Source organism: Thalassospira sp. MCCC 1A01428 (genome assembly GCF_002115825.1).
Classification (GTDB): Bacteria; Pseudomonadota; Alphaproteobacteria; order Rhodospirillales; family Thalassospiraceae; genus Thalassospira.
The window spans coordinates 115,344-171,947 of the sequence record NZ_JFJZ01000006.1; the positions used below are offsets into that span (position 1 = coordinate 115,344).

Consider the following 56,604-nt stretch of genomic DNA (forward strand, 5'->3'; position numbering starts at 1 on the left):
AATGTGGTTTCGTGTAGGAATTTTTTCCTACCGCGAGCGCCATAAAAAGAGGCAATGGATAAAATGTAAATTAATGATAGCCACTAAGCAATCTTTTTTTCTCAATTAACCTTATTAGGTTGATTTCTTTCCAGTTAACAAACCAAGGGTTTTCTTCCATGTAAGTAAGTGTTTCGTCGATTTCAATGTTGGTTTTGGCAACCGGGATCGTTGCTCCTTTGGAGTTTACTTTATTCATCTTATCGTTGAAGTCTTCTATTATTTTTTTGTAAAATATCCGCCGGTCGTCTTTTTCTATGTGCGGGCAAGAGAGAATATCTAAAAAAAGATGAGTTGCCTCTGATGAGATGCTCAAATCTACGTCTTTCAGGATTTTTTCTTGGGCAATCTTCAGTGTTTTTTTTATCGTTGTGAAGGGTTTTTCTTCATCTTTAATGATGAATAATGTAACTATTATTTCAAAATAAGATGTTTTTTTGCGATCTTGTAAATTTCCTATTAAGAATTTTTTTAGATTATGTTCCCCGTCAAAGAAAGCGTCAAGTGCGCAGAAAATGTTCAATATTTCAATTTGGGTTGCGTGTTCATTTGATGTTATGGTTTTTATTGATGGGCTTTCTATTAACCTTGAGAGCCACATTTGAACTTTTTCTCTCGCGTGTTTAAAGTGATCTGGATTATGTTTTTTTAGAATTTGGGATGTTATTATTAAAATAATGGCTGCGTCCATTGATGACGCTACTGACGGAGACAGAGTATAAATGTGCATACACATTTCAATGGCGGCCACAAGATAGTTTGATAAATTTTCGATGTAGCTTTCTTTTTCTAGTTCTAGGTTTTTGTATTCTTCTGTGTGTATCTTTTTTATTATTTCGTCTTGGCTTGAACTTAATTTTTGTATTCTGATTTTTAAAGCTGCAATAAGAAAGGAGGATATGCTTTCGTAATCACTATCAGCTAGGTGGCACGCTCTTCTTAGAGCAAGGGAAAAGTTTTTAAAATTTAAATTGTAACCTGGCGATATGTAATAAATGGTACTGTTTTTTTGGGTAATCTTTTTTAGGTGTGATTCAAAATAATTTTCACATATGCTAGTGGCCTCGCTAATGGCCATGGATTTTTTTGTGAAAAACGGTCGTGCGATAGATTCTTTTTTCGAATCATTCAGGTGCATCTTGAAGAAATCAAGTCCTTCCTTTATTTCATCTTCGATTATCCCGATTTTTTCAATTTCGTTGTAGAATACATAAAAGTTGTCTACGTATCTGCAGATATTATAGTCTTCTCCTGGTTTTATTTCTTTTTCAATTAATTCATTTTCGATATTTTTGTCTATTTTGCTCAGTATTATTTCACTGAATATTCTTGATATCTCTGGGCCAATTATTATTCCATTTGTTTCATTGTAGTTCATTTTTTGCATCAACTCGTCAAAATGCCCCCCAAAAGTATTTGCCTTAGTGTTGTTTTTTGCTTCGCGCTTTGACTTTACAGCCCATGATATTGAATGAGTGTATATGCTGTCGAAACATTTGCTGACATCAAGAGATGCCATGTATTTATATTTTCTTTCAAGGTTTGTATATGTTGAAGATGAGAAGAAATGATGGAGGCGTCTATACTTCGAGTAGGTGAAGATGCTTACCGCATGCTTTGCTATATTGTCTACGTCACTAGTTGTGACTTCCTGTGATTTGTACGCAAAAATATCTTGGTTTCTTCCCGGAAGAAAATAGTGACTGGCTAGTTTCTCGGGATAGCGTATTGAGAAGCTTCCTTGATTGCAGTAATGTAATATTAAGAAATGATATTTTTTATAAAACTCGACAGCCTCAATTTGAGATTTGGGGTGAGGGAGGCTTAGTTTTCGAAGAGAATGTTGATTTTTTATAATTTTGTACGTGAGGGGGACGGTGTATTGTTTTTTTAATGGCGGAACTATTATTCTATCTATTATTTCTTTTAAAAGCTTGGGTGGATTCTTCGACTTCATATTGAGATAGAATCCGTCATTTGAAATTATTATCGGAATATCGGCAGGCGAAGTTTCACTCAATAATACGCGATACCAGTCATCTTTTTTAACTGAAATGATTTTTTTCATCTTATATGTCTCTCCAGCATTTTGATAAGCGATACAGCTCGAGGCCTGAGAAATTAAAGAAATATCGTTTTTTGATATGTTTTTGTAAATCAAAGGATATTATCATTTTTTTTGTTTCTTTGCTTAGGTGGCACATTTTTATTCTGTGATATAGTTGAAATTTTGGATTAAAGAAGCAGCTTCGGTAAAAATTTTGAAGTTCTTTTAATGAGCGGGATGGCAGGTTTATCTCTGAGTATGTGTTGCAGATCCCCGCGTTCATTTTTCGGTCTCGAGAAGAGTCCCAGTATTTATAGCCACTATTTAGTAATAAGAATCTTTTTTGTAAATCCTCTTCGTTTCCGTCTTTGAAAAATTGTAAAAATGCTTTAACGAATTTTGTTTTCCTTTTTTTTATTTTTGTTTGTGCTATGTCAAGTGCGACAGTTCTTTTTTCTTTTCCTGTTATGTCAAAATGATAGCCAAGATAGTTGAAGTTACCATTATCTTTTCCCGTTAATAATTCAATTTTGGAAATTTTATTTTCTGTTGTGTTTAGCTTGAGTTCATCTGGAAGTTGTTGTTTGAAGTCCGATATATATTCTTCAAATTCACGTTCGGAGGAGCATATAATGATTATATCGTCTACATATCGTTTGTAAAAGTAAACGCCTGAAATGCTAGATGCGCCTTGATCTAAAGTTTGTTGTAGATAATACTCTGCAAGGGATGCGGATATTGATATTCCAGTTGGGAGGCCGTTTACATTCTTTTGTGACCATTGCAAATATTTTTTGATGTTTACTCTTAGTTGGTGAACGGTTTTTAAATTTTTTTCTACTATTTTTTCTATTTTTCTTGTGCAGATGCTATCGTAAAATTTTTCAATATCTAATTTTATTATTTTTAATGGCATGGACTCTGAGCATATTTCTCTTAATGCTGAAATTGTTTCAGATCTTCCTGTGATTTTCAATCTCGTTATTTTTCGAAGGTCATGGTTCATTTTTCTAATAAGAATGGTGGTTTCGTAGTCGATTGGTGTGCACATGATGCGGTTTCTTTTTTTAAACTTCATAATTCTGAATAGTTCTTCTTGGGATTCTATTCTTTGGCATAATAATTTTAATTTTTCTGTTTTTTCTTCTTCTGTTGGTATATTAAATTTTTTTAAATCTTCCTCTTTTGAGAAAGATTCTAGAGACTTTCTTGTGTAGGCGTAAGTTTTCATGTCAGCCTCTGATTGTAATTGATTTTTTCAGGTTGCTAGTGCTATTGTATCAGTTGTAATTCAATGTCTCTATAATATTTTTGGCTGCGTTTGGGCGGATGATGATTTCATATTAAGAGAACAACTTGAGTTAGTTTAGGTTTTTGGATGTGTTTAGTTAGTTTAGGCGACGACGTTTCATGTCCAAAGTCGTTGTATTCACTATTAGCTTGGGTCGGAAGTTCGCGAGGCATTTATGGCAGAAGTTAAAGCTGCAAACGGGCCTGTGTCTCACTATCTATGCGAGTTGACGCGGGATTATGTGCAGCGTCAGCAAGAAGCGCGGGAATATGAGGTGTATCTGGGCGGCAAGGTTCAAGCTGGTCGTGCATCGATGCGGGCGGGTGTTGGTCGTTCTAATGATGAGATTGAAGCCGCGTTTGCGGCGCGGCGCGCGCGCGTGGCGCATAGCGCGTGAGGGCTATTTGGACGCCGGAAGCATTTTAGGATTGCTTCGATATTTGAGATGATATCGTCAATAATAATCCACAAGCGGCGGTTCGCATGGATGCGCTTTTTAGTGATACCGTGGCGCGGCTTGCCGATTATCCTGAATTGGGGCAAGCAGGAATTATTCCGGGCACTCGTGAAATGATACCGCATGAAAGCTATCGTCTGATTTATGAAATCAGCGGTGATGCCGTGTGGATATTGGCGCTGGTTCATGTGTCGCGCCAATGGCCGTTGCTTCAAGGTCTATCAGAGCCGTAAGAAAGACAGCGCATATTGACTATGCGCTGTTATCGAGGTCAGGAAAGATCAGTCTTTGCTGTCTTTAACTTGGCTTAGCGGTTGCCAAAACGCGCAATCGCCGCTTCCGAAACAGGCCTAAACAGCGCAACAATCGTTCCCTCCGGGTCGCGGATCATGGCGGCGCGGTTGCCCCAAGGCATCATTTTGGGTTCGTGAACGATGGTGACGCTGTCTTTGATTTTATCAAACAGGGCATCCACATCATCCACCATCAGTTCGATGATGGCCGTGCGGTTGGCGGCGGGCTCGCAACTGCCGGGCTGGAAGATGGCGACGGTTTCGGCGCTGCCAATGGCAAGAGTTGCCGCCGGGGTGACGATTTCGGCGAATTGCGGGGCGAGCCAGTCGGCCGTCTGCCCCATCACCCTTTCGTAAAAGGCCACCATGGCTTTGATATCCTGTGCGATCAGGCGGGTTGATGCGAATTTCATGTTTGTTTCTCGTACTGGGCCAGACGGGGCAGGGTCTGTAAGGTTTGTAAGGTCTGTAAGGTCTGGCCGGGGAATGCGGTGTTGCATCCCCTTTGTCGCAGATCGCTGCTGACAGCATTATGACAACAGCGTTTTTTGAAATTCAGCACGGCCTGATTTTAGGGTGATCTGTTTTGTCGGGGTGGGGCATTCAGGCGGCTATTTGGCCGCCTTTGCCCCTGTTGGTGTGATTGCGTCAACGGGGCTGGTTTGGTGTTAACGCTGATATTTGATAAACGGCGTTAACGTGCCGATGCGATCATAAAGCAGGCGGGCATTATGGTTAAATTCCTGCGTCATCCAGTAAACGGACGGGGTGCCGTTTTTGTCGGCCAGCGCATAGGTGGCTTCGATCAGGGCGCGGCCGATGCCAAGCCCGCGTGCGGCGGGGGAAACATAAAGATCCTGAAGGTAGCACACATCTTCAATGCGCCAGTTATGGTGATGAAAGATGATATGAACAAGGCCGATCAGGGTGCCGTCGGTTTGTTCGGCCACCAGTGCGCGCTGGTGCGGGCGGGCGGGGTCACGCAGGCGGTTAAATGTGGTGGTGTAAACCTCCGCCGGGACCGTTGATTGATAAAATTCCAGATATGCCTGCCACAGCATTTGCCACTGGGCTTCGTCTTGCGGGCGAATGTCGCGGATTGTGGTGTTTGTCATGGTGTGTCCCTTTGCGGCAAAGCGGTGCGTTATGTTGTTGCTGATAAAGGACGGAAGCCTTTTGCATAAGGACCACTTTTCAAGATAAGGGCAGACCAATTTGCGGGGTTTGCATGTGGGCCCTAAATGCAAAAGCCCCGGTTTTACGCGGGGCTTTTGCGAGGGGTGCTAACATGTGTTTGGGATGTGCCGTGGTTCGGGGCGGGTTATTGCGGGTTTTCTACCTGACCCAGATAATCGCCATACCCTTCGGCTTCCATATCATCGCGATGGACAAACCGAAGCGACGCGGAATTGATGCAATAGCGTAATCCGCCGCGATCTTGCGGGCCATCGGGGAAAACGTGGCCCAGATGGCTGTCGCCATTTGCCGAGCGGATTTCGGTGCGCACCATGCCGTGCGATACATCGCGCAGCTCGCTGACATGCACGGGGTCTATCGGTTTGGTAAAGCTGGGCCAGCCGCAATGGCTATCGAACTTGTCGCTGGATGCAAAAAGCGGTTCGCCCGAAACGATATCCACATAAATGCCTGGCTCGCGGTGATCGAGATATTCGCCGGTGCCGGGGCGTTCGGTGCCGTTTTGCTGGGTGACGTGATATTGTTCCGGCGTCAGTTTGGCAATGGCATCGGGGTCTTTGCTATAGCGGGGCATTGAGGCTCCTGTCGTATTTAAAACGGGTTTTGCCCAATATAGGTCGGGATCGCTGTTTTTGCATCCGGCAGATGATATTTCATCGCTGCGAACGCCGCCATCGTCGTCATCGCCACCAACACCCCGCTGCCGGGATTTGAAATTAATTTACAAAATGCAGCAATTGCGATGCCACGCACAGGGTGGCGATGACCCCTGCGAAATAGGCAATCGAGCGGATACCGGCGGTCGAAATGCCTGCGCAATAGGTGATGGCATGAACCAGACGGGCAACCAGAAACAGAACCGCGCCAAATACTGTGACGAAGTTTGAGATGCCGGTGAATTTGGCAACCAGAACCACGATGGCAAAGGGCAACAGGTTTTCAAGCAGGTTATGATGGGCGCGCAGCCCGCGTAACGCCGCGCCGCGCCGTTCGGGCAGGGTTTCGCGGTTGCCCATCAGGCCTTTGGCCCCAACTTGCTGGCCATAATGCCAGTTATAGAAAAACGGAAATATCAGGCTTAGAATGGCGCAGATCACCAAAATCCATAATTCTATAGTCATACGATATCCTTTCGGGTGACGTGCCGGTTCGCGCGGCCATGTTATGGCGGCGACAACAACCTGTGAACTTGTAGGGTCTATACGGGCAAAAATTGTCGCCCGATGACATAACGTTTCATCGGGGCCGAAGTTTGCCGCAAAGATGAAAAAACATCCGGCACCCCAAAGGGAATACCGGATGTTTCGCCACGTGGCGGGGCGGGCGGTTGAAAGGGTGTTTTATGGGTGTGCCGGGGGCTAGCCGGTTTTTTGTTCGGTCATGGCGTCCCATGCCTTTTGCAGCCGGTTATTGGCTTCGCGAAAACGCTGGCGTTTTTCCTCGCTTACCGGTCCCTGGCTGTCCTTGATGTCGTTCCAGGCGGCATTCATATCGTCCCATGCCTGCACAACGGCGCTGGGCAGGGCTTCGATACCGGTTTTGTTATCGGTGCAATAACCGGTCAGGCCAAATTCCCAATCCTGAAACTCGCGTTGAAGTTTGGCATGGTCCGGGATGTGACGGGTCATTTCTGGCTCCTTGCTGTGGCGGGTGCCGGGTGTGGTTTTTCATCCTTACGCTAGCCTGCAAAGGTGGCATCACTGTGCGGTGTTTGGGCGATTGCAGGGCATAAAGGGTGCGGTATCCGCAAAAGAAAAGGCACCCCGGGGGAAGGGTGCCAAAGACTGCGTGGGGGAACGCAGGGAGGAAACAGGTGCGGACAACCGGGACCGGTTATTTGTTCATCATTTTGTCCCAGGCTTTCTGCAGTCGCTCGGAAGCGCTGCTATGTTTTTGGGCTGCGTCCGTGGCAACACTATCGTCCTTGTGCTGGGTGCCTTCATAAGATGATGACATATCATTCCAGGCATCGGTCACTTCAGATGGCAAATTGCCGATTTCCATCTGATTTTCCCGGCAATAACCGTGAATGTTTTTTTCCCAGTCCGCATGAGTCTTTTGCAGTTTCATGCGGTCAAGTGCGGTTTGTTCCATCATGGCGCGGCTCCTTTTTATCTTTATCGAGCTCGTGTTCTGATAGGGAAACGCGAGTGGTGATAATCGGTTCCCGTAAAAACGTAATTATTTAAAAAAAATCCGGTTGGCCGGTTGATGATATAGGATCATGGACTATTTTCGTTGGGTTCACAGGGGGTGAACCCACCATTTCTTTATGTGAAATATGCTTTCAAAACGGTAATGCTGCGGGGCAAAATATGCACAGCATTGCCTTTGGGTGTGTTTTGCCCAGGGGCTGACCCTGCCTATCGGAGCCTGCCATATGTCGAAAATGCCCGCAAAGGGGGGTGTACGTGATGCATCGCCCCAAACTGCGTCTTTATCCAAAACGACCCCTGTTTCAGGTTGGTTAATTCTGTTTCTGGCAACGGCCTGCGGGTTAATTGCTGCTAATCTTTATTATGCGCAGCCGTTGGTCGGGCCGATCAGCGCCGAATTGGGGCTGTCGCCCCGCGCCGCCGGGTTGATTGTGACGATGACCCAGGTTGGCTATGGCATTGGACTGTTGTTAATTGTGCCGCTGGGCGATTTGTTTGAAAACCGCAAGCTGGTGATGACGGTGATTGCGCTGGGGGCTGCCGCGTTGCTGGCGTCGGGGCTTGCGATAACGCCGGGCATATTTTTAACGGCAGCGCTGTTTATTGGCATCGGGTCGGTCGCGGTGCAAATTCTGGTGCCATATGCCGCCCATCTTGCAACCGACGAAACCCGGGGCCGGGTTGTTGGCAATGTCATGAGCGGGCTGATGTTTGGTATTATGCTGTCGCGCCCGGTTTCAAGTTTCCTGACCGAACTGACCAACTGGCGCGTGATCTTTTTTGTCTCAACCGCAATGATGATTGTGATGATGGTTGCGGTGCGGCTGATGCTTCCGGTTAGCCGCCCCACCGTGCGCCCGCATTATTTTGAACTGCTGGGCAGCATGGCACGGTTAATGATCACCAGCCGGGTTTTGCGCCGCCGCGCCCTGTATCAGGCATCGTTGTTTGCAACTTTCAGCCTGTTCTGGACGACGGTGCCTTTATTGCTGGCCGGGCCGGATTTTAATATGTCGCAGGCGGGCATTGCCCTGTTTGCGCTTGCCGGGGCGGCCGGGGCAGTTGCCGCCCCGATTGGCGGGCGCATGGCGGACCGGGGCTGGGTGCGCCCGGCAACCGCCATTGCCATGGCGTCGGTGCCTGTCGCCTTGATGCTAACCCATCTGGGGACCATGGGCAGTGTGTTTTCACTGGTTATTCTGGTGTTGGGCGCCATCATGCTTGATTTTGGCCTGACCTGTAACATGGTGCTGGGCCAGCGGGCGATTTTCTCGTTGGGGGCGGCCTATCGCAACCGCATAAACGGGGTTTATATGGCAACGTTTTTTGCTGCCGGTGCCATTGGCTCGGCCGTTGGCGGCTGGGCCTTTGCCCATGGTGGCTGGATGTGGGCAACCGCGGTTGGCATGCTGTTTCCTGCCATGGGGTTGCTATATTATCTGACCGAATATCTGCGCCCGCTCGAGATACCCAAGGCGTCTTGAAAACGGATTTTCGCGAAAAACGCCAGTGCAGGGTATCTGTGCTGGCGTTTCGTATTTATGGGTGGTTTCGACGCCTTTTAGTCAGCCTGCGGAATCCCGTTGCTGCCACAATGGCGCGAGGCCTCGCAGGCATTCGACAGGCTTTGGCGAATGCTGGCCTGCCAGTCTATGCCGCTGCAACCTGCCAATATCGGTGCAGCCACGACCAGAACAATAAGGATGCGCGATAATCGGGCAATGGGGCAGGGCAACGGAAATATCCTTGTCGCAATTTGGGGGCTTTTTTGGCGCAGTTCATAATGTGGTACGGCAAAACGGCGATTGCAGGGTATCAGGGCTGATCACATTATTGCGATGTAACCGGCAACGAATTTTATAACATGCCTTGTTTTGCGGCGTCATACGTGGAAAATAATGCCTATGGCAAACAGCAAAAATGCACACAGGCACATGACCGCGCAGTCACACGATGATATCGCCGTGCAGGACACGGACGGAACAAAGGATGCCCAAACCGCAAAAGGGCACGGTCATAAACATGGCGATAATTCTGCGGCCCCCGATGTTGCTGCCCGGCTGGGCCTTAGCCCGTCGCAAGGCGAGGCTGTTTTGCGCGATGCTTCCAGTGTGATTGGCCAGGATCTTTCATTGCCTGATATCGAGGCGGCAGCGCGCATTTTTGCCTTGCTGGGCGATGGCGGGCGGTTGCAACTGGTGCTGCGGTGCATGGAACGCCCGCAAACCGTGAGCGAACTTGCCGAGGCCGCTGGCATGTCGCAATCATTGACCAGCCATCATTTGCGCCATTTGCGCGACCAGCGCATTCTGGCATCCGAGCGTCGCGGACGGCACATTTATTATACCATCGACGATGCCCATATTTCGTGTGTGGTGCAGGATGTTTTCGCCCACGTAACGCACGATTAACGTAATCTGCGTTTGGCGGTCTGCCGATCTTTCAGCCTTAATTTTTGGGAATGTGCAAGGACGCTGCTGTCATTTTGACGCGGTGCCGTAAAACGTGCGCGCCAATATTCAAATGCTGGTTTGAATATCCCTTGACAAAAACACATGAATTGTTATTTGTATATTATACATGAATGATAATTTGAATGTTTGTGAGGCGATATGTCCATAACCCTTAACTGGCGCGATTATGCAGAGCTGGAAAATTGCTCGCAATGCCGCGACTATGTGCTGGAAAGCCTGCGCCGCAAACTGGGCGAAAATCAGATTGATGCCAGTGCGGAGGGTGTCACAGTTGCCGGGCAAACCAGCGAACCGGTGCGCAAAACTGTTGAAGAAACCCTGCAACAGCGCAATGGGGCCGTGCATCACCACCATTGGGCCGTAAGCGGCATGGATTGCGGGTCTTGTGTTGCCAAAATTGAAACCGCCCTGCGCCGTCGCAAGGAAGTGGACTGTGTTGACGTTTCCATGATGCGCGAAACAGTGACGCTGGGCCTGCATGAAGATGGCCGCGAAACCCGCGATAACATTTCAAAAACGCTGGGTAAGCTGGGTTACCCGGCACAGGAACGCGCAGCCAAAGGCGAAAAGGTTGAAAAGGCCACCTGTTGTGGCGGCCAAGCCCCTGCAGATGAAGGCACGCATAACCACGCATATGATCAAGATGACGAACACGATGACAAACACGGTCATGGTCACAGTCATGCGCACGGCCATGGCTTGCCGCATGCCCATGGCGGTGGCCTGCTGCTGATGCGGCGGTTTGCCCCGTGGCCCAAGGCGGGCGATGAAATTGCCTGGGCGGCGATTTGCCTGCTGGTGGGCTGGGGTATTGGCGCGCTTGTGCCTGTGGCCGAGCCCTATGCGCTTTCGGTTGGGGCGATACTGGCGGCCTTGCCGGTGATGAAACGGGCGGGGCAGTTGGCCCTGAACGGGGCCGTGTTTTCAATTGAATGCCTTATGTCGGTTGCTGTTATTGGGGCTGTCGCCATTGGCGACCCGCTAGAGGCCGGCATGGTTGTGCTGTTATTTGCCATTGGCGAAAGCCTGGAAGGCGTTGCTGCCGGGCAGGCACGCAGCGGGGTGAAATCGCTGCTGAAACTCTCGCCTGAAAATGCCCGTCTTGTGGGCGCGGATGGCAACCGGAATGTGCATCCGTCGCAATTGTCAGCCGATGATATTGTCGAAGTTCGCCCGGGTGAACGCATTCCGGCAGATGGCGTGCTGGTCAAAGGGCAGGCCGAAATTGATAACAGCCATCTGACGGGCGAATCAATTCCGGTTGCCAGTGTTGAAGGCAGCGAGGTGTTTGCCGGTGCCATTGTAACCGACCGTCCCATTCAGGCGAAGGTCACCCGGGCCGCCGGGCAAACCATGCTGGACCGGGTTATTCAACTGGTGGAAGACAGCGAAAAGCACAAGGCACCGGTTGAACGTTTTGTGGCCAGATTTGCCCGCATCTATACGCCGATCATTATGGGGCTGGCCCTGTTAACCGTGCTGGTGCCGCCGCTTGTTTTTGGTCAGGCATGGCAGGAATGGATTTATCGGGGCCTGGCATTGTTGCTGATCGGGTGCCCTTGTGCGCTGGTTATTTCAACCCCGGCGGCGGTGACATCGGCGCTGGCCCGTGCCGCCCGGATTGGTCTGTTGATCAAGGGGGGGGCGGCACTGGAAACAATCGGGGCGGTGCGCAAAATCGCCTTTGATAAAACCGGCACCCTGACCGAAGGTAAACCCGGGCTGGTCGCGGTGATGACCATTGGTGATGTTACTGAAAATGATCTTGTCGCCCATGCCGCCGCCCTGGAAAATGTCACATCGCATCCGCTGGCACGCGCCATTGTCGAGGCGGCTGAACAACGTGGGCTTTCCCTGCCGGAATTAAGCGATGGTCGCACCATTGCCGGTGCCGGTGTCGAAGGGCGCATTGATAACGTTCTGTATCGTGTCGGGGCACCCAAACGGCTTGATATTGACTGTTCAGGCACCGTTGCCGACTGGATGGCACAGCAGGAAGACAATGGTTGCACGGCAATTGTTGTATTGCGTGACGGCAAAATTATTGGTGCATTGGCCCTGCGCGATGTCCTGCGTAACGATGCCCGCGAAGCCCTGAAAATGTTGAATGCGCTGGGGATTGAGCCGGTGATGCTAACCGGTGATGCCAACCGGGTGGCACAGGGGCTGGCAAATGAACTTGGCATGTCCTATCGGGCAGAACTGTTGCCCGAGGATAAATTAAACGCCCTTGCCAGGTTGCAGGGCAGGACGGACAAGGGCGATAGCCCCAAACAACGCGATATTGTGGCGATGGTTGGCGATGGCATTAACGATGCCCCGGCCCTTAAGGCTGCTGATGTTGGTATTGCCATTGGGGGGGGTACTGACATTGCGCTAGAGGCGGCCGATGCCGTGGTGGTCAAATCCCGGCTGACCGATGTGGCGGTACTGGTGAAACTGTCGCGCCAGGCACGCCGGGTTATTCGCGAAAATATTGGCCTGGCGCTGGGGTTAAAGGGGATTTTCCTGGTCACCAGTATTTTCGGTATTACCGGCCTGTGGGTGGCGGTGCTTGCCGATACTGGGGCAACCGTACTGGTAACGTTAAATTCCTTGCGTTTGTTATGGGGCCGCAAGGACAGCTAACATTGTGACCATCAATATATCAAAGGGCCGCCTGTTTTTATGCTGGCGGCCCTTTGTGTTACAGGGTGTTTCAGATTTTACGGGATGCAGCCTTAATGTTTGACCTTGTGAGGGTCCAGGGCATCGCGGAAGGCATCGCCCATGTAATTGACACTTAACACCGTAAGCGAAATGGCAAGACCGGGCCACAAAACCCGCGATGGCGTGATTTGCAGGAAATTCGCCCCGTCATACAGCAAACGGCCCCAGGTTGGAAAATCCGACGGAAACCCAAGCCCCAGAAAGCTAAGTGCGGATTCCGTGATAATGGCGGTGGCAATGCCAAGGGTGGCCGAAACCATGATCGAACTCATGACATTGGGCAAAAGGTGACGCAGGATAATGTTATATTCCCGTGTGCCGCCACTTTTGGCCGCCAGCACAAATTCCTGATTTTTGATCGATAACACATCGCCGCGCACGATACGCGCGGTGTGCATCCAGCTGGTGATGCCAATCACGAACACAATCAGGATAAATATTCCGGTTTCGGGGCCAAATACTGCCCGCAGGGTTTCGCGAAACAGCATGATAATCACCAGCAGAAGCGGCAAAAGCGGCAGAGCCAGAAACAGGTCCGTTAACCGCATCAGCGGGCCATCAAGCCATTTGATATAGCCCGACAACAACCCGACCACGGTGCCCAAAAACAGCGACAAGGCCATGGCGACCATCCCCACTGACAGGGATAACCGCCCGCCTGCCAGCACCTGTGCCAGCATATCACGACCAAGGTTATCGGTTCCAAAGGGGTGAATCAGGCTGGGGCCCTGGTTTTTGGACCGAATATCGAGAAATTGCGGATCAATGGTGTGAATGTAAGGGCCAATAGTAACCGCGATAATAATGATCAGAAAAACAACAGCACCAATGATACCGCCTTTATGATCGCGAAAACGGCCCCACAACTGCATGGCGCGCGACCGTTCCTGCGGTAGGGCTTCCAACTGGATATCGGGTTGCGGGGCATCAGTCATAGCGAATCCTCGGGTCAAGAATGCCGTAAAGCACGTCGGCGATCAGGTTGAACAGCACAATCAGGACCGCGAAAATAAAGGTCAAGGTTTGTACAACCGGAATATCGCCGCCCTGAATGGACGTAATCAGCAATTGGCCCAGCCCGTTTACCCGAAAAATCTGCTCGGTAATGATGGCACCGGAAAAGACCGTGGGCACGCCAAGGGCAATAACCGTGACCACCGGGATCAGGCTGTTGCGCAGGACATGCACCAGCAGGATGGTTTTTTCCTTTACCCCTTTGGCGCGTGCGGTGCGGACATAATCCTGGTTCAGGTTTTCCAGCATCGATGCCCGTACGAACCGGCTGATTTGCGAGGTGTTATACAGGGCCAATACCATGACAGGCAGGAACATCTGTCTGATTTGGAAAACGAAACTCGACCAGTCGGTAACTTCGTGGTTGGTGTCGTAGATGGAGGGGAACCAGTGCAGTTTGACACTGAAAATCACAATCAGCAACACGCCGGTAAAGAAGGTCGGAACTGAAAACCCAACCATTGAGATGAAAGTGCCAAGCTGGTCAAAGATCGAATATTGCTTGTGCGCCGAGATAATTCCGATCGGAATGGCGATAAGAATACCGACCACATAGGACATGCCAACAACCCACAGGGTTTGGGGCATGCGTTGCACAATCAGGTCCACCACCGGGCTGCGTGTGGCCCAGGACCGGATGCGCAACCGGTCGGCCGATTCAAAAATATCGGCACCGGTGATTTGCGACAGGATGTTGAGCGGTTCGTTGACGAAAAACTGGTGCAGCCATTTGGCGTAGCGGATCAAAAACGGGTCGCCCAGGCCAAGAGACTGGCGGATCTGTTCGCGGACTTCCGGTGGAATGGTCAGGGGCAGGTTGCCCGTCGGGTCGTTCGGGGCAAGGTCAAGCAGGGCAAAAATGATGAAGCTGATCACCAACAGGGTGGGGATAGCAAACATCAGCCTGCGCAAGGTGTAATTCAACATCGGGGCGCTCCAGACTGGAGGGGACGAAAAGCAGCGCGGGCCTGTCTTGCGACAGGCCCGGCCAGTCTGGGTGTTATTTCTTGCGCGACCACGAAGCCACGTTCCACAACTGCGAATCCCAGGAGTTCATGCGAACGCCGTCAAGGGTTGCAGCACGGGCGGAAACATCGCCCCGGTGGATCAGCGGAATCATGGTGCCAGCTTCAATGAGCATGTCGTTCATTTCTTTGGCAATTTTGGCACGGTCGGCAAGTTTGCCGGTGCCGGCCAGTTTTGCGGCCAGCTTGTCATATGCCGGGTCGCAATAACGCGAAATGTTTTCGCCCAGCCAGCCATTTTCCGGGCTGGGGATTTTGTCGCACATGCGACCGGCCAGGTATTTCTCCGGGTCGGTGCCGTCAAAGTTGTTGGTGTACATTTCAATGTCGGAATAAAATTTCTGGAAGGTATCCGGGCTTGCCGGGTCCCCGCCGAAAAAGACCGACGGATCGGTATTGCGCAGTTCGGTTTCAACACCAATTTGCTGCCACATCTGTTTGATCAGGGCCTGGCTGCCTTGTCGGACAGAGTTGGTCGATGTTTGGAAAATGAGTGACAGGCGCGCATCGCCCTTGGTTCGGACCCCGTCCGATCCCATCACCCAGCCTGCATCGTCGAGCAACTTATTGGCACTGGCAATGTCCTGCTTCAGGCACCAGTCATTGGCTGTGGATGCATAAATATCCGGGGCAGGGACGAAGTTACAGGTTGCCTTGCCAGCTTCACCGTATCCGGCTTCGACAAGCAGATCGCGGTCAATGGCGATGGACAGGGCCTTGCGTACCGCCGGGTCGGACAGGGCCGGGTTTGGGCCAGCCTGTTTGGTTGACCGGGCATCGCCAGCTGCGGCACTGGCGTCATAAGGGTTAACTTCAAGGCGTTCCACCTGGGTGCCAAAGGATGAAACGATCACACCTTTGCCAGCCTGGGCCATTTGCGCCAGAATTTCCGGTTCAACCTGCAGGTTCCAGGCGTAGTCATATTCGCCGGTTTCCAGAACGGCCCGTGCCGCCGATGCGGCATCGCCGCCACCTTTAAGAACGGCGGTGGCAAAATGGGGTTCGTCGGCAACGCGGTAATACGGGTTGGCTTCAAACGAAATAACGTCGTTTGGTTTGAATTCGGTTACCCGGAACGGGCCGGTGCCATGCGGGTGAAAGTTGGCGTCGGTGCATTCCGGTGCCTTGGCCCCCATGCAATCCTTGAATTGTGCCTTTTGCAAAATGGGCGACTGGCTGCCAACAAAGGGGCCATAGGGGAATGGTTTGGGCACGCCAAAGGTAATTTTAACTGTCAGCGGGTCAATGGCTTCAACTTTGGTGACATCGGAAAAATAGGCGCGTTGCTGGCAGCCACCATCAGGCGCCAGGCAATAGTCGGCCGTAAAAACAACGTCGTCGGCAGTAAAGTCGGTGCCGTCAGACCATTTGATGCCTTTGCTGAGTTTCCATGTAATGGATTTAAGGTCTTTGGAAACGCCGCCATTTTCGATGGTCGGGATTTCGTCCACCAGTTTGGGGACCATGTTGCCTTTTTCGTCGTAACGGGCCAAAGGCTCGATCACCATCGACGATCCATGAAGGTCTTTGGTTCCCCCGGAAAGATACGGGTTAAGAATGGAAACGGCTTGCCAGTAAAGGATCTTGAGTTCCCCGTCAGATCCTCGGGCGGCCTGGGCACTGGTGGCTGCACCAAGTGCCAAAGCGACTGCTGACGCGGTCAGCAGGAGGCGAAGTTTGGTCATTGTTTTAATCCCTGATTGAAATGGCCGGTTAATCCGGCTCGGCCTTGTCTCGTTCCAATCGCTGCAAAACCCGGTTCCGTTGCTGGAACTTCTTGTTTGCACTGCACAAAAAAGAAAAGCCACCCGTGGTGATACAGGGTATAACCGTGGGTGGTGACCTTCTGATTGAAATGCTACGTTGGTAAGCTGATGAAATCACATGCACATTTTTTATTCAAGAAGGAAACATTTCTTCTTGCTGATCCAAGTTCGTGCTGCGTAACATCAAGCGTCATAAAAAAAATCCCATAACATTTAAAATCAGCGAGGCCACCACCAATGCCTGTTTTAAATCAATCCAACGAGATGTATGCCGAAGTTGCCGCCTGGCGACGGTATTTGCACGAACATCCCGAATTGCTTTACGACGTTTTTGAAACGTCAAAGTTTGTTGAAGCGAAGCTGAAAGAATTTGGCTGCGACAGTGTGGATTACGGACTGGGAAAAACAGGTGTTGTCGGCGTAATCAAGGGCAAGGCTGGTGATGGCCCCGTCATCGGCCTGCGTGCAGACATGGACGCCTTGCCGATTATGGAAGCTGGCCCGGTTGAATGGGCATCGAAAACACCTGGTAAAATGCATGCCTGTGGCCATGATGGCCATACGGCAATGTTGTTAGGTGCGGCCAAATACCTGTCGCAAACGCGCAATTTCAAAGGATCTGTCGCGCTGATTTTTCAGCCTGCCGAAGAAGGCGGCGGCGGCGGACTTGCCATGATTGAAGACGGATTGATGGATAAATTTGCCATCGAGGAAGTCTATGGCATGCATAATTCGCCAGGCTTGCCGGTGGGGCATTTTGCCATTCGCAAAGGGCCGGTTATGGCAGCGGCCGATCATTTTGAAGTCACAATTACCGGCAAGGGCGGCCATGCATCCACCCCGCATCTTGGCGTTGATCCGGTGGTTATTGCCGCGCAAATTATTACATCGGTACAAAATATTGTGGCGCGTGAAACCGACCCGCTGGAATCTCTGGTGGTATCAATTACCGCCATTCATGGCGGCGAAGCCCATAACGTGATCCCGGCTGATGTCACCATGAAGGGCACCGTGCGTACTTTGCTGCCTGAAATTCGCGATATGGCCGAAAAACGTTTTATTGAAATTGTTGAAGGCACCGCCAAACTTTTGGGTGGTTCGGCCAAGGTTGATTATCATCGTGGTTATCCGATTACCCGGAATCATGATGAGCAAACCGATTTTGTTACCACGGTTGCGCAGTCGGTTTCGGGCGATGCGGCGGTTGATACCAGCCCGCCGCCGGTGATGGGGGCCGAGGATTTTTCCTATATGCTTGAAGCGCGCCCGGGGGCATTTGTGTTTGTGGGGAACGGCGACACCGCCAACCTGCACCACCCGGAATATGATTTTAACGACGATTTGCTGCCCTTTGGCATTAGCTACTGGGTGTCGCTGGTTGAAAACAAACTGGCGTCTTAAGATTGCGATGGGCCCTGCGGGGCCCATTTTGCATTTTATCTAAAATGACCTGCAAAAATGCGGGCAATGACATTTAATATACCACATCAGGGGGTATGCCATGCCGACAGTTACTGCCGCGCCAGATGTTGCCAGCGGTTTGTTGGGGCCAGTTCTTAGTGTTGAAAATCTTTCAACGTCTTTTCGTGTCGGGCACGAATGGAAAAATGTTATTCGCAATATCAGTTTTGATATCGCACCCGGGGAAACCGTTGCCATTGTTGGCGAGTCCGGATCGGGTAAAAGTGTAACGTCGCTTTCGATTATGGGGTTGTTACACAAACACAATGCCAAAACCGAAGGGCGGATTATGTTTGGCGGGCAGGATTTGCTGACGCTGCCATCCGAACCCATGCGCAATATTCGCGGCAATGAAATATCGATGATTTTTCAGGAGCCGATGACCAGCCTGAACCCGATTTTTACCATCGGCCAGCAAATTGCCGAGGCCATGCTGTGTCATCGCGATATTTCCAAAAAAGATGCCCGTGCTGAAACCATACGCCTGCTTGAAAAAGTACGTATCCCGAATGCGGCAGCAAGGTTTGACGAATATCCGCACCAGTTTTCAGGCGGGATGCGCCAGCGTGTGATGATAGCGATGGCATTGGCGGGCAAGCCGCGCCTTTTGATTGCCGATGAACCGACAACCGCCCTTGATGTGACCATTCAGGGCCAAATTCTTGATTTGATCAAATCCCTTCAGGAAGAAGAAGGGATGGCGGTTTTGTTTATTACCCATGATATGGGGGTGGTTGCTGAAATTGCCGACCGAACAATTGTCATGTTTCGAGGCGATGTTGTTGAAACCGGCAAAACGGCCGATATTTTCCATCATGGCAAACATCCCTATACCCGCGCCCTTTTGGCTGCTGTTCCGGCACTTGGATCGATGAAGGACAGCCGGCTTCCGCGTCGTTTTGCCATTGTCGATGTTAAAACCGGCATGGGATCGGGTGATACGGAAGTTGCCGATACCGTCGACCATCATATGACGCCGGTTTTGTCGGTTAAAAACCTGACGACCCGGTTCGATATTACATCGGGCATTTTGGGCCGTAAAACCGGGGCGGTGCATGCCGTTGAAAATGTGTCGTTTGACCTGTTTCAGGGCGAAACATTATCGCTGGTTGGCGAGTCCGGTTGTGGAAAATCCACCACCGGTCGTTCGATATCGCGTCTGGTGGAACCCACCAGCGGGGAGGTGATCCTTGATGGTTATGATGTGATGAATTTGCGGTCACCCGGGCTGCGCCAAATGCGCCGCAGCATCCAGATGGTGTTTCAGGATCCGTTCGCCAGCCTTAACCCCCGTATGACCATTGGTTCGGCCGTGGCGGAACCGTTTATTGAAAATGGTTTGGGGTCGCGCAAACAGGCGCGGGAAAAGGCCGCCGACCTGCTGGATCGTGTTGGCCTGGGGGCAGATATGATGAAGCGTCTGCCGCACGAATTTTCCGGCGGGCAACGCCAGCGCATTTGTATTGCCCGGGCCTTGATGCTTGACCCCAAGGTGATTGTTGCGGACGAATCCGTTTCGGCCCTGGATGTGTCGATCAAGGCGCAGGTGTGCAATTTGCTGATGGATTTGCAGCAAAGCCTGAATTTGGCGTATTTGTTTATATCGCACGACATGGCGGTGGTGGAACGGGTAAGCCATCGGGTGGCGGTGATGTATCTGGGCGAAATTGTTGAAATTGGCCCGCGCGAAGCCGTTTTTGATAATCCCCAGCATGAATACACCAAAAAACTGATGGCTGCGGTTCCGGTGCCAGACCCGGCCCGGCGCGATATCAAACGCAATATATCGGTTGATGAAATCAAAAGCCCGGTGCGTGGGCTGGATTTTGTGCCACCGGTTCGGGAATATCGCGAAGTTAGCAAAGGCCACTTTGTGCAGCTTTAACCGTCATATGCCTGCGTTACGGCACGGGAGCATATAATAAAAACAATTCAGGCAGCGGGTTAAACCGGTGCCTGTTTTTATGTGAAAGCTGGTAGTGTCGGAAAAAGTAAAGACGGAAGTGACGGTAACCGTTTCCCGCATCGGTTACCGCCACTTTTCCACCTTGAGAGGCCTGCAGGGAGAGAGGACCCGCAGGACAGGACAAGCCTTTTTGGGGACAATGCGAATGGGTTTCATTCGCGGGCTGTGTCTGGAGCTTTTATAAGCGAGCCCCGGATATGACGCAAGTGAAAATCGTTATTAATTGCAAAAAAGTTGAGTCCGGCTTTAACGCGGGGGACTACACGTGGTGCCACTAAAGCGGTCTGCGGACTAAGTATTTGATTTATATGAATCTAATGGCATGAAAAAAGGCCGCAACAAGATGTGCGGCCTTTGGCTGTTTTGGTGATGCTGACGGCTCTAGGCTGAAATACGCTGTAAATGGTTGTCCCATTTTAGCGATTTAAGCGAATCGTCGGGAAGTTCTATCCGCTTTCGGTTGATGGCATCCATTCGCCAGCCTGATCCAAGGCCGCTGGTGCCAACAAATTCGCCTTTGCGGTCGGTTGCGGCAAGACCACACCCATCCGGGGCCGCGATGTTGGTCAGGAATTTGCCGTTATGGGCATCCCAGAAGGTCACAACGCCGCCGCGCGGGCAGGATATGGCAAAGACGGAACCCGAAACATCAAACCGCACACTGCCGCAATACTGGCGCATCCGGTATTGCACATTGTCGGGGGCTTCAAGTGCCTGAAGCTCCGGCCCGCCGGGTTTCCACAGTCCTACCAGGGGTACTTCGTCATTTAACCCGCCATGATATTGAAAACCCGTCGCAATGGTGCCATCAAGGGTTACATCGATATGGCGGATCGAAAGCTTGTGCCAATCATCCTTTAACCGGGTTTGATACAGCTTTTCGCCGGTTTTGCGGCTGATCACGGTCAGGTTCGGTTCCATGGTTTCGATGTTCAGGGGTGTTCTGCCATCAAAATCCGGGTGGGTTTTAAGGCCGCCATTGGCAATTGCCATGCCTTCGCCATCGGGCAGCAAATGCAGTTCGTGCGGGCCCATGCCATAGCTGTCAAATTCGGCGACGCGCTTATAACCGTTTTGCGCATCCCAAACCGAAATAACCCCGCGTGCATTATCAAAGTCGTTTTCGGTGATATAAAGATAACGCCCGTCGCTGGAATAAACCGAATGACCATAAAAACGCCGGTCTTCCGGGCTTTTTAACGTCGCGCGGACTTCGCCGGTGTGGCGGTTCATAATCAGGGCATACAGGCCGGGGCGGCGCTCAACCGCGGCAACATCGACATGGTTGGGGCGTAACCCCACATCATGACCACGACCGGGCAGGGGCTGCTCATACAGGATTTTGCCTTGCGCGTTAAAGGCACTGACATAAAAGTCGTCGTTATTTCCCGCACTGGCACTGATATAAACCGCCCGGTCTTCGGGTGCGGTTACTGTGGTGGCAGCTTTGGCAAAACCGGCAGGCAAAAAAGTGATCGCTCCACCCAGACCAAACAGGCGCAAAACGTTCCGGCGGTTCGGGTTGAAATCAGTCTCCATCAAGGGCATTGAAACCACCTCCAAGTTCGGTGTGACCACCGACGTCATTCTCCACCAGCATCACACCATAGGCGACCTGGTTTTCCAGTTCCTGAACTTTATCGAACCCGCCGGGCTGTGCCAGAACGGCAACCATGGAATCGGGCAGGGCATCGCTGGCATCGCGAATCTTTTGCCAGTTCAGGCGGAAAGACCGGTCCAGCAGGCTGTCAGCACCAATCAGGGCGACCATGCCCTTGCCACTTTCACCGGCACCGTTAAGTTCGCCGTCGTAAATGGCAAACAGCGATTTCAGGTTATGTGAAATATTGCGAAGCGAGCGTTCTGCCTGCCAGCTTTCCGCGCGTTTGGCATTGGCATCATCCGGGCCTTCGCCCAGCGGACGGGCCAGTTTCTGGCTGATAATGATCAACATGCCTTCATGAAGGGCACGGTAAAGGTCGGTCGCGGCGAATTTTGATGTCGGGTAATCCAGGCTATCAGGGCCAGCATTGATCATGGCATCGGCAAAGGCGGGCCATTGGGCGACCAGCTCCCCGGTCAGTTTTTCAAGATTGCCGGCAATCGTTGTCCCATATTGGCACAGATAAACGCCGTCCTTGTCTTTGGCGACAATTTGCCCGGCCAGTTTCGGATCAAACAGAACTTCTTCCAGTGCCGGGAACCCCTGCAGGGCGGCACTGGCATCGGCAATTTTGGCAGGGTTGGTATAAAGCGGGGGCTTGTTGCGCAACAGCAAACGGAATTGCCGGGCGGCAGTGCCGTGTTTGTCGGGCCAATATTCAATCAGCTGGTCGCGGCCATTGGCCATCATCGGGCCCATGCGCCACGGCTGCACTTCCTGCCAGCGATCCATGGCGTCATTAAAGCCGTCGCGCATTTTTGCCAGTCCGGCTTTGTCCGGGCTTTTGCAAAAATCACTCATGCCGGTGGCAAGGGTCGCCGTGCTGGAATGCAGGGCATCAAGTTGCGGCGGCATTACCTTTGACAGCAAATGAACGATCACATCGTGATATTGCCCGTCGGGAAGGTCGGCATGGGCCGCTGGCGGTGCCGAAAGCCCCGCTGCGATGGTAACAATTAACCCGGCCATGGCCCGGCGGCAGCCGGTATCAAACAACGGCATGTCTCCCCCTAAAGCGATTTCAAAAACGCGATCAGTTTGCTGCGATCCGATCGTGGCAAGTTTATGACGGCATCGCGTGCGTTCTGCGCCTCGCCACCATGCCACAATACGGCTTCAAGAATGGTATTTGCCCGCCCGTCATGCAGGAAACCGGCGCGAGAATCAATTTCCTTTGTGCGCCCCAGTCCCCAAAGGGGTGGTGTGCGCCATTCACTGCCACTTGCCAGGGCTTCGGGGCGGTGGTCGGCAAGGCCGTTGCCCATGTCGTGCAACAGAAGGTCGCTATAGGGCCAAATCAGTTGGCCGGATTGTTCCAGGTGCTGATCATTGACCGGTAACTGATAGTTCGGGCGATGGCAGGCCGAACAGCCAATGTCATTGAAAATTTGTTTGCCCGCCAGCACGTCAGGGTCGGTGGCGTTTGCCCGGGCGGGGGGCGCAAGATTGCGGGTGTAATACAGGATCAAATCCGTAATTACGCTATGCGCCTCAAGGTTTTCAAATTCCGGCGTGTTGCCATTGGGGGCTTTGCGGCACAATGTTTGTGCATCGGTGCAATCACCTGCCCCATCGGGATAAAGGGTGTTTGACAGGCCAACATCGAACTGCATGGCATTTTTGTTTTGCTGGTCCAGTGTCGGCATCCCTGCTTTCCAGCCAAACCGGCCCAGCGTTACCTTTTGTTCGGCGATGCTCCATACGCGGTTGGCCCGGCCCGAAATGCCGTCGCCATTTGCATCATCCGGGTCGGCCTGATCGGTAATCATGTGTTCAGGAATGGCCTCAAGCAAGCCCAGGCCAATCATTTGCGGGGCAATGCGCGGTGAAATCATCAGGCCGTCATGCAAGGGGCCATAGGCCAGTTCGGTCAGTTTGTAGTACGGTTTATGCAGGGTAACTTTGTCCCCGTCTGGAAGGGCAACAACATGGTCATCATAAGTTACCATCACCCGCCCTTCGGCCGGGATGCCCGGAACAGACAGTTCCTGAAACTGGTGTCCATATATCGGGTCGGCGATGGAATTGGCTTTGCCGCTGGCCAGCAAGGTGCGGTCGGCGTCGTTTTGTGGCGGAATGGAAAGCCGTAACAACATGGCAACGGCGGCGCGATCGGGGTCGTTTTTAAGGTCCAGTGCATGGCCGCGGCCATTGCGCACATGGCAACCAATGCAGGACCGCGAATTATAAAGCGGCCCCAAACCGTCGGTCGTTTGGGTGCGTGTGGGGGCCGCCACCCACATGCGCTGAAACAGGGCTTCGCCCAGTTTGAAATCCATGCGTTTTTCAAACGCCATATTGGCGGAATAATGGGTAAAGGCGGACCGGCCGGTTTTTTTCAGCCATGTGGTGTCGCCCCCCGGATACGCATCGGAACCTGTTTTTGCATCGGTTTTAGCCGCAGCAAGGGGAATGGGTTGGCTGGTGTCGGTTGTTTGGCGGGCATGAAGGGGGGCCGGGGAAAACACAACAGCACAGGTTGCGATACATCTCAGTAACGCCCATTGGCCGCAGCGCACATGATGTGAAAGACAGGGCAGGGAAAAAGAAAGGGGCATGGCAGGGCAATCTTGATGAAGAACCCGATCCGGCAGGAGAGAAAAAACCGGGTAATTTGGTGCCCCTGCAAGATTGACCGGGGCGCGAACGGCGAACGCGGCAAGGGGGAATGTCCCTTGCCGCGCCATATATTTATCAGATCAGGCGTAAAGCTGATTGATCAGGATCAGTTGACTGCATCGGGGTTGTCAAGGCTGTCCGAGCCTTCAAAGCTGATGCCTTCAAGGCCGATGGCACCGACGATTTGTTCGATTGATTTGGTCTGGTCAACCAGCGCATCAACGAATTTCTGAACCGCAGCATTGCCTTCATCATTGCCCGCAGCAATCATCTGGTCGAAATGTTCGCCATTATTGGCGCGATCAACCATTGCCTGACCGGCAGCAACCGAGGCGGCCAGCTTGGTTTTGATTTCCTTGTCCAGATCGGCATTGTTGGCGGCAACCAGTTCCGAAAGCGACGGACCTTCAACAACGCTGCCATCGGTGCGGGTGTATTTGCCAAGATAAACGTTCTGAATGCCCAGCGCATCGTAGAAATGCGAATTGTGGGTGTTATCCGAGAAGCAATCGTGGCTTTCTTCGGGATCATGCAGCAACAGGCCAAGTTTGGTGCGTTCGCCGCCCAGTTCGCCATAGGAAAGCGACCCCATGCCGGTGATTTCGGCGGTCAGGCCGGTGGCGCCGTTTTCCTGCATTACGTTTTTGCGGGCATCGCCATCATCAGCCCACTGTTCGGACATCCAGGTCAGGTCGGAAACCAGAAGATCGGTTGCGGCTTTCAAATAATCGCCACGACGGTCGCAATTGTCATTGGTGCAATTGTCGCCTTTGGCGTAATCGGTCCAGGAGCGGTTGCCGGCACCGGGACCTGTACCGTTCAGGTCCTGCCCCCACAGCAGAAATTCGATGGCGTGGTAACCGGTGGCAACGTTGGCTTCAACGCCGTCAAGTTCATGAAGTTTTTCAAGCAGGTCAGCATCGATGGTCGATGCATCAATGGTTTCACTGCCAATTTTCAGTTCGGGATTGGCAATGACATTGGCGGTATAGGCCGGGTTTTCTTCGCTTTCGCTGCCGTAAAGGTCGCCATCGACATAATCGATCAGGCCTTCATCGAGCGGCCAGGCGTTAACCTTGCCTTCCCAGTCATCAACGATCGGGTTGCCAAAGCGGAAAACTTCGGTTTGCTGATAGGACGGACGGGCGGCAATCCATGCGGCGCGTGCTTTTTTCAAAGCATCTTCCGACGGATTGTCGATCAGGTTGTCTACAGCCGCTTCAAGCGTCTTTGCGGTCGATACAGCGTCGCTGTATCCGGCATGCGCGATATCGGCGTAGGTTTTCATAACGGCATCTGCATCGGGGGCCGCATGTGCCAGCGGCGCACCAAGCACGCCCATCATGGCTGCTGTGCCAAGAATTTTTGAAAATTTCATTGGATTATCTGTCCGTCCCTGTTGGTAGATCAAGTGTATCGCCCGGTAATTGATACTGCTTGTGAGAATGATTTTCAACAAATCAATTGCATTTGCAAATCACAATCGGATGCAATCCAAACCGGTCACCAAATTGTGTGCGGCGCAATATGGATGGTTGAGGCATGATAACCATTGAACATATTAACGCGATTACGGTTTGATTATGCACCGTCAAACCCGGGTAAAACGCATGGCACGAGGCATAGATGCACAGCGATAACGCACAAAAAACACGTATCCGTTTATGGGATTTTCCTGTTCGTTTGTTTCATTGGGCACTGGTGGTTGCCATCGTAACGGCGTGGTGGACCAATCAGGAAGCCATTATCAATATTCATGAACTGGCCGGGTATACGGTTTTAACCCTGGTGCTGTTTCGCATTATCTGGGGATTTGTCGGCAGTTCGAATGCCCGTTTCAAATCGTTTGTCAAAAGCCCGTTTGCTGTTTTGTCCTATTTGCGCAAACTGCCCAAGGGTAGCGAAGAAGAACTGGCCTATGCCGGGCATAACCCGGCTGGCGGGTTAATGGTTGTTGTCTTGTTAATACTGGTGGGTGTTCAGGCTTTTACGGGCCTGTTTACCAGCGAGGATACCTTCCTGTTTTTTGACGGGCCGCTGGTAAAATATGTTCCGTCCGGTTTTGCCAGCACGATGAATTACATTCACCACGTTAATATCAACCTGATTTATGTCGCGGTTGGCCTGCATGTTGTGGCCGCAATCGGGTATCTGTTTTTGAAAAACGAAAACCTGATTGGCGCGATGATAACAGGGACACGCAAGGTGCCTGCCAGCATTGCAGGCCGGTTTAATGCCATATCCTTTAAACCGGCCTGGCTGGGACTGGTGATACTGGTGGTATGCGCCGGGGTTGTGGCCGCTGTTATTACGGTGGCGCGGGCCGGGTAAGCGGGCTTTGGCCACGCTGCCTGGCAACGATTTGATTAAAAAATAAAGGCGGGGCGCATAACGCACCCCGCCTTTGTCATATCAAAATAACGCCGGACCCTTAAAGGGGGCGTTCATATACCGGGTTATTTGGTGCGGAAATTATCGTGGCAGTCTTTGCACAGCTTGCCCATTTCGCCCATGATCGGCCCCATTGCTGATTTATCACCGGCAACTTCGGCCAGTTTCAGGGCATTTTCCTGCAATTTCGGGAAATGATCGGCGAAATTATCCCAGTCCGTCCAGATGTCAGCACTTGCGGTGGTTTTTTTGGTGGCATCCGGGGTTGCGGTTTTGAAAACATCCGGGCCGGTTGATGCCGAAAAGGCAATGCCTTCGGCCAGCAGGTGTACAACACCCTTGGGCAGGTCGCATTCGCCTTTCATATAGCAGCCCAGCGTGCCCATCGCCCCGCCGATACCAGCCATCATGTGTTCACGTGTTTCAACGGTTGCATTGTCGCTGGTTTCGTCGGCTTGTGCCGGCATGGCGGCAAGGGTCAGACCCAGCGATGCTGTCAGGAGGGCGGTTTTGATAAAATGTTTCATTATTCTCAATCTCTCTCGAAGAACCGGTAAATGATAATCGTTGTGTATGTGTTGTTGCCTGAACGTCCTCTGTGGGCTTAGTGTCCCAGCAGCGGGACAAATAATGGAATCACAACACCGTGAGGTCCTCCGCATTGTTCTAAATCTGGCGATAAGGAAACGCCCTGTATGTCGTCCGCCGACCACAATTCTGCGCCTGTTGGGGGAAATGCCCCGCATCTTTCCGGTCTTGATCGCGCTCAGGCACTTATCCGAGACTGGAGTCTGCATAAGGCTTTTATTAACGGGGAATGGCAACGCGCCGATTCTGGTGAAACCATCGAGGTTTTAAACCCCGCCACCGGCAAGCTGCTGGCTGATGTCGCCTTTATGCGCACCAGCGAAGCGCGCCGTGCCATTGATGCTGCCGCCAATGCCTTTCCGGCGTGGTCGGGCGCACTGGCAAAGGATCGCGCCATTATTTTGCGGCGCTGGCGCGATTTAATGGAACATTACCTGGAGGATCTGGCCTGTCTGATTACCGCCGAACAGGGCAAGCCGATTGATCAGGCCCGGCGGGAAGTGGTGGGGGCCATTGCCTATGCCGAGTGGTATGGCGAAGAAGCAAGACGCGCCTATGGACAAACCATGCCCGGCACCCAGACGGATCGTCGTGTATGGGTGCAAAAACAGGCCGTTGGTGTGGTTGCCGCGATTACGCCGTGGAATTTCCCGTTGACGATGGTGGTGCGCAAATGTGCGCCCGCCCTGGCTGCCGGGTGTAGTGTGGTGGTGAAACCGGCCGAAGATACCCCGCTTTGCGCCCTTGCGGTGGCAAAACTGGCCGAAATGGCGGGTTTCCCCAAAGGGGTGTTTAACGTGGTAACCGGCAACCCCGTGCCAATTGCCCAGGCCCTGACCGATGATTTTCGGGTGCGGATGTTGTCCTTTACTGGGTCCACCCCGGTTGGCAAACGCCTGATCGTGCAATGTGCCGATACGGTTAAAAAAACGGCGATGGAACTGGGGGGAAATGCCCCGTTTATCGTGATGGACGATGCCAACCTTGACGATGCCGTTGCCGGGGCGATGATTTCAAAATACCGCAATAGCGGCCAGACTTGTGTGTGTGCCAATCGTATTCTGGTGCAAAACGGCGTTTATGATGCCTTTGTTGAAAAATTCATTGCGGCCACCCGAACCTTGCGTATGGGGAACGGTTTTGATGCGCAAAGTGACATTGGCCCTTTGATTAACAGCCGCGCCGTCGCCAAGGTCGAACGGTTGATGGCCGATGCCAAACGTCGGGGGGGTGTTTTTCATGAAGGTGCGGAAAAACCCGACACAGGTTATTTCGTTCGGCCCACCGTCATTACCGATTTGCCAATTGATGCCGCCTGTTTTGAAGAAGAACTGTTTGCCCCTATCGCCCCGATTTACCGGTTTGATACCGAGGCCGAGGCTATAACCCTTGCCAATCAGGTGAAGGGTGGTTTGTCATCCTATTTATATAGCCGCGATATTGGCCGCATTCACCGCATTGCCGATGCCCTGCAAACCGGTGTGGTCGGCATTAATGATGGCACCACATCACATGAAGGTGCGCCTTTTGGCGGTGTAAAGGAAAGCGGCCATGGTCGTGAAGGCGGTCATTGGGGGCTTGATGAGTATCTTGAGGTGAAATACCTCAATATTGCCCTTACCTGAGGTGTTTTAGCCATGCAAAATTGGTTGGGGTCGCATTCGCGACTCTAATCCTGCGATTCGTAGTCATTTTATCGGTGAATTGGTGATAATGACCGGGGTGTGGTGGTTATTTTCCTGAAATTTTCAAAACTTAAAACCTTCTGTGTCCCTTTTGTTTCAAGGGATACAGAAGGTTTGCCTTAATGTTAAGGCAGGTCTTGGGCGGGTTCGGTTTTGCCGCTGTAAAAAGAATGAGCAAGTTGAACACCTTATTTGTCATGAGACAAATTCCACCAAACTGCATGACCCGATTGTGTTTGATGTAAGTCAACCTATGCATGGAATACATGGGTGGGCTGATAAAACTGATCTCGTCGTTTTGCAATATCTCAACTACATGGAGATCAGAACATAACGACATCGCAATCGGGGCGCTTTTCGCCCCTGTCTTTGAAAGGATAAAGTCATGCGTCGTAACGAACAATTTGATCTCGTCGCGTTGCACCGTGAAGCTGAAAAACTCCGCGCACAGACCATGCGCAAGGGTTTTCAGGCACTGGTACGTATGATTGCTGGCCTGTTTGGCAGCAAGGGCGTTCCCCATGGTGGTCACCACGCTGGCGTATAATATGACGCAGCACAGCCGACGAACAAACGACCCTAAAGACGAATTTTAAACACCCTTGCATTTCACGATGCAGGGGTGTTTTGCATTTTGGCCCTCAGGTGCTTGCCTTTGCCGTGGTGGCGGGCCATTCTGCGCCAAATTATTGTTATTCCATTTTGGCAAGGAGGCCCGATGAAACTGGCGCATTACGCCTTTGGCGATGAAAACCGCGATAATGGTACGCTGGTTGTTTTGCATGGCCTGTTTGGGCAGGCGCGCAACTGGACGGCGATTGCCCGCCGTTTGGCCGAAAAATACCATGTCGTTACGGCGGATTTGCGTAATCATGGCCGGTCCGATTGGGATGACGCCATGACCTATGACGCAATGGCAGGCGATATTGCCGAATTAATCCGCGATATTGATAATGGCCCGGTGCATTTAATTGGTCATTCGATGGGTGGCAAGGCTTCGATGACGCTGGCTTTGTCCGATCAGGCCGATCTGATTGCGGATCTGGTGGTGGTGGATATTGCGCCGGTTCCCTATGATCATGATTATACCGGTTATGTTCGTGCCATGCGGGGCGTGGATTTTAATGCCGTTTCGCGCCGCGCCGAGGTGGAAGACGCCCTTGCCAGCGATATACCGGAAAAAGGCGTGCGGCAGTTTCTGGCGCAAAGCGTTGCGACAGATAAGGAAACCGGCAAAATGGCCTGGCAGATTAATATCGACGCCATGGCAAGCCATCTTGGCGATATTACCGGCTGGAAAAACGCCGATGATGCCCGGTTCGATGGCGACACCCTGTTTATTGCCGGGGCCAATTCGCATTATGTTGATATGGAAAAACGCGATCACATAAAATCGTTGTTTCCACGGGCGGCTTTTACCAGCATTAAAAACGCCGGGCACTGGGTGCATGCTGAAAAACCCGAGGCCATCTTGCTAACCTTATCGGCGTTTTTAAACCGCTGATCGTTCACCGCCCTAAAGGTTTGTCATATGACGGATTTCCCTGCCGCCTGGACCCGGTTTGATAACGACCATATTCGCATGGATGGCGTCGATTGCCTGTCTGACAACTGGTATCATCTTTATCGTGTCCGGTTTGCCCTTAAGCGGCGCGATGGCGACTGGCAGGACCAAAACCGTGAAACCTATGACCGGGGCAACGGGGCGGGGATTTTGCTGTTTAACCGCGAAAATCGCACCATTATCCTGACCCGGCAATTTCGGATGCCGACCTTTGTAAATGGCAATGAAACCGGCATGTTGATCGAGGTGCCCGCCGGCGTGTTAGATGATCGCGCGCCCAATGCCGCGGTTATTGCCGAGGTCGAGGAAGAAACCGGTTATAAAATTGGCAAGCCGCGCCAGGTTTTTGATGTGTTCATGAGCCCAGGCTCTGTCACGGAAAGATTACACCTGTTTGTTGCCGAAATTACCGCCGATCATTTGCAGGGCGACGGTGGTGGAAAATATGACGAGGGCGAAGATATCAGCGTGCTGGAAACCCCGTTTGACGATGCCATAACCATGATCGCCGATGGACGCATTCGCGACGCCAAAACAATCATGCTGATCCAGTATGCCCAGCTAAACGGGTTGTTTGACTAGGGGCAGGCTGTTTTGCGGGCTCACCATTGAATGGGGCTGCCGTCATAGGCGAAAAAACCGCCCGATTGATCGCGTGTCAAAAGGGAAATGACATTTAACATATTGGCGGTGGCCTGCTGTGGGGTTTGTACCGCAAGGCCGCTTTTGGCAAATGGTGCCGATAAACCGGTATCAACTGTGCCAGGATGCAGGGCAATGCAGATGGCATCGCGCCTTTTACGGGCCAGTTCCACCGCCATGGTTTTAACCAACTGGTTCAAGGCGGCCTTTGCCGCACGATACCCGTACCAGCCGCCGATATGATTATCGCCAATGCTGCCCACCCGGGCCGACAGGGTGACAAAGGCGGATTTCCCCTGTTTTGCAAGCAACGGTAAAAAATGCTTCATCAGCAGGGCAGGCCCAATGGCGTTGATGGCAAAGTTATGAGCCATACTGGCCGGGTCGATCTGGCGCCAGGTTTTTTCGGGTTGAAAATCATCGTTATGTAAAAAGCCGGTGGCATCGATAACCAGCCGCACATCGCCCTGTTGTCGGGCAATGTGGTCTGCGCATTGTTCAATACTGGTTTCGTCTAACAGGTCAAGGGGCGGGGTGCTGCTGCGCGACAGGCCGATAATCTGCGAGAACTGTTTTGTGTCGGCCAGATGTTGGGCAAAAGCCCCGCCGATACCGCCGCTTGCCCCGATAATCACGGCAATGCCACCGTGTTCAAAACTGTTCATCTGAACCGATGAAGGCGCGGGGGCAGTGGGTGGTGTTTGTTTCGTCATTGGGGCCTGCCTTGCAAATGTGCATGGGGTGTCATTCACGGTACGGTACAAATGCCTTGCCGGTTTGCTGTTCCCGATTTTTGCGACAGCGGCGTCAACATCGAACAGTTTAACCAGAACAGTGAAAGGCCACGATGATGGCATATGTTTTTACCGAAGCCCAAAACCCGTTGGAAGTTGCCGAACGTGAATGGTGCAAGGCAGATCCGGTCATGTTTACCAAATTTACCTCGTGCATCGGCATTATGGGGGTGAAGGACAACAGAGTGATTGGCGTTCACCTGACCATGATGGGAACAGACGACGAATGGGTAACCAATGCCAATATTGATCAGGCCGTTGCCCTGCTTGACGGGGCTGCCAACCCGATTGTCATTGGCCAGATTCAGGTTTGGCAAGATACCCCTCAGACCCGGGATGTCTATCAGCACTTGCTTGCGACGCTAAATCCGGTCAACGAATACCCGCTGGCACAAGGGGTCTATGGCGGTCAGGTTGATAATGGCGAAGTCGAGATTTTATATTAAACGCCAGCACTAAATCTTCAGGTTGATCTTGCCTGAGAACGAAAAAAGCCGCCCGGGTGATGGGGCGGCTTTTTATGTGTTGGAAACTGTTATTCCGCAGCTTCGACTTTTGGTTTGGCAGGGGCGCTGTTGGCACCTTTGCCTTCATGGTCATGGCGGCGGATGAAATCCTTGACGCGCGGGCTGATTTGTTCGCGCCAGCGCCGCCCGTTAAACACGCCATAATGCCCCACGCCTTTTTGGACGTGGTGCATACGCATATTATCGGGCAAGTTGCTGCATAATTTATGTGCCGCCCGGGTTTGGCCCATGCCGGTAATATCGTCGCGTTCACCTTCAACCGTTAACAGGGCGGTTTTGGTGATGGCTGACGGATCCACCGGAATCCCCTGCCAGCGCATGGTGCCTTTGGGGAGTTGATGTTCAAGGAAAACCACCTTCAGGGTTTGAAGGTAGAATTCGGCACTCATATCCATGACCGCCAGATATTCCTGATAAAAGGTACGTTTGGCATCCGCACTTTCGCCGTCGCCTTCAACCAGATGCGTGAACATGTCGTGGTGGGCGGCCAGATGGCGGTCCCAGTTCATGCTCATGAAACCGGCAAGCTGCATGAAACCGGGATATACCCGACGCATGACACCTGCATGGGGCAGGGGCACGTGCGAAATAACGTGGCGTTCAAACCAGTCCAGTTCGTGTTGCTGGGCGAATTTATTAACCTCGGTCGGGTTTTCACGGGTATCGACCGGCCCCCCCATCAATGTCATGGAGGCGGGTTGGCACGGTTCGTTGCCAGCCGCCATAAGGGACGTCGCCGCCATCACGGGAACCGATGGCTGGCACACGGCAATCATATGTGTGTTCGGGCCAAGATGCCGTAAAAACCGCATCAGATAATCGACATAACTATCAAGGTCGAAATGACCCAAATGCACGGGAACTTCGCGGGCATCGACCCAGTCGGTAATGTAAACATCGTGATCGGGCAGCATGGTTTCGACCGTGCCGCGCAGAAGCGTTGCAAAATGGCCCGATAACGGGGCGACAATCAACACGCGCGGATCATCGGGTTGCTGTTTCAAATGGGCGGTTTCGCGTTTGAAATGCAACAGACGGCAGAATGGCTCGGCATACACCACTTCTTCGGTGATCGGCACGGTTTCCCCGTCGATAACGGTGGTATCAAGGCCAAATTCCGGTTTGCCATAGCGGTTGGTGATGTGGGTAAACACATCAAATGCGGCGGCAGTCGCACGGCCAGGCTGGGTATAGGACCAGGGATTGACCGGATTGCGCATCCATTTTTTGCCCATGTCGGCGGCAACGCGCAAAGGGCTTATGGTTGCATGTTGCAATTCGTAGATGTGATAGAGCATTCAATCTCACTCCCCGGCCAGGCTGTTATTAAAAATTACGGGAGGCTCTGGCCGTTTTAATCCCTGCATGTCAGTTGTGGTTGATAGCGCCACAATTCAATTGGTGTGGTTTGAATTGCTTTAATTCAAAACCTTATTGTTGTTAACGTATGATGAATTTATGACTGTTGTCACTGATTCAAACGAAGATTAGCCTTGATGTCGAGTGAAATTTTGCGGTGCAGCGCAAGTTGTTGCAATGCAACAGAAGTTCGCGTCCGGTTTTTTACCCGTTTGGACCTGTGTCGGCACCAGCCGGTCAAAAAACTGACTCGGGCTGTTAAGGCGTCGGTTTTTATTTCAAATCGACTGGCCTGGTACCAAACAATGCAGATGTGATCGATGCCGACATTTGCATGTTTATTCCGGGGGATGGCGGGCGTGATGGCATGTTATTGTTGCCAAGCCTGTTATGACCGGCAAATGCAAGGTACCGGGCAAATACCGTGATGTGTGCCGTGTTATGCCGCAGATAAAAAAACACCGCTGCCGTGGGGAACGGACAGCGGTGCCAGTTGCGCGGTTGTAAAGGATTTGAACGGGACGGGCGGAACAACGGCAAACGGGGAAGGGGTGCGGGGTTGTCTACCGTTGGGTATGGGAAGCCGTCCCGTTCAAAACTTTGAAGAACGTGCGGTTAGATCAGACCCCGGAGGGTTTGCGCCATGCCCAGTGCAATAACGAACAGGAAAAACCCGGTGCTACCGACAACGGCAACAGTGCTGCATACATCGTTAAGGCGACGGGGATTCTGAAGTAATTTCATCATGGCTGCGACCTCCTTGATCTGTCTGAAGTCACTCTATTGTTCTGATTTTGTTCCATCAAGAACAAAATCAGAACAAAAAATGATTTTCGAATTATATTATTGTTTTTAAACGATTTTTTGAAAAATGTTTTTTTTTGTTCTCATCGATTCTGCCTCAAAAAGAACGGATTTTGCAAAAGACTCGGCAATTTCGACGATGAAAACGGGGCAAACATGTTTTTGTTCTGTGCGTTTCGGGTGGCCATAATGCAGAACGTGAAACATGTGAAAGGCGAATGGCCATAAAGTGCAGGGGATGAGGCCGGTTTGATGATCGGGAATATTGCCCGGCGTAAGGCCGGGCAAGGGTGTTTCAACTGGCCTAAAATATAAAGGGCGACAGGGGTTAGGGCACAGATCCGATCAGGATGGCACCATGGCGTGATTACGCCGTGCGGGGTTTCGTCGACGGGCTGGTGCGGCCCTTGCGGGTGCTGAAAATGACCATCGGCACCGCCAGGGCATAGATTGCCACAACACTTAACCAGATAGCGCCAGGCCATGTTTTTTGAACCAGCATGTAAAATGCCGAAAATGCCAGTGGACCAATGACAGTTGCCAGGCTGGTCGCGGATGTCAGCACACCCTGTAATTGACCCTGCCGGTCGGGGGTAACCTTGCGGGTGGCTAGTGCCTGAAAGGCCGGGGTGCCGATGCTGGCCAGGGCAAATATCGGCATGATGGCAAAAATGATCCATCCTTGCCGGGCAAAGGCCATAACAAGCAGGGCAAGGCAGGCACAGCAAATACCGGCAATAACGGCCCCGCGTTCGCCAAAAAGCCGTGTGGCCGGGCCAGGCAAAAAGGCCTGAACCAGTGTTTGACAAATGCCAAACATTCCTAGCGACAAGCCGATCCACAAGCCATTCCATTGAAATGTATCGGCCCCCCACAGCGCCCAGCAGGTGCCATAGGCCTCGCCTGTACCGCTTAGCAGAAAAAAGACCAGTACAACGGGCAAAAGCCCGACCATGGAAAACACCCAGCGTAACGGTGCCAGCGGGTTAAACGTGGAAAGCGGGATTTTTTGCCCGGTTTTGGGGCGGGTTTCAGGCAGGATGAAAAAGGCCAGGATAAAATTATACCCATTAAGAATTGCCGCAGCGATGAAGGGCAGTCTTACCCAGGAATCCCCCAATACACCGCCTAAAACCGGGCCAATAATAAAACCGGCACCAAACATGGCGTTCATCAGGCCAAACCGGCGTGCGCGGTCTTTCTCGGCGGAAATATCGGTGATGTAGGCCGATGCGACCGAAGCATTGGCACCGGTAAGCCCGGCAATCAGACGGCCAAGCAACAACATCCATAGATGCGGGGCAAAGGCCATGATCGTGTAATTGATCGCCGCCCCCGCCAGCGAAACCAGAAGAACCGGCCGTCGCCCCAGATTATCGCTAAGCGCGCCAAGAACCGGGGCGAAAATGAACTGCATGACGGCATAAAGCGACGTCATGATGCCGATATAGAACGTCACATTTCCGCCCTGTGTGACCTCCGATAGCAGGCGGGGCAAAATCGGAAAAACAAGGCTGATGCCCACGGCATCAAGGCAAAGGGCAAAATATATGACAATCAGGGGGCGGTTGGCATTCGGGGATGGTTTCATAAACGGGGCCTTTGGGCGCAAAACATAAGAAATATCCGCAGTGATGTTTGGCGATGGTACGTGCCGGGTGTTGCGGTATTTTTATGTACTTGATCAATAAATGTACTAAGTACAATTTATTTGCGCCCGAATGGATGCAAAGTCAATATTGAATGTGTACTCGGTACAAAAACAGGTTTATCAATGTCGGCATGGTAGAGAAAACAGACCCCGTATCATTATCGTCATCATCGGCCCCGCAGGATCGCCGGTCGCGCAAACGTTTGGCGACACGACGCAGTATTTCCCAGGTGGCAGACCGCTTGTTTCGCGAACGCGGGTTTGAAAATGTAACTGTTGACGAGATTGCCGCCGCCGCCGACGTGGGCCGCATGACCGTGTTCAACCATTTTCCGCGCAAAGAGGACATGTTCTTTGACCGGGATGAAGAAGGGCGCGAAGCCTTGCGCGGGGCATTGTTAAACCGCGCCCCCGGTATCGCCCCGGTCGAGGCGCTGCGCCTTTTGGCGCATCAACTGGTGCAAGAACAAAGGCCTTATGTTCAGTTTTCTGCCCTTAGCCAGCCTTTTGTTGAAACCATCGAACGCAGCGAAACCCTTAAGGCCCGTGCCCGCGCCATTCGCAGTGAACTGGAACATGAAGTGGCAACTGCGATGGCAAAAGGCGTTGGGCGCCCCCCGTCGGACCCGGATGCATTTCTGGCCGCCAGCCTTTTACTGGCAGGATGGTCGGTTGCCTTTGTCGAAGGGCATCGCACCTTTCGCAAGACACAGGATTCCGGAATGGCAACCGCGCTGTTCCTGGCGATTATCGATAAAGCCACTGTCGGAATACAGGCCGCATTGGCAGATACACCTTATGCGTCATCCTCCTGAACCTTGCTTTCGGATCGTATTTTGCCGTCAGTTTGAATGTGGACCAGGGTACCAGACATATTGGGTATCAAGTTCGTCCGATGAAACTGGTTCAAAGCCACAGCTTTGATAGAACGTGTTTGCCGGGCTATTCTTTAATGCCATCAGGCGGATGGGTAACATGTGTGACAGGGCTTCGTCCTTTAACCCGTCAATGATGCGTCGCCCTATGCCTGCGCCCTGGAAGTTTGGCAGAACATAGAGGTGATCAAGATATAGGTGGTCGGTTCGCTGGCGAACGACGAAAAATCCGGCCATTTCGCCGTTTTTATAAATGATCTGTGTATCGGCGGCCACGAACGAGGCCAGAAATCTGTCCCGTGCCCGCTGTGGGTCAAACCGTCCAGCAGCCTCCAGGCTGGGGCGCATCGCCACGACCCGAAGTTCTGCCAATCGATCTGCGTCTGTTTCATGTGCAGCTTCGATGCGAAATTGATTTTGCAGCATAACGATCTTTCCGTATTGCCCTGTTGCTGAACGCTATAGGCCCGCGTTTATAAAGCATCACTTGCTTGCGATACCGTTATTAAGGTCCGCGTTTTATGCCAGATCAGGCAAGCGGGGTGGGCTTAAGGTGATTTTCTGGCGGTGTCAGGCGATTTCTGCGGGCACACCTTTAAGCGGAATGCATTTGTCCGATGCAACACCATCGGTTTCGCTGGGCAAGGGGCGGGCAGGCACGGCACCAATTTTGGCATCGGGCATTGGCGGGTGGTCGGGAAACTGGCCGTGAATGCGGATATTATCGCGGTAATCGCGGGCTGATTTGCCACGATACTGGCGAAAGCGCCGGTTAAAATTCGACAGGTTGCTAAACCCGTTATGCTCGGCAATGCGATAAATCGGCCAATCGGTACGCGATAGCTGCACACAGGCGCGCGAGATGCGATATTCGTTCATATATTCCACCACACTGCGCCCGGTATAACGTTTGAACAGGCGATAAAAGCTGCTTTCGCTTACGCCGGCGACATTGGCCAGGGCGGCAACGCGCAACGGTTCGGCATGGTGGGCATGGATAAAGGCAATGGCGCGGTCGATGCGCAGTGAATCACTGCCGCCATCTGTATCATTGCCAAAGGATGCCGATGCCAGCGGGCCATCAATACCGCCGAGCAGGGTTTCAAGAATTTCAATGATCAACATAAAACGCTGGCGCGGGCTGGCGTCATCAAGTTTCGGGGCGATGGCCTGAATTTTGGCAACGGTTTCGCCGGTAAACGATAATCCGCGCCGGGCTTGCTCAAACAGGCTGTAAAGATCGGAAAATTCAACGAAATCGCGGGTCAGGTTTTCAACCCATTCCTGTGACAGCCACAAAACATAAACTTCGATCTGTTCGCTGTCAGACAGGCGCTGGCATTCCCACAAATGCGGCAGGTTGGGGCCAACCATGGCAAAATCCACGCCGTCAAACGCCTGGCGGTGGTCGCCAATCAGGCGACTGCCCCGTGCGTTTAAGGTCAGGGTCAGTTCATATTCCGGGTGCTGGTGCCAGTTACAGCGAAAATCGTCCCACACATAATGGAAATACCCCCATGAATATCCATCGGGGTTGGTAATGCGTTCCTGCACGATCCGCACTGGAGCCTCCTGCCATTTATGCTGTCTTTTGCAGAATAGTATCATCCTTTAAAGGATATGACACTTTGAAAAGGCGTGAAGGGGCGTATCCTTTTTCCATTCGGCGTTGTCTTGGCCTGAATGATATTTCCCGCCCGGCGGGAACAAATGCAAACCGGATGACGTAAAAATATCCGGGTCAATAAAAGGGCCAGACCTGAAAAACAGGCCGTTTGCCCGGGAAAACCGATAACCATCATAGGGAGGAATGAATGACCCTGATCCAGAAGCTGCTTGCAGGTGCCGGTGTGGCAGGTACGATTTTTGTCATGGCGGGCCCGGCACAGGCCGCCAAGCTGGCAATTTCGTGCGGTGCTGTCGGCCAGGAGCTAAGCCTTTGCAAGGAAGGTGTTGAAGCCTGGTCGAAAAAGACAGGTAACGATGTTGATGTTATTTCCACGCCCAATTCATCGACTGACCGGCTTGCTCTTTATCAGCAGATGCTGGCATCGGGTTCGTCAGATGTGGATATTTTCCAGATTGATGTCATCTGGCCGGGTATTTTGGGCAATCATTTCATCGACCTGAACGATTATATGGCCGATGAAGCCAAAGCCCATTTCAAGCCGATTATTGAAAATAACACAGTCGATGGTCGCCTGGTGGCCATGCCATGGTTTACCGATGCCGGTGTGCTTTATTACCGCAAGGATCTTTTGGATCAATATGGTGAAAACGTTCCTGAAACATGGGACCAACTGACCAAAACCGCACAGAAAATTGAAGAAGCCGAACGCAAGAACGGCAATGACAAAATGTGGGGCTATGTTTTTCAGGGGCGCGCCTATGAGGGGCTGACCTGTAACGCGGTTGAATGGGTTGCGTCCTATGGGGGGGGTACCATTGTTGAGACGAATGGCGATATTTCGATTAATAATGACAAGGCCAAACAGGCCATTGCCACGGCAGCAGGATGGATCGGCACGATTTCGCCAGATGGTGTTCTGGGATATGACGAGGAAGGTGCCCGGGGTGTGTTTCAGTCGGGTAATTCGGTTTTCATGCGCAACTGGCCCTATGCGTGGGCGCTTGCCAATTCCGCCGACAGCCCGGTCAAGGGCAAAGTTGGTGTGGCCCCCTTGCCCAAAGGCGGGGACGACGGACAATCTGCCGCGGCCCTGGGCGGTTGGCAGTTATCCGTTTCCAAATATTCCAAAAACCCCGAACTGGCGGCAGATCTGGTGAAATATCTGACATCCTATGACGAACAGAAACGCCGCGCGATCAAAGGGTCCTATAACCCGACTGTGGCTGATCTGTACAAGGATAAGGATGTGCTGGCCGCCAATCCGTTCTTTGGCGATCTTTATGAAACCTTCACCCATGCTGTGCCACGGCCATCAACGGCAACGGGCACCAATTACAACAAGGTCTCCAACGATTTCTGGCAGGCGGTACATGCCACCCTGTCGGGAACGCAAACGGCAGACCAGGCATTGCCCGCCCTTGAGCATAAGTTGAAACGGACCCGGCGTTCCGGCTGGTAAGGTACGAACCGGGGGTATTTCCATGTGGGGGCCGGCCCCTGAAATACCTCCTGGTTGCCCTCAGACAATGATCATCGGGCCATTTTAAGTGGCATGGTACAGGCCGCCCGAAAACCGGGCCGTCTTCCTTAAAATGCAAGAGCATCTGTTATGGCGCATGCTTCGTCTTTAACGCGGTCCAGGCGGCGGTCAGCATGGATTTTCCTGATCCCGATGCTGGCTATTCTGGCGGTGGTGGCCGGGTGGCCGCTTCTGCGTACGTTCTATTTCGGGTTTACCGATGCCAATTTGTCCGACCTCTCGAGTTACAGCTTTATCGGCATTGAAAATTTTTATGCCGTTTATGACGGCGAGGCATATGGCCTGCTGATAGACCCCGAATGGTGGCAGGCAGTTTGGAATACCCTGTTTTTTAGCGTGATTTCCGTTTCGCTGGAAACGGCACTGGGCATGGTTGTGGCCCTGGTTTTAAACCAGAACTTTCGCGGACGTGGGTTGGTGCGCGCAGCGGTGCTTATCCCGTGGGCGATCCCCACCATTGTTTCAGCACGGATGTGGAACTGGATGCTGCATGACCAGTTTGGCATCATCAACGACATGCTGATGAAACTGGGTATTCTTTCGGCCCCCATCGCCTGGACGGCCAGCCCCGACTGGGCCATGAGCGCGGTTATTCTGGTTGATGTCTGGAAGACCACGCCTTTTATGGCCTTGCTGATTTTGGCGGCTTTGCAAATGCTGCCCGGCGATTGTTACGAAGCCGCCCGGGTGGATGGCATTCATCCGGTGCGGGTGTTTTTCAAGGTGACATTGCCATTGATTAAACCGGCGGTGATGGTGGCGGTTATTTTCCGCGCGCTGGATGCCTTGCGGGTGTTTGACGTGATTTATGTTTTAACGCCCAACAACCCCCAAACCACCACCATGTCGGTGTATGCGCGCCAGCAACTGGTGGATTTTCAGGAAGTTGGTTATGGATCGGCGGCGTCAACATTGCTGTTTGTCGTGATCGCCTTTTGCATCATGGCCTATATTATGATCGGGCGTGTCCGCCTTGATGAAGGGGGGCATTGATATGAACGCGAAAGCCTGGAAATATCTTCGTAAAGCGGCCTTTTGGCTGTTGGTCGCAGTGATTGTGCTGTTTGCCGTATTTCCGTTTTATTATGCGATTTTAACATCGTTTGAAACCGGATCGGCTTTGTTCGAAGTGAACTACCTGCCCGAAAGTTTCAGCCTGATCAATTATATATCCGTGTTTAAAGGTCAGCCGTTCGGGCACAATATCTTTAATTCCATCTTTGTCAGTTTTCTGGTGGTGGCCCTGTCGTTACTTCTTGGTGTTACGGCATCCTACGCGCTGGCACGGGTGAAGTTTGCCGGGCGGGGCTTGCTGTTAATTACCATTTTATCGGTGTCGATGTTTCCGCAGGTGGCAGTTCTGTCGGGCATGTTTGAACTGATCCGCGGTCTTGGCCTGTATAACAGCATGTTCGGGCTGGCCATTTCCTACATGATGTTAACCTTGCCCTTTACGGTGTGGGTGTTAACCGCCTTCATGCGCGATTTGCCCCGCGAACTGGAAGAAGCTGCCGTAATGGACGGGGCAACCCCGTGGACTGTCATTCGCCGGGTGTTTTTACCCGTAATGTGGCCCGCGATGGTGACCACCGGGCTGTTGGCCTTTATCGCGGCATGGAACGAATTTTTATTCGCCCTGACCTTTACCCTGACCGACGATAAACGCACCGTTCCCGTCGCCATCGCCCTGATATCAGGGGCCAGTCAGCATGAAATGCCATGGGGCAATATTATGGCGGCATCGGTGATTGTGACATTGCCCCTTATTGTGCTGGTACTGATTTTTCAGAGGCGGATCGTTTCGGGCCTGACGGCCGGGGCGGTTAAGGGATGATCTGACATACATATATCACAGGCAAAAAATTGCCTTTTTACCAACGATGATAAGGCCCGGTCGGGCAGGGAACAGCATGCTGCCTGACCGGGAAGATCTAACGAGAAACAAATTCCAGGATGTTTAAAAAATGGCTTTGACCGGTGATGTTAACTGGTGGCGCGGCGGTGTTTTGTACCAGGTTTATCCGCGCAGTTTTTTTGATTCCAACAGCGACGGTATTGGCGATTTGCCCGGTATCTCGCAAAAGCTGGAATATATCGCCGATCTGGGTGTTGACGGGATTTGGCTGTCGCCGTTTTTTACATCGCCCATGAAAGACTTTGGCTATGACGTTGCCAATTACCGCGATGTAGACCCAATGTTTGGCACATTGGAGGATTTCGATCATCTGGTGGAAAAAGCCCATGGGCTGGGCCTGCGTGTGACCATTGATCAGGTATTATCGCACAGCTCGGACGCCCATCCGTGGTTTCGCGAAAGCCGGTCTTCAATCGATAATCCGAAATCGGACTGGTATGTGTGGGCGGACCCCAAGCCCGATGGCACGCCGCCTAATAACTGGCTGTCGATTTTTGGCGGGTCGGCATGGAAATTTGATACCACCCGCCAGCAATATTACATGCACAATTTCCTTGCCAGCCAGCCGGATTTGAACTTTCACAACCCCGATGTGCAGCAACAATTGCTTGACGATGTTGAATTCTGGTTGCGGCGCGGGGTGGATGGTTTTCGGCTTGATACCGCCAATTTCTATGTTCATGACAAACAATTGCGCGATAACCCGCCGTGGATACCAGGCACACATCGCCCCGAAGGCGCGCCAAAGGAAAACCCCTATACGCGGCAAATGCATGTGCATGACAAAACCCAGCCCGAAAACCTGGCATTTTTGAAAAAGCTGCGGGCTGTTTTGGACAAATACCCTGGTAGCACCACGGTGGGCGAAATCGGGTCGGATAATTCACTGGCAACGATGGCGGAATATACTGCCGGGGGGGATAAACTGCACATGGCCTATACCATCAATTTGCTGGAAAGCCCGCTTGAGGCCGGGCTGGTGCGCGGTATGCTGGTCGATGTATTTCGCGAACTGGGTGATGGCTGGCCGTGCTGGGCGGTGAGTAACCATGATTTCGTGCGGGTGGCTTCGCGCTGGGGCAAGGATAAAGGCGGGGATAACGATGCCCGCCTGCGTATGATCCCCGCCCTTTATACATCGCTTCGCGGCACGCCGTGCATTTATCAGGGTGAAGAACTGGGCCTTGAAGAAGCCATTGTCCCCTATGAGCAATTACAGGACCCATACGGCATTGAAATGTGGCCTGAATTTAAAGGGCGCGATGGCTGTCGGACCCCGATGCCGTGGCACAATGCCAATGTGGCCCATGGTGGGTTTACAACATCGGATCAGCCATGGTTGCCCGTGCCGCAGGATCATAGTGCGTTGTCGGTCGCCAGCCAGATAGATGACCCGGATTCCCTGCGCAGTTTTTATAAAAACCTGCTGACATGGCGCAAAAACCACCCGGAAATCATTCAGGGCGACATCGAAATGCTGGAACATAGCGAGGATGCCATCATCGGGTTTGTTCGGATGACCGGCATTGTTCGCACCATTTGTGTTTTCAATGTCACGCCCGATGCCGTTACCACCACCTTGCCCGGTCCGTCTGCGGGTAATTGTTCGCTTAATACCGGTTCGGTATCGGGCGATCGTTTGTCGCTGCCGGGCTGGGGTTTTTATTTCGGCACAATCTGACGACCCTGATAATCAAAAACTGGGAGGATACCCGATGGCAGATGTGGTTTTAAAACAGATACGTAAACGCTTTGGGCCAATCGAAACCATTCACGGGGTCGATCTGAATATTCGTGATGGCGAGTTTTGTGTTTTTGTCGGGCCGTCTGGCTGCGGCAAATCAACATTGCTGCGCCTTATTGCCGGGCTGGAAGATATTAGCGATGGTGAACTGCGTATCGGTGGCGATGTTGTTAACGATACCGTGCCCAAGGATCGCGGTGTTGCCATGGTATTTCAGTCCTATGCGCTGTATCCGCATATGTCGGTGTTTGAAAATATGGCCTTTGGGCTGGATTTGGCGAAACACAGCAAGGACGAACAAAATGCACGGGTGATGGCGGCGGCCAAAACCCTGCAACTGGAAGAATTGCTGGATCGTAAACCAAAGGAACTGTCGGGCGGGCAGCGCCAGCGCGTGGCAATTGGCCGGGCGATTGTGCGCAAACCGCGGGTGTTTTTGTTTGATGAGCCTTTATCGAACCTGGATGCCGCCTTGCGGGTGCAAATGCGGATCGAACTGGCAAAACTTCATGAAAAATTGAACACCACAATGATCTATGTGACGCATGATCAGGTTGAAGCCATGACCATGGCTGACAAAATTGTGGTTTTGCGCGCCGGCACGGTGGAGCAGGTGGGCACGCCGCTGGAATTATATCATTATCCGGCAAACCTGTTTGTTGCCGGTTTTATCGGTTCGCCAAAAATGAACTTTATTTCGGCTAAAATCACGCAGGTTTCGCAACAATCTGTTACGCTTAAACTGGAATCCGGTAAAGAAGTGTCGTTACCCGTTGATGGCAGTGGTCTTGCCACCGCAGATCGTGTAACAGTTGGCATTCGACCGGAACATTGCAGCATTGCCGATCAGGACACGGCGCTGTTTACCGGGACGGTCGAAGTGGTCGAACATTTGGGCGAAGCAGGTTTGGTCTATGTTCGCACCGGATCGGACGAATTGTTTGTTGCCAGGGTTGCCGGGGATACCGCAATCAAAACCGGGGAAACCGTTGGCATACAGGCAGCAGAACAGGATTGTTATGTGTTCGATACCGCGGATATGGCCAAAAGGCGGCTGGCAGTGGATAATGCACCATTGAAAGCCCAGATGGCACTGAACTAGCAGGGATTGACATGCCCTGCGCACGAAAACTTTCGTGCAACCGCATGCCAGCCGGAGCCGCAAAACGGTTCAGGGTCCCACCTTGGCAGCGGGGAGGACAACGAGTGAGAGCAGTTCGCTTGGAAGGCGCAAGTCAATATGAAGAAACAAAGGCTTAAACATCGCATAGCCGACATTGTGATTTTCGGTGGGACCGGAGATTTGGCGCTACGCAAATTATTTCCCGCTTTATATGAAATGGAGCGGACCGGGCGTTTTGATGATGAAACCCGTATTTTCGGCGCATCGCGCAGCGCGCATAGCGACGAGAATTTCCGGGTGAAATTGCTTGATGCCGGGAAAAAATATATCCCCGAAGGCGAATTTGACCAGGTGATCTGGGACAAGTTTGCCAGCCGTGTTGCCTATATTCAGGTTTCGGCAGGGGATGCTGAAGGGTTTACCACCCTTCATGAACGCCTGAGCGACGCGCCCGACCGCGACCGGGTTTATTATTTCTCAACCAGCCCCAGCCTGTTTGCCGATATGGCCTTTAACCTGCAAAAGGCAGGTCTGGTGACGCCCAATTCGCGTGTTGTTCTGGAAAAACCGCTGGGTCATGATCTGGAAAGCTGCCGCGAAATTAACGGCCAGATTGGCGAGGTGTTCGAAGAACACCAGATTTTCCGTATCGACCATTATCTGGGCAAGGAAACGGTGCAGAACCTTTTGATTTTGCGCTTTGCCAATGCGATGTTCGAACCGTTATGGAGCAGCGCCCATATTGACCATGTGCAGATTACAGTGGGCGAGGAAGTTGGCGTTGAAGGGCGCTGGTCCTATTACGACGATGCCGGTGCAATGCGTGACATGGTGCAAAACCATATGTTGCAGCTTTTGTGCCTGGTCGCGATGGAACCGCCCTATGTGCTGGACCAGGATGCCGTGCGCGATGAAAAGGTAAAGGTCCTGAAGGCCCTTAAACCGATCAACGATACCAATATCGACCAGAATACCGTACGTGGCCAGTACCGCGCCGGGGCCGTTGGCGGCAAGGAAGTGCCGGGTTACCTTGAAGAAGAAGGTGCCAATACCGACAGCACCACCGAAACATTTGTTGCCCTGCGCTGCGAAATTAATAACTGGCGCTGGGCCGGGGTGCCGTTTTACCTGCGAACCGGTAAACGCCTGCCCAAGCGGCATTCGGAAATTGTTATTCAGTTCCGCGATGTGCCGCACCAGATGTTTCCGCTGGCAAAATCCATGACCAATTATCAGGCCAACCGGCTGGTGCTGCGCTTGCAGCCCGATGATGGCATTCATCTGGTTTTGAACAATAAAAACCCGGGGCCGGGCCTGGTCCGGTTGCGGCCAACTGCCCTTAACCTTTCCTTTGCCGAGGCCTTTGGCGCACGCAGCCCTGATGCCTATGAGCGTTTGTTGCTAGATGCGATTGATGGCAACAACACCCTGTTTGTCCGCCGCGACGAACAGGACATTGCCTGGCAGTGGGTTGATGCCATTCAGGAAGCCTGGGAAAACAACCATATTGCGCCCAAAGGCTATACATCAGGGACGTGGGGGCCATCGGCTGCCATTGCCCTGATTGAACGCGACGGCCGCACCTGGAATGAAGAAGCGGTGTTTTGATTAAAGCATAGGGCAGGGCTGCTTTGCGGCCTTGCCCCTTGCGGTTTTCAGCACGTTTTCCCATTTCAATGGACGATAAAATGACAAACGAACGCACCTTTAAAAGTGGCGATGACATGCTTGCCAGCATGGTCGCGCAAACCGTTGAACGGCTGGAATTTGCCATTGCCGAACGGGGCCGGGCAACCATATCGGTGGCTGGTGGTCGTTTCCCCAAACCGTTCTTTCAGGCCCTGTCAAAGGCCAAACTGGACTGGTCCAAAGTGACCATCACCCTTGGCGATGACCGTTGGGTCGGGCTGGACGATGACCAGTCGAATGAAAAGCTGGTTAAGGATAATTTGCTGATCAATGAAGCGGCTGCCGCGACTTTTGTGTCGCTGAAAACCGCCGATGAAAACCCGGAAGATGCCATATCGACCGTTACGAACCGTTTGAAAAACGATTTGTCGTGGCCGATGGATATTGTTTATCTGGGGATGGGCGATGACGGGCACACGGCGTCGCTTTTTCCATCCTCGACACCCGATGATCTGAAGCGCGGGCTTTATCCCGAAAATGGTGAACTGGTTGCGGCCGCACGGCCCACCGTTTCGCCGGTTCCGCGCATCAGCATGACGTTACCGGCTTTGTTGAACGCCCGTTATATCGGCATTCACATCACCGGTTCTTCCAAATGGTCGACCTATGAAACCGCGAAAAACGGCAGCGTGATCGAAGACATGCCGGTGCGCGGGTTATTGCAGCAGAACGACGTTCCTGTCGATCTGTGGTGGAGCGCCGAGAACCCGAAAGGCTGAACCCCATGAAACGTGAAATTGAAATTGTTACCCAGCGGATCGTAGAACGCTCGAAACCGACGCGCGAAGCCTATCTGGCGCGCATCGATGCCGCTGCCAGCGACCGTCCGCACCGTTCCAAACTGTCCTGTGGCAATCTGGCCCATGCGTCTGCCGGGTGCCTTGGCACCGAAAAAGACCGCATCAACCACGAAGATGCCGCCAATCTGGGCATTGTGACGGCCTATAACGACATGCTCTCGGCTCATCAGCCGCTTGGCGTGTATCCTGACCGCATTAAAAAGGCCGCGTTTGAGGCCGGCGCAACCGCGCAGGTGGCGGGTGGTGTGCCTGCCATGTGCGATGGTGTGACCCAAGGTCGCCCCGGCATGGAGCTTAGCCTGTTTTCGCGTGACGTGATTGCCATGTCGACGGCAGTTTCCCTGTCACATGATACGTTTGATGCTGCCCTTTACCTTGGTGTGTGCGACAAAATCGTTCCCGGTCTGGTGATGGGGGCTTTGGCTTATGGGCATATTCCGGCGGTTTTTGTGCCTGCCGGTCCTATGCCGTCGGGCTTGCCCAATGATGAAAAGGCCCGTGTTCGTCAGCTTTACGCGCAGGGCAAGGTGGGCCGCAAGGAATTGCTGGAAGCTGAAATTGCATCTTACCACAGCCCGGGCACCTGCACGTTTTATGGCACGGCCAATTCCAATCAGATGCTGATGGAAATTATGGGGCTGCATTTGCCCGGCTCTGCCTTTGTTAATCCGGGTACTGAATTGCGTGATGCCCTGACCGAAGAAGCCGCCCGTCGTGCCTTGCAAATTACCCGCCTTGGCAATGATTACCGCCCGATTGGCAAAATTCTGGATGAAAAGGCCTTTGTAAACGGCATTATCGGCCTGTTGGCAACCGGGGGCTCCACCAACCATACCCTGCATTTGCCCGCCATGGCCCGTGCCGCCGGGATCGAACTGCGCTGGGAAGATTTTGACGATCTGTCGCGCATCATTCCGCTTTTGTGCCGGGTTTATCCCAACGGCCAGGCCGACGTGAACCATTTCCACGCCGCTGGCGGTATGGGTTTTGTCATTAGCAACCTTTTGGGCCACGGTCTTTTGCACCATGAAGTTGATACAATTGTATCGGGCGGTATGGCGGCCTTTGGCACTGAACCGCATTTGGATGATGGCAAACTGGCATGGCGCGATGCGCCCAAGGATAGCCACGATGAAGATATCCTGCGTCCGGCCGAAAAAGCATTTAGTGCCGATGGCGGTTTGCGGATGCTGAGTGGTAATATCGGCCGTGCGGTGATCAAGGTTTCGGCGGTTAAACCTGCCAACCGCGTGATCGAGGCCCCGGCAGCTGTCTTTACATCGCAAGATGAAATGATGCAGGCCTTTAAGGATGGCAAACTGCACCGCGATGTTGTGTGTGTGGTGCGCTTCCAGGGGCCGCGTGCCAATGGTATGCCCGAATTGCACAAACTGACCCCGCCTTTGGGCGTGTTGCAGGATCTGGGTTACAAGGTGGCATTGGTGACGGATGGCCGGATGTCCGGTGCGTCGGGCAAGGTGCCAGCTGCTATTCACGTCACACCCGAAGGTATGATGAACGGCATGATCGCCAAGGTGCAGGACGGTGACATTGTGCGTCTTGATGCCGAAACCGGCGATTTGAAATTGCTTGTTTCTGATGAAGAACTGGCCAGGCGCGATTTTGCCATGTTCACGAATAAGGCCGAACATCAAACCGGTTTCGGGCGTGAGCTGTTTGGTGTCTTTCGCGATAATGTCGGGCTGGCTGAAATGGGGGCCAGTGCTGTTCTTCCCGGAGGGGTTGAATAATGCAGCTGGTCGGGGATATTGGCGGCACAAACGCCCGTTTTGCCTGGCTTGATGACAAGGGAAATCCGCACGCGCCATTAACTTTGGCCGTGCGCGATTATCCTGATATTGGCAGCGCCATTCGTGATTTTGTTGCACGGACCAAGGGATCGGATCCGCGTGAATTTGCTGTTGCGGTGGCCTGCCCGGCCATGGCGGACCAGATCAAATTTACCAATAATCCGTGGGTGTTTTCCAAAGCGGCCCTAACGGCGGAATTTGGTCTGGAACGGCTGGTGGTGGTTAATGATTTTACCGGCCTTGCCATGTCAGTACCTTATCTGGGGGATGACGATTTGATCACCCTGTTTGACGGCCCCGGTCGTCCGGGTCAGCCGCTGGCGATTATCGGGGCGGGCACCGGGCTGGGTGTTTCGGGGCTTTTGCCCCATCATGGTCACTGGATACCGGTGCAGGGCGAAGGCGGGCATGTGTCCCTGCCTGCGGTGGATGATCTTGATTATGAAATTGTCAAATTTCTAAGTGCCGAACTGGGCCGTGTTTCCGCCGAACGGATTTTGTCGGGCATGGGCATTGAAAACCTGTATCGCGCCCTGGCTGCGATTGATGGTGTGGATGTGTCCCCCAAAACAGCAGCGGAAGTTGTTGAAGGGGCCATGGTTGCCAAAGACCCGCTTTGCCTGAAAGTGCTGGATCGCTTTTGCCTGTTTATGGGCGGCGTTGCGGGCGATCTGGTGTTAACGCTAGGCGCATTTGACGGCGTGTTTATTGGCGGCGGTATTGGCCCGCGCATTGCCGATTTTATGAAACAAAGTGGCCTTAAAGAACGCATGATCGCCAAAGGGCGTTTTCGTGATTTGATGAATGATGTGCCGGTACGCCTGATGACGGCGCAATATCCGGCCTTGCTGGGCTGTGCCAAAATTTTAACGGCATAATCCGCAAACAGGAGGAATAAAATGGCTTTGTCTTCACGCGAAATTTTGTCACAGGCCCCGGTTGTACCGGTGCTGGTTATCGAAGATGCCAATGATGCGGTGCCGTTGGCAAAGGCATTGGTTGCTGGTGGCCTTAAGGTTCTGGAAATCACCCTGCGCTCGGCCGCGGCGGAAGAAAGCATTCAGCGTATTATTGCTGAAGTCCCTGATGCCATTACGGGTGCTGGCACCGTGATTAATGCCAGGCAGATGGAACGCATGGCTGAAATCAATTGTGCCTTTGCCGTCTCGCCCGGGCATAGTGCCGGTTTGCTGGCCGCGGCCAAGGATACGGGCGTGCCGCTTTTGCCTGGTGCGGGTACACCGTCGGAAATCATGAACCTGCTGGATCATGGCTATGATGTATTGAAATTTTTCCCGGCTGAACAGCAGGGTGGTGTTTCGATGCTCAAGGCGTTGGGCGGGCCGCTGCCGCAGGTTAAGTTCTGCCCGACCGGTGGTGTATCACTGTCCAATCTGGCTGATTATATTGCGTTGCCCAATATTATTACCGTTGGTGGTTCGTGGGTTGCCCCCAAGGATGCCGTCAAGGCGGGGGATTGGGCCAAAATCACCAAATTGGCACAGGAAGCCACGGACAAGGTTGCGGCCTTGCGCTCTGGTGTGATGCAGGCCTGATCTGCGTTTTCGCATCACATCCTGCCCGGATGTTGCAGATATAAAAACGGCCCCGAACTGCTTTGTTTCGGGGCCGTTTTAGCATCGCTTGCGTGATGGTAACATTAACGACGATCCTGTGTCGTTTCGGAATCGATCATTTGCAGTTTCCACTGCTGGCCATCAAAAACGCGTTCCAGGCCAACATCGTGCAACTGAGTAGTGCTGAGTTGATTAACCAATTCACGATGGCTGCGCGCCATACGGGCGTGGATCATGCGGTTGGTCAAAAGCTGACGCAGCTTTTTAATCATTGTCCCATGCAGCACGGGCGTGGTGTTCATAACGATGCGGTCAAGATGGGTGACTGGCAGTGTGGACATTTCGCCCTCCATAAGTTCGTCTTTGCGATGGGCCGAACTTGCCATATGCAAAATAGCTCGAAAATTGGCAGTTTTTGCAAATTTGATGTTTATTTTTGCACAGGCATTTTCGGCGGTAATTTTGCGTAAATGATGCTTCTTTGCCTTGACCTGATGGGGATGGACAGGAGGGGACTTCGTTGCTATTTTTTGAAGATGGAACATAAATCGCCGCTGTTTAACCGTTTTATTATTACCGCCATTTCACGAATGGTGGGGTAGGGACGATATTTCCTGTTTTACGAACCCGCCGGTGAGGCGGGTTTTGCAATTCTGTCTCCCGGTGTCTGCTTCACCAGATACGGAGACTCGTGATGACGTCATCGGAAAATTCACATCATCTTCAACAGCGCCTTGCACCATCGGCATCAGGCGGGCCAGTTCTGCATATGCTGTGTGGTAAAATCGCGTCGGGCAAATCGACATTGGCCGCAAACTTGTCGCAAAGCCCATCGACGTTTCTGATCAGCGAGGATTTTTGGCTGGCCGGGTTATTTGGGGCGGAAATGACGTCCGTTGCCGATTATGTGCGTTATTCAGGGCGTTTGCGTCAGGTAATGGCACACCATGTAACCGGTTTGCTGGAACAGGGATTATCGGTTGTGCTGGATTTTCCTGCCAACACGCCGGAATTGCGCCACTGGATGCGCGAGATTTTTACCCGCGCCGGAACAGCGCATATTTTGCATTTTTTGGATGTTGCCGATGAAGATTGCAAGCACCGCCTGCGGTTGCGCAATCAGGCGCAAGAGCATGAGTTTTCAGCATCCGATGTGCAGTTTGACCAAATTACGGCTCACTTTGTGCCGCCACAGCCAGATGAAAATTTTCATGTTCTGCGTTACTGATCCTAGCAAAACCATGACAGGCGGCCAGGTTTGGTTATTTTAAGGCCGGATTGCCTTTGCCTTCCGGTGATGAATGACTGACACCGGAAGGTAACAAGCGGGGGCATTTCCGGATCGGTATGATCCGGGGATGGTTTAAGGCCGTGGCGTGCGGCTTAGGAAATGTCCGGTTTCGGGCAGGCGGCAATGAATCACATGGCGCGTTCCGTCATGGTCACGTTCCAGTCCGCCGTCGTGCAGTAAATGCTCGTTCAGGTCGGCCATTAAAACCCGCCCCTGATACCAGCGCAGCAAGGTCGTGGCCCGTTTTTGTGCCCGTGTGCCAAGGCCGCGCAGGTGTGTGAAAATTCGCAGCGGCGCAGGTTTGATACAGCCGGTCTCATGTGTCGAGATGTTGAAATGTGCCATAGAAAGCCTCTTGCGACATAAACCGTGGGTGGAATATCCAATCGAATCTGCGGCATACTGGCATATGCAAAATAAAACCGAAACTTGTAGGTTTTGCAGATTTTATGTGCAAAAAAGCACATACCAAGGGTAGGAGGACGTGTCGTGAACTGGGATGATTTGAGGTTTTTTCTGGTTTTGGCCCAGGAAGGAACCCTGTCGGGGGCGGCCCGGCGATTGCGTAAGGAACACACAACGGTTGCCCGCCGGGTCGAGGCACTGGAACAGGCTGTTGGCACCAAATTGTTTGATCGCCTGCCCGGTGGATGGCGATTGACCGAGGACGGACAGCAACTGGTCCCCCTGGCTGAAAGGGTGGAGGTTGACGCCCTGGCCTTTGAACGCATGGCCAATAGTAGCGAGATTGCACGGGGTGTTGTGCGCATTTCGGTGCCGCCGGTGGCCGGGCGTATTTTGTTTGCCCCGCGACTGGCGGCCTTGCTGGCAGAACATAAGGGGTTGGAGTTTGAATTGATTGGCTCGGCGCATTTGGTCAATCTGGCCCGGCGCGAGGCCGATGTTGCGATACGCATGGTGAACCCGACCGAACCGGGGCTGGTCGCCCAAAAGCTGGCCGAATTGGGGGTGGGGCTGTATGGCGCGCATGACTATGTTGCCACGGTCCCCGAAGAAAACTGGGAATTATGCGGATATGACGATACCTCCTATGACCTGGCGAAGACGGAATGGGCACGTCGTTCGTTAGGGCGTAATATTGTGTGCCGCCTGCGGGCCAATGATACGGCTTCTGTGCAGTCTTTTGTTGCGGCCGGGTTGGGGGTGGCCGTGTTGCCGCGCTATCTGGGCGATACCGATACGCGATTGACCCTGGTTCGCGAAGATGAAAAAGGCGAAAGCCGTGAACCCATCTGGATTGTGGTTCACCCCGATATGCGTCGTTCCCCCCGGGTGCGGATGGTGATGAATGCCCTTATTGAGGCTGCGCGCGAAATTGCCGAAGAATTTCAGCTTTAACGATTTTTCCGCAGGATATTGCTGGAATTAAAATAATAAAAAATCATATTTTTCAATGATTTGATGGAAGTCAACGCGCGGTTTATGTCCGGTTTTAGGATGAGGCGGATTTCACTGTAACCGGAGAAACTCCGTTGCCTGTTGCGCGTCCGGCTTTTACGCCGTTTTTGTTGTTAGGGCCAGTTGCGGCAAGTTTGCCGGGACGGTTGATTGACCGGGTTTTGGCCCACGCCATAACCACCATGCAGGCCCGGCATGGTGCAGTGTTTGATCGTTTGCGACCAGATAGTGGCACTGGCGCATCGCCTGATGAAGCGGCGGGCATTATTGTGTCGCCGGTTGATCTTGGCATCGATCTTTATATGCGGCTTGACCCGGTAAAACCGGTATTGCGTCGTGCTACTGACCGCGACCGGGCATCTGCACAGGCCACCATTTTGGGGCCGCTTCCGGTTTTGCTGCAATTGCTGGAAGGCACGTCGGATGGCGATGCCCTGTTTTTTTCCCGCACGTTGAAAATTGAAGGCCGGACCGATGTGGTGGTGGCCCTGCGTAACGCACTGGACGGCGAAAATATAAATGTTCGTGCCGCCATAACCGAAAGTTTCGGCGTGATGGGGCCGCTGGCCCGCCGCGCCCTTGCCCTTGCCGAACGTGGATATCACCGGCTGGATGGCGATATGCACCGTTTTGCCCATGCCTTTGCCGGGCCGGTGGATAAACAGCAGTCCGGTCTGGTGCGCCAGATAGATGATCTTTCGCAACGCCTTGCCAGCGCCGAAGGGCAAATTCGCCGTCGTCAGCCCGGCCGGGCAAAGGCACCTTCGGCAACGCTGGCAAAGGCGGACGCGATTATAAACGGGGGCACGGGCGGCGGTGGATATGCCAATTCAATGATCGATGATTTTGCCAGCCCCGCGATGGATGCCAGCAACCCGAAACAGGACGGGACAATATGATGGAACTTGTATGTCCGGCAGGAACGCCCGCCAGTTTGCGTGCCGCGGTGGAGGCCGGGGCCGACGTGGTTTATTGCGGCTTTCGCGATGAAACAAATGCCCGGAATTTTCCCGGGTTAAATTTTTCCCGCGCCGAGCTGGAAGCCGAAACTGCCTTTGCCCATTCCCGGGGCACACATGTGTATCTGGCTTGCAATACTTACCCCGAAGCCGGAAACGAGGCCCTGTGGCACCGGGCGATTGATGATGCTGTCATGATCGGGGTTGATGCAATTATTCTGGCCGATATCGGTTTGCTGCGCTATGCGCGTGATCGCCACCCAAAGGCGCGGTTGCATTTATCGGTGCAGGCATCGGCATCGAATGTTGAAGCGATCCGGTTTTATCATCGCGAATTCGGGGTGCGGCGTGTGGTCTTGCCACGTGTGTTATCGCTTGATGAAATCGCCAGCCTGAACTGCCAGATCGGCGTTGAAACCGAAGTTTTTGCCTTTGGGGGCATGTGCGTGATGGCAGAAGGGCGTTGTTCGCTGTCGTCTTATGCGACAGGGGAAAGCCCCAATATGAATGGTGTGTGTTCGCCAGCCCATCATGTGCATTACGAAGAACGCGACGATGCCACGGTGTCGCGCCTGGGCGATTTTACCATCAATGTTTACGGGGCTTCGGAAAAGGTGGGTTATCCAACCTTGTGCAAGGGGCGGTTTCGCGCCATGGGCAAGGCCGGTTACCTGTTTGAGGAACCCACCAGCCTTGATGTTACCAGCATGTTGCCCGAACTGGCGGCTGCGGGCGTCTCAGCCTTGAAAATTGAAGGGCGCCAACGGGGCAAGGCGTATATTACCCAGGTGGTTGGCAGTTTTCGCCGCGCGCTGGACCGTATTGCCGCCGGGCAGCGTATGGCAGATAGCAAATTGTCGAACATGACCGAAGGCCAAAGTGACACGACCGGTGCATATCGAAAGAACTGGCAATGAGTATTTCAACAAATCTGACAGCACCTGATATATCGGTTTCACCCTCAACAGCGCCGCGGTTGGTGATGGGGCCGGTTTTGTTTCACTGGAGCCCCGAAATCCTGCGCGATTTTTACGCCCGCATTGCCGACGAGGCCGACGTGGATGTGGTGCATGTCGGTGAGGTTGTTTGCGCAAAACGGATGCCGTTTTTTAATAATGACTGGCCCGATATTATTGAACGCCTGCAACGCGCAGGCAAGCAGGTGGTGGTGTCCACGCTGGCACTGGTGATGGGGGACCGTGAAGTCGCCCTGATCCGTGATCTGGCCGACATGCCCGATGTTCTGATTGAAGCCAATGATCTGTCGGCCATTGGCATTTTAGGGGGCAGGCCGCATATGGTGGGGCCATATGTGAATATCTATAACGAAGGTACGTTGCGTTATATGGTAGAGCGCGGGGCCGTGCGCGTGGCAATGCCCTGGGAATTGCCGCAAACCTCTATTGCCAGCCTGTGCAAGGCGCGTGGACCGGCCGAAATCGAAATGCAGGTTTTTGGCCGGGTGCCCCTGGCCATTTCAGCGCGCTGTTATTCTGCGCGTGCGCATGGCCTGCATAAAGACGGGTGCCGGTTTGTGTGCGGGGATGCATCCGATGGCATGAATGTCGATACGCTGGACGGCGCGCCCTTTTTGGCCGTGAATGGCTTGCAAACGCTGTCGGGAACGTATCTGGAACTGTCTGACGAAATGGCTGACCTACACGATATGGGGGTTAGCCTTTTTCGGTTGTCGCCGCATCGGTGTGACATGGTGGCGATTTCGGCCCTTTACCGGCAAGTATTGAACGGTGAAATCGCGCCGGCACAGGCCCGAGGGCATATTCTTGATGTTGCCGGCGACATTTCTGTCGCGAACGGTTTTTTACACGCCATTCCCGGTGCCGACCTGTACCGGATTCCGTCTGATTTGCAGCCTGAATAATCAACCGTCACCATCGTAATGTGACAACGATGGTGTTTGGGTTACGCAAAAACTGATCCTGAAAACCACAACCGCGCCCGTCAGTGTGATCTGTTTCACAGTGATGGGCGTTTCTTTTGGTTTTGGAAACTGGCTGAAATGCCAATAACCAAGTGGCTGTTTTTACG

At 52.6% G+C, this 56,604-nt stretch carries 54 protein-coding genes; 29 read left to right on the plus strand and 25 right to left on the minus strand.

Translation table 11 applies throughout. The features are described 5' to 3' along the window. Positions 1-70: 70 nt before the first annotated feature. Together drt3b and drt3a are read right to left on the minus strand one after the other, a co-directional pair. Entirely contained in the window at positions 71-2,107 is a 2,037-nt protein-coding gene (gene drt3b, locus THS27_RS07330; protein WP_085589370.1) for an antiviral reverse transcriptase Drt3b, read from the minus strand. Position 2,108: 1 nt separating this feature from the next. Further along, on the minus strand, positions 2,109-3,317 hold the full coding sequence (drt3a, locus tag THS27_RS07335) for an antiviral reverse transcriptase Drt3a (RefSeq protein WP_085589372.1): 1,209 nt from the start codon (positions 3,315-3,317) through the stop codon (positions 2,109-2,111). Positions 3,318-3,552: 235 nt separating this feature from the next. On the opposite strand from drt3a, the gene THS27_RS07340 reads away from it, so the two are divergent. After that, positions 3,553-3,774: an antitoxin of toxin-antitoxin stability system gene (locus tag THS27_RS07340; protein WP_085589374.1), complete on the plus strand. Its 222-nt coding sequence runs from the start codon at positions 3,553-3,555 to the stop codon at positions 3,772-3,774. Positions 3,775-3,827: 53 nt separating this feature from the next. After that, positions 3,828-4,067 carry a type II toxin-antitoxin system RelE/ParE family toxin gene (locus tag THS27_RS07345; RefSeq protein WP_256376759.1) on the plus strand — a complete coding sequence of 80 codons (240 nt, stop codon included), beginning with the start codon at positions 3,828-3,830 and terminating at the stop codon, positions 4,065-4,067. A gap of 74 nt (positions 4,068-4,141) precedes the next feature. Here the strand turns inward: THS27_RS07345 and THS27_RS07350 are convergent, their stop codons facing one another. The 6 genes from THS27_RS07350 to THS27_RS07375 all read right to left on the minus strand — a co-directional run bounded on the left by THS27_RS07350 (position 4,142) and on the right by THS27_RS07375 (position 7,421). Beyond that, a complete protein-coding gene (locus THS27_RS07350) occupies positions 4,142-4,540 on the minus strand; it encodes a VOC family protein (protein WP_085589375.1) in 399 nt (132 codons plus the stop codon). A 255-nt stretch (positions 4,541-4,795) separates the two neighbouring features. Then, positions 4,796-5,242 carry a GNAT family N-acetyltransferase gene (locus tag THS27_RS07355; protein ID WP_085589377.1) on the minus strand — a complete coding sequence of 149 codons (447 nt, stop codon included), beginning with the start codon at positions 5,240-5,242 and terminating at the stop codon, positions 4,796-4,798. Positions 5,243-5,448: 206 nt separating this feature from the next. Beyond that, entirely contained in the window at positions 5,449-5,898 is a 450-nt protein-coding gene (gene msrB, locus THS27_RS07360) for a peptide-methionine (R)-S-oxide reductase MsrB (protein WP_085589379.1), read from the minus strand. 142 nt (positions 5,899-6,040) lie between these two features. Next, on the minus strand, positions 6,041-6,445 hold the full coding sequence (locus tag THS27_RS07365; RefSeq protein WP_085589381.1) for an MAPEG family protein: 405 nt from the start codon (positions 6,443-6,445) through the stop codon (positions 6,041-6,043). Between the two features lie 237 nt (positions 6,446-6,682). Continuing rightward, positions 6,683-6,952, minus strand: coding sequence for a hypothetical protein (locus tag THS27_RS07370; protein WP_085589382.1), 270 nt, complete (start codon positions 6,950-6,952; stop codon positions 6,683-6,685). 205 nt (positions 6,953-7,157) lie between these two features. Beyond that, the gene (locus THS27_RS07375) at positions 7,158-7,421 is read right to left on the minus strand and encodes a hypothetical protein (RefSeq protein WP_085589384.1); all 264 of its coding nucleotides are present in this window, start codon (positions 7,419-7,421) and stop codon (positions 7,158-7,160) included. Between the two features lie 283 nt (positions 7,422-7,704). Here THS27_RS07375 and THS27_RS07380 point away from each other — a divergent pair, with 283 nt between their 5' ends. Next, entirely contained in the window at positions 7,705-8,964 is a 1,260-nt protein-coding gene (locus THS27_RS07380; protein ID WP_246832881.1) for an MFS transporter, read from the plus strand. Between the two features lie 77 nt (positions 8,965-9,041). On the opposite strand, the gene THS27_RS26880 is transcribed toward THS27_RS07380, so the two are convergent. Beyond that, complete coding sequence (locus THS27_RS26880) at positions 9,042-9,215, minus strand: hypothetical protein (RefSeq protein ID WP_168184842.1); 174 nt, start codon at positions 9,213-9,215, stop codon at positions 9,042-9,044. A gap of 199 nt (positions 9,216-9,414) precedes the next feature. On the opposite strand from THS27_RS26880, the gene THS27_RS07385 reads away from it, so the two are divergent. Both THS27_RS07385 and THS27_RS07390 read left to right on the plus strand, forming a co-directional pair. Continuing rightward, on the plus strand, positions 9,415-9,891 hold the full coding sequence (locus THS27_RS07385) for a helix-turn-helix transcriptional regulator (RefSeq protein ID WP_210402848.1): 477 nt from the start codon (positions 9,415-9,417) through the stop codon (positions 9,889-9,891). A gap of 201 nt (positions 9,892-10,092) precedes the next feature. After that, complete coding sequence (locus tag THS27_RS07390; protein WP_085589386.1) at positions 10,093-12,582, plus strand: heavy metal translocating P-type ATPase; 2,490 nt, start codon at positions 10,093-10,095, stop codon at positions 12,580-12,582. Positions 12,583-12,674: 92 nt separating this feature from the next. Here THS27_RS07390 and THS27_RS07395 read toward each other — a convergent pair whose 3' ends face one another. The 3 genes from THS27_RS07395 to THS27_RS07405 form a co-directional block, all read right to left on the minus strand. Further along, a complete protein-coding gene (locus THS27_RS07395) occupies positions 12,675-13,598 on the minus strand; it encodes an ABC transporter permease (RefSeq protein ID WP_085589388.1) in 924 nt (307 codons plus the stop codon). Then, positions 13,591-14,604, minus strand: a complete 1,014-nt coding sequence (locus tag THS27_RS07400; protein ID WP_085589390.1) for an ABC transporter permease — start codon at positions 14,602-14,604, stop codon at positions 13,591-13,593. Before THS27_RS07400 ends, THS27_RS07395 begins: the two co-directional genes overlap by 8 nt. Positions 14,605-14,677: 73 nt before the next feature. Further along, positions 14,678-16,387: a peptide ABC transporter substrate-binding protein gene (locus THS27_RS07405; RefSeq protein ID WP_085589392.1), complete on the minus strand. Its 1,710-nt coding sequence runs from the start codon at positions 16,385-16,387 to the stop codon at positions 14,678-14,680. 318 nt (positions 16,388-16,705) lie between these two features. On the opposite strand from THS27_RS07405, the gene THS27_RS07410 reads away from it, so the two are divergent. Together THS27_RS07410 and THS27_RS07415 are read left to right on the plus strand one after the other, a co-directional pair. Next, a complete protein-coding gene (locus THS27_RS07410) occupies positions 16,706-17,869 on the plus strand; it encodes a M20 aminoacylase family protein (RefSeq protein ID WP_085589394.1) in 1,164 nt (387 codons plus the stop codon). 100 nt (positions 17,870-17,969) lie between these two features. Further along, positions 17,970-19,814: an ABC transporter ATP-binding protein gene (locus tag THS27_RS07415; RefSeq protein ID WP_085589396.1), complete on the plus strand. Its 1,845-nt coding sequence runs from the start codon at positions 17,970-17,972 to the stop codon at positions 19,812-19,814. Positions 19,815-20,276: 462 nt separating this feature from the next. On the opposite strand, the gene THS27_RS07420 is transcribed toward THS27_RS07415, so the two are convergent. The 4 genes from THS27_RS07420 to THS27_RS07435 all read right to left on the minus strand — a co-directional run bounded on the left by THS27_RS07420 (position 20,277) and on the right by THS27_RS07435 (position 25,555). After that, positions 20,277-21,443 carry a DUF1513 domain-containing protein gene (locus tag THS27_RS07420; protein ID WP_246832882.1) on the minus strand — a complete coding sequence of 389 codons (1,167 nt, stop codon included), beginning with the start codon at positions 21,441-21,443 and terminating at the stop codon, positions 20,277-20,279. After that, positions 21,424-22,560, minus strand: a complete 1,137-nt coding sequence (locus THS27_RS07425) for an imelysin family protein (protein WP_085589398.1) — start codon at positions 22,558-22,560, stop codon at positions 21,424-21,426. Before THS27_RS07425 ends, THS27_RS07420 begins: the two co-directional genes overlap by 20 nt. Before the next feature lie 8 nt (positions 22,561-22,568). Beyond that, positions 22,569-24,116 carry a di-heme oxidoredictase family protein gene (locus THS27_RS07430; RefSeq protein WP_085589544.1) on the minus strand — a complete coding sequence of 516 codons (1,548 nt, stop codon included), beginning with the start codon at positions 24,114-24,116 and terminating at the stop codon, positions 22,569-22,571. A gap of 167 nt (positions 24,117-24,283) precedes the next feature. Continuing rightward, entirely contained in the window at positions 24,284-25,555 is a 1,272-nt protein-coding gene (locus THS27_RS07435) for an imelysin family protein (protein ID WP_085589400.1), read from the minus strand. 248 nt (positions 25,556-25,803) lie between these two features. Here THS27_RS07435 and THS27_RS07440 point away from each other — a divergent pair, with 248 nt between their 5' ends. Beyond that, the gene (locus tag THS27_RS07440) at positions 25,804-26,508 is read left to right on the plus strand and encodes a cytochrome b/b6 domain-containing protein (protein ID WP_085589402.1); all 705 of its coding nucleotides are present in this window, start codon (positions 25,804-25,806) and stop codon (positions 26,506-26,508) included. A 125-nt stretch (positions 26,509-26,633) separates the two neighbouring features. Here the strand turns inward: THS27_RS07440 and THS27_RS07445 are convergent, their stop codons facing one another. Continuing rightward, positions 26,634-27,095 carry a cytochrome c gene (locus THS27_RS07445; protein ID WP_085589403.1) on the minus strand — a complete coding sequence of 154 codons (462 nt, stop codon included), beginning with the start codon at positions 27,093-27,095 and terminating at the stop codon, positions 26,634-26,636. A 168-nt stretch (positions 27,096-27,263) separates the two neighbouring features. Here THS27_RS07445 and THS27_RS07450 point away from each other — a divergent pair, with 168 nt between their 5' ends. The 4 genes from THS27_RS07450 to THS27_RS07465 all read left to right on the plus strand — a co-directional run bounded on the left by THS27_RS07450 (position 27,264) and on the right by THS27_RS07465 (position 30,987). After that, entirely contained in the window at positions 27,264-28,781 is a 1,518-nt protein-coding gene (locus THS27_RS07450) for an NAD-dependent succinate-semialdehyde dehydrogenase (protein WP_085589405.1), read from the plus strand. 445 nt (positions 28,782-29,226) lie between these two features. After that, the gene (locus THS27_RS26885) at positions 29,227-29,388 is read left to right on the plus strand and encodes an RSP_7527 family protein (RefSeq protein ID WP_168184843.1); all 162 of its coding nucleotides are present in this window, start codon (positions 29,227-29,229) and stop codon (positions 29,386-29,388) included. Between the two features lie 171 nt (positions 29,389-29,559). Beyond that, complete coding sequence (locus tag THS27_RS07460; RefSeq protein WP_085589408.1) at positions 29,560-30,345, plus strand: alpha/beta fold hydrolase; 786 nt, start codon at positions 29,560-29,562, stop codon at positions 30,343-30,345. Between the two features lie 27 nt (positions 30,346-30,372). Continuing rightward, a complete protein-coding gene (locus THS27_RS07465; protein WP_085589410.1) occupies positions 30,373-30,987 on the plus strand; it encodes an NUDIX domain-containing protein in 615 nt (204 codons plus the stop codon). Positions 30,988-31,007: 20 nt separating this feature from the next. Here THS27_RS07465 and THS27_RS07470 read toward each other — a convergent pair whose 3' ends face one another. Continuing rightward, a complete protein-coding gene (locus THS27_RS07470) occupies positions 31,008-31,760 on the minus strand; it encodes an SDR family NAD(P)-dependent oxidoreductase (protein ID WP_371455251.1) in 753 nt (250 codons plus the stop codon). 134 nt (positions 31,761-31,894) lie between these two features. Between THS27_RS07470 and THS27_RS07475 the strand changes: the two genes are divergently transcribed. Beyond that, positions 31,895-32,287 (plus strand): hypothetical protein, encoded by a 393-nt coding sequence (locus THS27_RS07475; RefSeq protein ID WP_139835508.1) that lies wholly within the window; start codon positions 31,895-31,897, stop codon positions 32,285-32,287. Positions 32,288-32,376: 89 nt separating this feature from the next. On the opposite strand, the gene THS27_RS07480 is transcribed toward THS27_RS07475, so the two are convergent. From THS27_RS07480 to THS27_RS07495, 3 genes are all read right to left on the minus strand, one after another. Beyond that, positions 32,377-33,666 carry a polyhydroxyalkanoate depolymerase gene (locus tag THS27_RS07480; RefSeq protein ID WP_085589414.1) on the minus strand — a complete coding sequence of 430 codons (1,290 nt, stop codon included), beginning with the start codon at positions 33,664-33,666 and terminating at the stop codon, positions 32,377-32,379. 676 nt (positions 33,667-34,342) lie between these two features. Beyond that, positions 34,343-34,474 carry a hypothetical protein gene (locus THS27_RS27575; protein WP_256359936.1) on the minus strand — a complete coding sequence of 44 codons (132 nt, stop codon included), beginning with the start codon at positions 34,472-34,474 and terminating at the stop codon, positions 34,343-34,345. A 424-nt stretch (positions 34,475-34,898) separates the two neighbouring features. Next, complete coding sequence (locus THS27_RS07495) at positions 34,899-36,122, minus strand: TCR/Tet family MFS transporter (protein ID WP_085589420.1); 1,224 nt, start codon at positions 36,120-36,122, stop codon at positions 34,899-34,901. A gap of 191 nt (positions 36,123-36,313) precedes the next feature. Here THS27_RS07495 and THS27_RS07500 point away from each other — a divergent pair, with 191 nt between their 5' ends. Beyond that, positions 36,314-36,997, plus strand: coding sequence for a TetR/AcrR family transcriptional regulator (locus THS27_RS07500; protein ID WP_085589422.1), 684 nt, complete (start codon positions 36,314-36,316; stop codon positions 36,995-36,997). Positions 36,998-37,024: 27 nt separating this feature from the next. On the opposite strand, the gene THS27_RS07505 is transcribed toward THS27_RS07500, so the two are convergent. Beyond that, positions 37,025-37,483 carry a GNAT family N-acetyltransferase gene (locus tag THS27_RS07505; protein WP_085589424.1) on the minus strand — a complete coding sequence of 153 codons (459 nt, stop codon included), beginning with the start codon at positions 37,481-37,483 and terminating at the stop codon, positions 37,025-37,027. Between the two features lie 144 nt (positions 37,484-37,627). Next, positions 37,628-38,620, minus strand: coding sequence for an AraC family transcriptional regulator (locus THS27_RS07510; RefSeq protein ID WP_168184844.1), 993 nt, complete (start codon positions 38,618-38,620; stop codon positions 37,628-37,630). A gap of 251 nt (positions 38,621-38,871) precedes the next feature. Between THS27_RS07510 and THS27_RS07515 the strand changes: the two genes are divergently transcribed. The 10 genes from THS27_RS07515 (at position 38,872) to THS27_RS07560 (ending at position 50,865) form a co-directional block, all read left to right on the plus strand. Further along, on the plus strand, positions 38,872-40,146 hold the full coding sequence (locus tag THS27_RS07515) for an ABC transporter substrate-binding protein (protein WP_085589428.1): 1,275 nt from the start codon (positions 38,872-38,874) through the stop codon (positions 40,144-40,146). 150 nt (positions 40,147-40,296) lie between these two features. Next, entirely contained in the window at positions 40,297-41,220 is a 924-nt protein-coding gene (locus tag THS27_RS07520; protein WP_085589430.1) for a carbohydrate ABC transporter permease, read from the plus strand. Position 41,221: 1 nt separating this feature from the next. Further along, on the plus strand, positions 41,222-42,061 hold the full coding sequence (locus THS27_RS07525) for a carbohydrate ABC transporter permease (RefSeq protein WP_085589432.1): 840 nt from the start codon (positions 41,222-41,224) through the stop codon (positions 42,059-42,061). A 130-nt stretch (positions 42,062-42,191) separates the two neighbouring features. Next, entirely contained in the window at positions 42,192-43,823 is a 1,632-nt protein-coding gene (locus THS27_RS07530) for an alpha-glucosidase (protein WP_085589434.1), read from the plus strand. Between the two features lie 34 nt (positions 43,824-43,857). Then, positions 43,858-44,988 carry an ABC transporter ATP-binding protein gene (locus THS27_RS07535; protein WP_085589436.1) on the plus strand — a complete coding sequence of 377 codons (1,131 nt, stop codon included), beginning with the start codon at positions 43,858-43,860 and terminating at the stop codon, positions 44,986-44,988. A 138-nt stretch (positions 44,989-45,126) separates the two neighbouring features. Next, positions 45,127-46,617 carry a glucose-6-phosphate dehydrogenase gene (zwf, locus tag THS27_RS07540; RefSeq protein ID WP_085589439.1) on the plus strand — a complete coding sequence of 497 codons (1,491 nt, stop codon included), beginning with the start codon at positions 45,127-45,129 and terminating at the stop codon, positions 46,615-46,617. Between the two features lie 80 nt (positions 46,618-46,697). After that, positions 46,698-47,417 (plus strand): 6-phosphogluconolactonase, encoded by a 720-nt coding sequence (gene pgl, locus THS27_RS07545; protein WP_085589548.1) that lies wholly within the window; start codon positions 46,698-46,700, stop codon positions 47,415-47,417. A 5-nt stretch (positions 47,418-47,422) separates the two neighbouring features. Further along, entirely contained in the window at positions 47,423-49,249 is a 1,827-nt protein-coding gene (gene edd / locus THS27_RS07550) for a phosphogluconate dehydratase (RefSeq protein WP_085589441.1), read from the plus strand. Further along, positions 49,249-50,187 (plus strand): glucokinase, encoded by a 939-nt coding sequence (glk, locus tag THS27_RS07555; RefSeq protein ID WP_085589443.1) that lies wholly within the window; start codon positions 49,249-49,251, stop codon positions 50,185-50,187. Before edd ends, glk begins: the two co-directional genes overlap by 1 nt. A 21-nt stretch (positions 50,188-50,208) precedes the next feature. Further along, positions 50,209-50,865 (plus strand): bifunctional 4-hydroxy-2-oxoglutarate aldolase/2-dehydro-3-deoxy-phosphogluconate aldolase, encoded by a 657-nt coding sequence (locus THS27_RS07560; protein ID WP_085589445.1) that lies wholly within the window; start codon positions 50,209-50,211, stop codon positions 50,863-50,865. 104 nt (positions 50,866-50,969) lie between these two features. On the opposite strand, the gene THS27_RS26600 is transcribed toward THS27_RS07560, so the two are convergent. Then, entirely contained in the window at positions 50,970-51,227 is a 258-nt protein-coding gene (locus THS27_RS26600; protein WP_139835509.1) for a hypothetical protein, read from the minus strand. A 353-nt stretch (positions 51,228-51,580) separates the two neighbouring features. On the opposite strand from THS27_RS26600, the gene THS27_RS07570 reads away from it, so the two are divergent. Then, positions 51,581-52,114: an ATP-binding protein gene (locus tag THS27_RS07570; protein WP_085589450.1), complete on the plus strand. Its 534-nt coding sequence runs from the start codon at positions 51,581-51,583 to the stop codon at positions 52,112-52,114. A 135-nt stretch (positions 52,115-52,249) separates the two neighbouring features. Here THS27_RS07570 and THS27_RS07575 read toward each other — a convergent pair whose 3' ends face one another. Further along, on the minus strand, positions 52,250-52,522 hold the full coding sequence (locus THS27_RS07575) for a hypothetical protein (protein ID WP_085589452.1): 273 nt from the start codon (positions 52,520-52,522) through the stop codon (positions 52,250-52,252). 144 nt (positions 52,523-52,666) lie between these two features. Here THS27_RS07575 and THS27_RS07580 point away from each other — a divergent pair, with 144 nt between their 5' ends. The 4 genes from THS27_RS07580 to THS27_RS07595 all read left to right on the plus strand — a co-directional run bounded on the left by THS27_RS07580 (position 52,667) and on the right by THS27_RS07595 (position 56,437). Further along, on the plus strand, positions 52,667-53,536 hold the full coding sequence (locus tag THS27_RS07580) for a LysR family transcriptional regulator (protein WP_085589454.1): 870 nt from the start codon (positions 52,667-52,669) through the stop codon (positions 53,534-53,536). A gap of 134 nt (positions 53,537-53,670) precedes the next feature. Next, positions 53,671-54,495 carry an SCP2 domain-containing protein gene (locus tag THS27_RS07585; protein ID WP_085589456.1) on the plus strand — a complete coding sequence of 275 codons (825 nt, stop codon included), beginning with the start codon at positions 53,671-53,673 and terminating at the stop codon, positions 54,493-54,495. Next, complete coding sequence (locus THS27_RS07590) at positions 54,495-55,472, plus strand: peptidase U32 family protein (protein ID WP_085589550.1); 978 nt, start codon at positions 54,495-54,497, stop codon at positions 55,470-55,472. The genes THS27_RS07585 and THS27_RS07590 overlap by 1 nt, the downstream gene beginning before the upstream one ends. After that, the gene (locus THS27_RS07595; RefSeq protein WP_085589459.1) at positions 55,469-56,437 is read left to right on the plus strand and encodes a U32 family peptidase; all 969 of its coding nucleotides are present in this window, start codon (positions 55,469-55,471) and stop codon (positions 56,435-56,437) included. Before THS27_RS07590 ends, THS27_RS07595 begins: the two co-directional genes overlap by 4 nt. The last annotated feature ends 167 nt before the right edge of the window (positions 56,438-56,604 follow it).

What these genes read in the sequence shown, in the direction of transcription:
- THS27_RS07530 (WP_085589434.1), top strand. Translation starts at nt 42,192, where the DNA reads ATGGCTTTGACCGGTGATGTTAACTGGTGGCGCGGCGGTGTTTTGTAC.
- THS27_RS07480 (WP_085589414.1), bottom strand. Translation starts at nt 33,666, where the DNA reads ATGCTCTATCACATCTACGAATTGCAACATGCAACCATAAGCCCTTTG.
- THS27_RS07575 (WP_085589452.1), bottom strand. Translation starts at nt 52,522, where the DNA reads ATGGCACATTTCAACATCTCGACACATGAGACCGGCTGTATCAAACCT.
- THS27_RS07435 (WP_085589400.1), bottom strand. Translation starts at nt 25,555, where the DNA reads ATGAAATTTTCAAAAATTCTTGGCACAGCAGCCATGATGGGCGTGCTT.
- edd (WP_085589441.1), top strand. Translation starts at nt 47,423, where the DNA reads ATGAAACGTGAAATTGAAATTGTTACCCAGCGGATCGTAGAACGCTCG.
- THS27_RS07355 (WP_085589377.1), bottom strand. Translation starts at nt 5,242, where the DNA reads ATGACAAACACCACAATCCGCGACATTCGCCCGCAAGACGAAGCCCAG.
- THS27_RS07515 (WP_085589428.1), top strand. Translation starts at nt 38,872, where the DNA reads ATGACCCTGATCCAGAAGCTGCTTGCAGGTGCCGGTGTGGCAGGTACG.
- THS27_RS07570 (WP_085589450.1), top strand. Translation starts at nt 51,581, where the DNA reads ATGACGTCATCGGAAAATTCACATCATCTTCAACAGCGCCTTGCACCA.
- THS27_RS07415 (WP_085589396.1), top strand. Translation starts at nt 17,970, where the DNA reads ATGCCGACAGTTACTGCCGCGCCAGATGTTGCCAGCGGTTTGTTGGGG.
- THS27_RS27575 (WP_256359936.1), bottom strand. Translation starts at nt 34,474, where the DNA reads ATGATGAAATTACTTCAGAATCCCCGTCGCCTTAACGATGTATGCAGC.
- THS27_RS07395 (WP_085589388.1), bottom strand. Translation starts at nt 13,598, where the DNA reads ATGACTGATGCCCCGCAACCCGATATCCAGTTGGAAGCCCTACCGCAG.
- THS27_RS07520 (WP_085589430.1), top strand. Translation starts at nt 40,297, where the DNA reads ATGGCGCATGCTTCGTCTTTAACGCGGTCCAGGCGGCGGTCAGCATGG.
- THS27_RS07340 (WP_085589374.1), top strand. Translation starts at nt 3,553, where the DNA reads ATGGCAGAAGTTAAAGCTGCAAACGGGCCTGTGTCTCACTATCTATGC.
- THS27_RS07400 (WP_085589390.1), bottom strand. Translation starts at nt 14,604, where the DNA reads ATGTTGAATTACACCTTGCGCAGGCTGATGTTTGCTATCCCCACCCTG.
- THS27_RS07535 (WP_085589436.1), top strand. Translation starts at nt 43,858, where the DNA reads ATGGCAGATGTGGTTTTAAAACAGATACGTAAACGCTTTGGGCCAATC.
- THS27_RS26885 (WP_168184843.1), top strand. Translation starts at nt 29,227, where the DNA reads ATGCGTCGTAACGAACAATTTGATCTCGTCGCGTTGCACCGTGAAGCT.
- THS27_RS07475 (WP_139835508.1), top strand. Translation starts at nt 31,895, where the DNA reads ATGATGGCATATGTTTTTACCGAAGCCCAAAACCCGTTGGAAGTTGCC.
- THS27_RS07595 (WP_085589459.1), top strand. Translation starts at nt 55,469, where the DNA reads ATGAGTATTTCAACAAATCTGACAGCACCTGATATATCGGTTTCACCC.
- THS27_RS07460 (WP_085589408.1), top strand. Translation starts at nt 29,560, where the DNA reads ATGAAACTGGCGCATTACGCCTTTGGCGATGAAAACCGCGATAATGGT.
- THS27_RS07505 (WP_085589424.1), bottom strand. Translation starts at nt 37,483, where the DNA reads ATGCTGCAAAATCAATTTCGCATCGAAGCTGCACATGAAACAGACGCA.
- zwf (WP_085589439.1), top strand. Translation starts at nt 45,127, where the DNA reads ATGAAGAAACAAAGGCTTAAACATCGCATAGCCGACATTGTGATTTTC.
- THS27_RS07450 (WP_085589405.1), top strand. Translation starts at nt 27,264, where the DNA reads ATGTCGTCCGCCGACCACAATTCTGCGCCTGTTGGGGGAAATGCCCCG.
- THS27_RS07385 (WP_210402848.1), top strand. Translation starts at nt 9,415, where the DNA reads ATGACCGCGCAGTCACACGATGATATCGCCGTGCAGGACACGGACGGA.
- THS27_RS07370 (WP_085589382.1), bottom strand. Translation starts at nt 6,952, where the DNA reads ATGACCCGTCACATCCCGGACCATGCCAAACTTCAACGCGAGTTTCAG.
- THS27_RS07425 (WP_085589398.1), bottom strand. Translation starts at nt 22,560, where the DNA reads ATGCCGTTGTTTGATACCGGCTGCCGCCGGGCCATGGCCGGGTTAATT.
- drt3b (WP_085589370.1), bottom strand. Translation starts at nt 2,107, where the DNA reads ATGAAAAAAATCATTTCAGTTAAAAAAGATGACTGGTATCGCGTATTA.
- drt3a (WP_085589372.1), bottom strand. Translation starts at nt 3,317, where the DNA reads ATGAAAACTTACGCCTACACAAGAAAGTCTCTAGAATCTTTCTCAAAA.
- THS27_RS07470 (WP_371455251.1), bottom strand. Translation starts at nt 31,760, where the DNA reads ATGACGAAACAAACACCACCCACTGCCCCCGCGCCTTCATCGGTTCAG.
- THS27_RS07465 (WP_085589410.1), top strand. Translation starts at nt 30,373, where the DNA reads ATGACGGATTTCCCTGCCGCCTGGACCCGGTTTGATAACGACCATATT.
- THS27_RS07445 (WP_085589403.1), bottom strand. Translation starts at nt 27,095, where the DNA reads ATGAAACATTTTATCAAAACCGCCCTCCTGACAGCATCGCTGGGTCTG.
- pgl (WP_085589548.1), top strand. Translation starts at nt 46,698, where the DNA reads ATGACAAACGAACGCACCTTTAAAAGTGGCGATGACATGCTTGCCAGC.
- THS27_RS07430 (WP_085589544.1), bottom strand. Translation starts at nt 24,116, where the DNA reads ATGCCCCTTTCTTTTTCCCTGCCCTGTCTTTCACATCATGTGCGCTGC.
- THS27_RS07420 (WP_246832882.1), bottom strand. Translation starts at nt 21,443, where the DNA reads ATGCCCTTGATGGAGACTGATTTCAACCCGAACCGCCGGAACGTTTTG.
- THS27_RS07500 (WP_085589422.1), top strand. Translation starts at nt 36,314, where the DNA reads ATGGTAGAGAAAACAGACCCCGTATCATTATCGTCATCATCGGCCCCG.
- THS27_RS26600 (WP_139835509.1), bottom strand. Translation starts at nt 51,227, where the DNA reads ATGTCCACACTGCCAGTCACCCATCTTGACCGCATCGTTATGAACACC.
- msrB (WP_085589379.1), bottom strand. Translation starts at nt 5,898, where the DNA reads ATGCCCCGCTATAGCAAAGACCCCGATGCCATTGCCAAACTGACGCCG.
- THS27_RS07365 (WP_085589381.1), bottom strand. Translation starts at nt 6,445, where the DNA reads ATGACTATAGAATTATGGATTTTGGTGATCTGCGCCATTCTAAGCCTG.
- THS27_RS07440 (WP_085589402.1), top strand. Translation starts at nt 25,804, where the DNA reads ATGCACAGCGATAACGCACAAAAAACACGTATCCGTTTATGGGATTTT.
- glk (WP_085589443.1), top strand. Translation starts at nt 49,249, where the DNA reads ATGCAGCTGGTCGGGGATATTGGCGGCACAAACGCCCGTTTTGCCTGG.
- THS27_RS07590 (WP_085589550.1), top strand. Translation starts at nt 54,495, where the DNA reads ATGGAACTTGTATGTCCGGCAGGAACGCCCGCCAGTTTGCGTGCCGCG.
- THS27_RS07380 (WP_246832881.1), top strand. Translation starts at nt 7,705, where the DNA reads ATGTCGAAAATGCCCGCAAAGGGGGGTGTACGTGATGCATCGCCCCAA.
- THS27_RS07495 (WP_085589420.1), bottom strand. Translation starts at nt 36,122, where the DNA reads ATGAAACCATCCCCGAATGCCAACCGCCCCCTGATTGTCATATATTTT.
- THS27_RS07375 (WP_085589384.1), bottom strand. Translation starts at nt 7,421, where the DNA reads ATGATGGAACAAACCGCACTTGACCGCATGAAACTGCAAAAGACTCAT.
- THS27_RS07410 (WP_085589394.1), top strand. Translation starts at nt 16,706, where the DNA reads ATGCCTGTTTTAAATCAATCCAACGAGATGTATGCCGAAGTTGCCGCC.
- THS27_RS07560 (WP_085589445.1), top strand. Translation starts at nt 50,209, where the DNA reads ATGGCTTTGTCTTCACGCGAAATTTTGTCACAGGCCCCGGTTGTACCG.
- THS27_RS07405 (WP_085589392.1), bottom strand. Translation starts at nt 16,387, where the DNA reads ATGACCAAACTTCGCCTCCTGCTGACCGCGTCAGCAGTCGCTTTGGCA.
- THS27_RS07350 (WP_085589375.1), bottom strand. Translation starts at nt 4,540, where the DNA reads ATGAAATTCGCATCAACCCGCCTGATCGCACAGGATATCAAAGCCATG.
- THS27_RS07525 (WP_085589432.1), top strand. Translation starts at nt 41,222, where the DNA reads ATGAACGCGAAAGCCTGGAAATATCTTCGTAAAGCGGCCTTTTGGCTG.
- THS27_RS07390 (WP_085589386.1), top strand. Translation starts at nt 10,093, where the DNA reads ATGTCCATAACCCTTAACTGGCGCGATTATGCAGAGCTGGAAAATTGC.